Below are 56,636 nucleotides of genomic sequence, written 5' to 3'. Positions count from 1 at the left end.
GTAAAGGAAATCGGCACTGTGCTCGCATCGTTGAGAAAACCCTGGAGCCGTTCCAAAGCCTGTTGCTTGGGGTTGGCTTCGGGCTGCTCCGTCGTTTCCATGCTTGGGGGCTGCTCGATTGCTTCAGTGGATTGCTCGGCGTTAGCCAGCGCTACGCAACCCATTGCCAATGAAATAGCCAGAGCCAGGTGTTTTGGTGCGAATAGGTATTGAGTGGGCATCAAGTTCGACCTCCTTATCGAGAAGACCCAACTCTATTGCTGCCCGAAAAAAATCGATGTCGGCCGCTTCCCACATCCATGCAGGCGACATCGGATCGTTCTGTGGAAAATCCTCACCGGATTTCGCAAACAATTCTTTTGCGCGGCGCCGCTTGTTCTTTTTCCTACAGCTTTCGCTTGAAGACGGCATTTTTATCAGCGTGATGTTAAACGCTTCTCTGCATTATTTTGCACTTATGAAGCCAATAGCGAAGGCTAATGTGCATTATGTTGCAAATTTACGGCGTCTTTGGCTGACAGAATGCACTATATTGCAATTATCGAGGATTTCTCTTTCTTGAAACGCATTAAAATGCGTACGGAACCAGCATGTATAACCTGACACTCCAGATCTTCACCGCCGGGCAATGGCACGACGCGATGACTCTTGACTTCGATGATCCGCAAAAAGGCTTCGAAAGCCGCTGCAGTTTTGGCTATGAAGCGGGCTATCTGGTGGAAAACATCGAGTTGATCGGGTCGCCTTTTTCCCAAGCCGTGAGTGCCCTGTATCCGCTGGATTGGGAAGGTCGGCGCGCGAAGACACCAGCCTTTGTCCACGACATCGCACCGGCAGGCGCAGCCAAGCGGTTTCTGCTCGCCCGCCTGGGTCAGGAAAGACCCGCCGAGATCAGCGCCGATCTGTTTCTGCTGGGTCGCAGTACACCGGCACCCATTGGCAACATGCGAATAAAGGAATCGGCGGAAGCAGTCGATGACAGGAAGCCGATCGGATTCAAGCGCGAGGAGGTCATTAGCCGCGACAACCGCTTTCTTGAATATGCCTACGAGCTGGGCGCGGCCATCGGTGGCGCGACGGGGGCAGGTGGGGAAGCTCCGAAGCTCTTACTGGCAGAGAACAGCGCCGGGCTTCTGTATCCCGATGCGGTATTGGACGATGAAGAAGTGCGACAGCACTGGTTCGTGAAATTCGCCAGAAACAGGGGCGGGCAGACCGACCAGGACATCCTGCGCAGCGAATTCCATTACTACAAAGCGCTGCAGACATTGGGCATCGAAACGGTCGCGGCACAAGGTCTGGCCTTGGAAGAGGCGAACAAACCGAGTTTGTGGATGCGGCGTTTTGATCGACAAGTGAAAGATGGGGCGGTGTCGCGTTTCGCCGTCGAATCGATTTATTCGCTGGCAGAAGTGACGACGCCAGGCAGCGCCATGAATCATCTGGAAGTGATCCGCATGCTCGCCGGGCTCTGGCGCAAAGCGGGTCAGGCCAGCCAGATTCCCGGCCTCGTTGCCGATTATCTGCGTCGCGACCTGATCAATAAAATCCTCGGAAACTCAGATAACCACGGTCGTAACACGGCGATCATCCGGCAAGAGAACGCTTTCCAACTCGCGCCGATCTATGACCTCGCCCCGATGGTCATGGATGACGAAGGCGTGACTCGTACGACCAAATGGCCAAAAGAGTTGGAGCGGGCGGGAGATGTCGATTGGCGAGGTGTCTGCCGCGTATTGGCCGATAGCGCAGATCCGCACGATTCGTTGGCGGGGCTGGATGCCTCTGCGCTGTTCGAAGGCCTGCGCGCGGATGCCCGCCGTCTGGCCGCACTGCCGGATATTCTTGCGGCCAGCGGTTTGCCCGCCAGAACCATGAATCACCCGAGCGTTCATCTGAAAAACCTCGAGCAACGTTTGAAAGAGTGGGACCTGCAATGAGTCTGACCGTCCTCGAGCGCACGGCGCTCATCGAAAGCATTCAGCAATCATTGGCCGAAGGCACTCTGGAAATCGGTGACGCCGTGCGCCGTTTACGGGTCGAAGTCACCGGTCTGCATCAGACTCAGTTCGCGAAGATGTGCAAGATCTCAGTGCGCACGCTGGTGCATATCGAACATGGCGAAGGCAATCAGACCCTGAAGTCGCTGAACGCGGTGTTCCGCCCGTTCGGCATGAAAATGGGCGTTGTGCGGATACGTCGGGACACCGTTTGAATACGCTTCAGCCACGCCGCACATACGCCTTGCCGTAATGCCGCTCCATCCGTGCCTGAATCAGCTCCAGCCCGATCGACATCAGCCAGTAGATGATCGCCGCCGTGGTGAGCATTTCGATGTAGCGATAGCTTGAGCGCCCGTAGGACTGAGCGAGAAACATTACTTCCCAGACGCCCATTACCGAGATCAGCGACGAGTCCTTGAGCATCGAGATGAACTGGTTGGTGGTCGGCGGGATAATCGTGCGCATGGCCTGGGGCAGGGTGATGCGCCAGAAGATCACGCTTTCGCGCAGGCCCAGCGCCAGGGATGCTTCGCGTTGGCCGTGATCGACGCCGAGGATGCCGGCGCGGAAGATTTCGCTCAGGTAGGCGCCATAGTTCAGCGACAGGGCAATGATGCCGGCGACGATGGCGCCGGGGACGATGCCCAGTTGCGGCAGGCCGAGGTAGATCAGCAGGATCTGGATCAGCAATGGCGTGCCGCGAAAGAACGAGGTGTAGAAACTGGCGATGCCAAACGCCACGGCGCTGCTCGACAGGCGCGCCAGCGCGGTGATGAAACCGAGCAGTGACGAGGCGATGATCGAGCAGGCGCAGAGGAACAGGGTCAGTGCTGCGCCTTGCAGGAAGCCGTTCGGCGCCAGCTTCAGGCCAACGAGGTTGGGCAGTTTATCGAGGATGATCGCGAACTTCAGGTCGAAGCTGAGGAAGAATCCAGCGAACAGGCAGAACAGCGCCGCCCACGTCAGGTACAGGCGCGTACGGAACCCGAAAAGCTTTTGCAGGCGGGTTTCAGCCACCGGTTGCGGTGGCTGGGGCGGGGTCGGAAAGGAAGTCATTGGCTGATATCGGCGCCGATCCATTTCTGCGACAGCTTGCTCAGGGTGCCGTCCTGTTTCAGCTGGGCGAACACCTCGCGCACCTTGGCGTCCCACTGCGGGTCACCCTTTTCGATGGCCACCGAGTTGGGTTCCGAGTACAGCGGTTCACCGGCCAGTTTGAAGCGCTGGTCCTGATTCAGGCGCGGCTGTGCGGTGACCAGATTGGTGAGGATCGCATCCAGGCGCACGCCGGCGCCCAGGCCCAGATCCTGGAAGGCGACGTTGTCGGTGTCGTACGGGGCGATCTGCACATCCTCGAACGGATACTGCAACTGCGTATCCTCGGCGCCTTCGATCACCAGGTTTTTGTTCAGATAACTTTCGTAGCTGGAGGCGCTGGTCAGGCCGACCTTTTTGCCGCTCAGATCCTTGGCACTGTGGATGCGATCGTCCTTGGCATTGACCACGATTACCGCTGGCGAGGCGTAGTACTCGACCGGGAAGTCGAACACTTCGGCGCGGGCCTTGCTCGGGGTCATCGAGCAGATGCAGATGTCGTAGCGCCCGCTCCAGCGGCCGGCGGCGATCACGTCCCAGGACGGCGTTTCGAGACGCAGTTTAACGCCAAGCTTGTCCGCCACCGCTTTGGCAACGTCGACATCGAAACCGTCGAGTTGATTCTGCTCATTGAGAAACGAGAAGGGCGGATAGCTTTCCATGAGCACGCCGACCAGCTCTTTTTTCTGTTCGACGCGGTCCAGCGTCGCGCCGCCGAAGGCTTGGGTGGATGCGGCCAGAATGGTCAGGCCCAGGGCCAATAGCGGTTGGAGTTTCACAGTCGATTCCTGTTGAAAAAAGAGGTTGTTATTAACCGAGTGGTGCGTATTAAATAGTTATAAGAACGACTCTGATAGTGAGTTATTTTCATAAGCATATGAGTGAAAAGCATATGGGCGCAGCGAACAGGGTCATTCTCGATGGCGGCATGGGCCGCGAGTTGCAACGCGCCGGCGCGCCGTTTCGCCAACCGGAGTGGTCGGCACTGGCGCTGAGCGAAGCGCCGCAGGCGGTCGAAGCGGTGCATGCCGCTTACATCGCCAGTGGTGCCAATGTGATCACCAGCAACAGTTACGCGGTGGTGCCGTTTCACATTGGCGAGGCGCGCTTTGCGGCTGAAGGCCAGGCGCTTGCGGCACTGGCGGGGGAGTTGGCGCGGCGTGCCGTGCAGGCGTCGGGCAAAGCAGTGCGTGTTGCCGGTTCATTACCGCCGCTGTTTGGTTCGTACCGTCCGGATCTGTTCGAGACTGGTCGCGTGACCGAACTGTTGACGCCTTTGGTTAACGGTCTGGCGCCACATGTTGATCTGTGGCTGGCGGAAACCCAGAGCTCGATTATCGAGGCCCGCGCTATCCACGCCGGGCTGCCGAAGGACGGCAAACCGTTCTGGCTGTCTTTCACCCTCAAGGATGAAGACACCGATGAAGTGCCGCGCCTGCGCTCTGGCGAGCCAGTGGCCGAAGCGGCTGCGGTGGCGGCTGAACTCGGCGTCGAAACCCTGCTGTTCAACTGCAGTCAGCCTGAAGTGATTGGCGCAGCCATCGACGCGGCGCGCGCCACCTTTGAACGTCTCGGCGTCACGATCAATATCGGCGCGTATGCCAACGCATTTCCTCCGCAACCGAAAGAAGCCACGGCCAATGACGGGCTCGACCCGTTGCGTGACGATCTTGATCCGCCGGGGTATCTGCACTGGGCGCTGGACTGGCAACAGCGCGGCGCCAGTCATCTGGGTGGCTGCTGCGGAATCGGGCCAGAGCACATTGCGGTGCTGGCGCAAGAACTGCGTCGTTAAGAAAGACCCCGCCAATTGTGGGAGCGAGCCTGCTCGCGAAAGCGGTCAGTCAGTCAATATTTTCAGTGACTGACACACCGCCTTCGCGAGCAGGCTCGCTCCCACAGGGGTATCTGTGAAGTTCAGCTACGGCATTCGGCCAGACCTTTGAGTTGGCCGTCAGGCGTCTGGTTTTCATCGCTCAACCAGCGCTCGAACCCGGCACCAATCGCTGGCCATTCCCCATCCAGAATCGAATACCACGCGGTGTCGCGGTTCTGCCCCTTGACCACCATGTGCTGGCGGAACACCCCTTCAAAGCTGAAACCCAGACGCTCGGCCGCGTATTTGGAGCGGGCGTTGCCGTTGTTGCACTTCCATTCCAGGCGCCGGTAACCCAGCTCGAACGAATACTTGGCCAGCAGGTACACCGCCTCGGTGCTTTTCGGCGAGCGTTGCATTGGCGCACCGAAAGTGACGTGGCCGATTTCGATGCGGCCCTGCGCCGGGACGATCGACATCAGGCTGAGGATGCCTTGCACCTGACCAGTCGCACGGTCGATGACGCTGAAGAAATACGGGTCGCTGTTGGCCGCATGATTGTTCAGCCAGTCGTTGAACGCGCTGCGCTCGGGAAACGGACCGTAAGGCAAGTAATCCCAGAGCTTCGGATCGGCACCCGGCCCTTCGAGGGCGGCGTACAGTTGCTCGGCATGCCGCGCCGGGTCGAGTTTTTCCAGACGAATGAAACGGCCCTCGAGCAGGGTGGCGGAGGGGGCGGGGACGCCTTTCCAGTCAGCGAGTGAAGCGGTCATGTGCGCGTCTCCTTAAAGGGCTTTACGAAACTGGATGAATCCCGGACGTTCGGCAATGCGCTCGTAGAGCTGGATCGCCGTGGCGTTGGTTTCATGGGTCAGCCAGTGGACTTTGCAGCAACCATCAGCCTTGGCGGTAGCGTAGACATGCTCGATCAACAGCCGACCGACACCGGTGCCACGGGACTCGGGCACCACCAGCAGATCCTGCAGATAGCAGGAATTTTCGATGCTCCAGTTCGAGCGATGATAGATGTAATGCACCATGCCCAACGCTTTGTCCTCGGCCCAGGCGAGGGCGGCGTGGGTCGGTTCGTTCGGATCGAGAAAACGCTGCCAAGTGCTTTGGGTGACAGCGTCCGGCAGTTCCGTGTTGTAGAAGCGCAAATAGGCTTGCCACAACGGCAGCCAAGCGGCGTGGTCGTTGGCGCTGACCGGGCGAATGTCGATCTGAGTCATGGTGATTTCCTTAGCGCATCAGGCGGGCGAGGGTTTGATCGTTGGCGTCGGGGCTGGCGGCAAGGCCTTCGCGCACCCCGGCAATATCTTCGGCGCTGCGGTTCTGGCTGAGCTTGCGTTTGCCCTCGAGGCGGTCGATGGGAATGGCAAAACCGACGATGGCCTTGAGCATGGTGTCGATGTATTCGGCTGGCGCATCGTCCACCGACCACGGCTGGGCACGGCCCGCTTCGTGGCGGTCGGTGAGGGTGCTGACGATGTCGAGCAACCGGCCGCCATCGCTGAAGGTCTCGGCCTGGCCGTAGGCGTGCACGGCGATGTAGTTCCAGGTCGGCACGACCTTGCCGTGCTCGGCCTTGCTCGGATAGAAGCCGGGGCTGACGTAGGCGTCTGGTCCGGCAAAGATCAGCATGGCCTCGGCGCCGTCCCGCAGGTCCTTCCACTGCGGATTGGCCTTGGCCAGATGGCCGTAGAGCGTGCCGTATTCGCCCTGTTCGCGGTGCAGCAGCACCGGCACGTGGCTGGCTTGCAGGCCGCTTTCGCCGTGACTGACCAGAATGGCCAGGCGCGTGGCGAGAATCAGTTCGTGCAGTTGGGACAAGTCTTCGATGGCAAAGGCGCGTGGCGTGTACATGGACAGATTTTCCTTGGCGAATGCCTGCATCCTAGGCAGGCTATTGGTCCGTTGTAAGAGCCATTGCTGAGCCATTTCATAGGTCCATTCGCCATGCCTGATCTGCCACCCTTGTCGATGCCCTTCAACCCGGCCGGTATCGAGCTTGATCGCCGTCAGGGCCTGAGCCGCCAGCTCTATCAGGCTCTGCGCCTGCGGGTGCTGGATGGACGTCTGGCCAGTGGCACGCGATTGCCGGCCAGCCGAGATTTGGCCTTGGCGCTGGGCATTTCCCGCAACAGCGTGGTGCGCGCTTACGATCAGTTGTATGCCGAGGGGTTTATCGAAGGGCGCGTTGGCGACGGTACTTACGTGGCGCGATTGGCTCAGGCATCCCCGCCTGGGAAAAAACTATCCACAAATTCATCCACAGGCTTGTCAACAGGCTTACCCACAGCCTTATCCACAAATTGGCTGGATTTACCTGTGAATCCATCCAGCAAAGTTATCCACAGCGACGGATTTTCCCGCATTGAAAAGCATCATTTGCCGCGACCACCGAGCGGTCCGCCGCGTGCTTTTCGGGTGGGTGTGCCTGCATTCGATCTGTTTCCGTTCGAGGTCTGGGCCAAGCTCAACGCGGCTTTCTGGCGCAAACCGGATCTGCAGCAGCTGTGTTACGGCGACCCGGCCGGTGACGCGCGGCTGCGCGGCATGATTGCTGCGTATTTGCGCAGCTCGCGCGGCATGCAGTGCACGGCTGAGCAAATTGTGATCACCAGTGGCGCACAGCAGGGCATCAGCCTTTGTGCACAGTTGCTGGTCGAGCCGGGGGACGGTGTGGCGATCGAGAATCCGGGCTATCGCGCCGCCGGGCATGCCTTCGCTGTGGCGGGGGCGAAATTGCATGGGGTGGCGGTAGATAGCGACGGTATCGATTGCAGCGCCATGGCCCGGCTCAGCGATTGTCGGGTGGCTTATGTCACGCCGTCTCATCAGTACCCGACCGGAGTGGTGATGAGTCTGGCCCGGCGTCTGGAATTGCTCGCCTGGGCCGAGCGGGTCGGCGGCTGGATCGTCGAAGACGATTACGACGGCGAGTACCGCTACACCGGCGCACCGCTGGCACCGTTGGCCGCACTTGATCGTCAGGGGCGTGTGCTCTACGTCGGCACCTTCGGCAAGGTCGCTTTTCCGGCACTGCGCCTTGGTTATCTGGTGCTGCCGCCAGCGCTGGTCGACGCGTTTGCGCAACGCCGCGCCGTCGATGTGCGGCACTCGGAAGTCAGCACCCAAGCGGTGATGGCCGAGTTCATGGCTGCCGGGCATTTTCAGCGACATATCCGTCGCATGCGCCGGGCTGCGCTGAGCCGGCGCAACTGCCTGCTCGAAGGCTGGCCGATGATCGCCGGTGTCGGTCAGTTGCCCGCCGTGTCGGCCGGGCTGCACCTGACCGTCGCCGTGGACAGCATCGAGCGCGAGCAGCAATTGATCGCTCAGGCCGCTGAGGTCGATGTCGAAATCAACGGCCTGAGCAGCTACTGGCTACCCGACTCGACTACGCCCATGGATCAGCGCGCCGGCCTGGTGCTGGGTTTTGCCGCCGTACCAGAGCCTGCGATCAAAGCGGCGCTGTCGCGTCTGCGGCAGGCTTGGCGAGATTGAAGAACAGCGTTTCGGCGCTGCGAGTGGAAATTTCGCTGCGATGGATTTCAATCAGCCTCTGATTATCCACACCCGTTATTTCGGCGACGCCCCCCATGCGGTGCTGAGCGAGCGTTTTCATATGTCCACGCACAAATGCACCAACGGGCGCGTCGACGCTGCTGTAATGGAAATGCGCATAGCAGAGGACCTTGTCGGTATGCGCATCGCGAATTTCATACTCGTCGAGAAAATCGTTCTGATGGCGCCTCAGACGCCGTCGGGTCAGGGTTTTCGAGATGTTCACTTCGCCCTTGTCCTTGAGCCACTCGACCCCGGCAGCTGTTGGCAGTTGTTGCTTGACCAGGCGGATTCGCGTGCTGGTGCCTTTTTGCTCCAGTGTCGTAGCCGCAGCGCCGAGCTTGTGGTTGAGCTCTTCGGACGGTTCATGCAGAGCAGCGGTCAGGTTACTCGCCGTTAACGCTTCATCGATCGCCGCACAGGCTTTGCGCAATAGGGTGGCGTGGTTGTGGTATTCCTCTTCGACCTCCACTGGTATGCGCGAGCCGCGTTTGAGACGCGCCTCGATGCGCCGATGAAACGCCGCCAGCCCGTCGATCAATGCCTGCCCTTCGCTGATGCTCTTGTTGAGGTTGGGCCTGGCTTTAGGCAAAGGTGCAGGCCGTGCACTCTGCTCGACCCAGATACCTGGCGATTCCTCCTTGAATGTCGCGATCACTCTCGTCAGCGCCGTACCGACTTCGACCAGATCGGTGTTCTTGCCGTCGAGGCTTTTTTTCCGCTGGCCGACCAGGGTGCCCTTGTTGCGTGTCTTGATGATCTGCCGATTCGAAGCTGACGTTGAGGGTCTCGACGGACCGGCTTGCGGCACCAGTAGATGCCGGTAGCGCAACAGGTCGGCGAGTCGGTTGTCGGCGCTTTCATTGAATGCGGCCACGCGCGCCTGCAATTGCCTGAGGCGTTCCATGTGTATGTGTTCGGAATATTCACTCGCCAGGTCATCGAAACGCTTGTCCACGGAAGCGAACTGTTCGCTCACCTGACTCAGGGCGTCGATGCGTATGCGCAGATCACTGAGGCTTTCATCGGCGCTCAGGTCACGCGAACTCTGAACGTTCAGCGCAGCATCTTCGAACAGACTGGCCAGCGCTTGTTGCGCCTCGACATGAGCGGTGGAATCGCCGGGCTTGATGCAGGTGTACTGGCCGAGACTGATCTGCAGAGTCTTCAGATCATCCAGCGGGTAGGGCGCCAGGCTGATGTTGTATTTCTGCTTTATCTCCAGACCATCAGGTCCCAGCCTGGTCAGTTCATCCAGGCAGGCTTCAGCCGACTCCATTTTCTCAATAATGGTTTGAGTGGCATCGTTCAACTGTTCAAACGCAGAGGTGACTGCCTGCGATTCGCCGCGCAGTTCGTCGTCGAGTATCGCCTGCACCGCCAGTACCCGCTGCTGGTAATCCGAAGCGTTATTACTCAGCCACTCCTGTCCCAGAAACAACTGCATGTCCAACCGCTCCGGCATGACCGTGCGGTAGTTGGGAATCGATTGCTTGCAGTTGAGTGTCTTGATCAGCTGAATGTTCGCGGCATATTCATTGTGCTGTGAGTCGAGCGTGGCGAGGTATTGCGCAAGCGCTTGCTCGCGTGCCTCCGGAAGGGCATCGCGCAGGCTGCTGCGTTCGGCATCGAGACGGCTGCCTTTGCTCTCCATCGTCAAATCGAACGCGGTGATCTGCTCGGACAATACGGCCACCTCCTGGTTTTTTTTGCCTTGCGCCACCTTGCGCCCGTCCTCCAGCCCGCCTCCGCGCAGGCGCAAACGCAGATCTATCACCCATTGGCCATTGGCGGTATAGGCAAGCCTGGGCCCGGCAGGTCGGGTCGACTGACGCGTATCGACGATGTGCACATCGCCATGCGCGTTGCGCGCGACTTCGAACCAGCGCTCACCGACCCGGGCGTACCATTTGTCTGCGTGGGCGTAGAGGTCTCGGTACGCGCCTTCCCGGGTGGCTGCGCCAAGGACTTTGGGCTTGCCGACCTCGAACCCGTCCAACAGCGTGGCGAGTGCCGTAGGGGATCGCTTCAGCGCTGTGATGCTGTCGATCGATGTGCCATGGAATTGGGTTAATTGCGGGCCGGTGATATCGGGCTGGCGCAGCGCTTTGACGATTCTGGCGGCAGGTCTTGTCGTCGCTGGGTCCTCTTCGAGCTCCGTGGCCACGGGTGTCGATGGCGCATCGCCCATTGCCGCACGGTGGGCGAGCACCATGCCCAGCGCCAGGAGAATATCGGCGATGGCCGTCCAGGCGATCTTCCCCGATTGCTCGTTGGCGCCGTCGGTGATTTCCTGCAGATCATCCATGATCTGCCAGATCCACGCCGCTGTGCCTACGCTGCGGCCCAGGAACGGCAGCGCGGCATTGAGCATCACCCAGCCGCCCTGTTTCAGCGAGGCCCAGCGTGCTTCTGCATCGGAGACCGACTGCCGGTCGGCTTGAGTGACAAGCGCCTTGACGTTGCGTTCGTGCAGGGTTGCGAGGACATCGCTGGCGATCACCTGAGTGCCCAGCGCGACAGCGCCTGACATATCCAGCGCAGTGGTCGGATTGATCATCAGTTGCGGGATCGTCCACACCGACGGCAGCCTGGCGGTAAAGACGAACTGGCTGTAATTGAAGCGCACATCGTCCGGCAACCAGGCCAGTACCGAGTCTCGCAAATGTCGCGAATGCTGGATCGCAAAAAGCAGATTCGCGGGCCCCGGATATTGCAGCAGAGTCTTGTCGAACAGCGGTCGATACAGCACGCACGGCCCTTTGTCGGCATCGCGCGGGCCTATGACATACATGTTGTCGACAGTGTCTGCGGTGGAGCGGCTGCGATGAGCGACGAAGGCCAATGGGCGAATGACGATTTCCTCGCCATCGACGTAGCGTTCCGCGCCAGTCGTGGCGAATGCGGCGACCACGTATCGATAACCCGATTCATCGAGGCCCGCTTTACCCCGGATCTTGTGCTGTAACGCCAGCAATGGCAGCTCAATGCGCAGCTGACTGGTGTAGAGCCCTTGCAACAGCGACGCTTGCACAGTGTCGTCTATCAGCATGGCCTTGAGATGCGCCGGGTAGGTCTTGCCAATGTCGACGGTGCTGACCAGGTTTTCCAGAAAAGTCGCGCTCATCCACTCGGGTACCGGGCTACCATCCTTGTACCGCACAGTCTTGTTGCCCAAGGGCAGGCCTGCGAGGTTTTGCAGGGCGAGCTCCGTTAGCGTCCATGTCTGAGTCTGCGTATTTCCCGGCAACACAAACGTGCCCCAGACCACGAGACTGGTGATGGTGATTTCGATGTTGTCGATGTTCACGTCTGTGGCGCCGGGCTGCTCCTTGAGAATCTGCCTGATCAGCGCTGCACGAGTGAACGCCTGCAGGCTGGTGATTTCGCTTTGAAATGATTTGCCGTTGTTCTCGTGCTGCAGCGTTGTCAGATCCAGCAGGTGCCGGCTGTAACGCGTCTGATCCATGGGCAGTGCGTCGTTCAGCCAGTCCGGAAGCATCGGCTGCAAACGCTCGAAGTGCGCTTCGAGGCGCGGTGTCGGTTGTGCCGGTTTGCCGGCCGTGCCGGTATGCGGATAGACGCGTTGACCAGGCGAATCCTGAAAAAAACTGATTTCGCCCAAGGCATCCGCTTCCATGGAAATCAGGGCGCAGGCCTGCTGGTCGAAGAAATTGCCCTGGGGTTCGACCAGCCGCCACTTGAGATCTTCGCCCGAGGCGCTTGCGCCATATATCCGCAGCAGAGCCTCGCCGAGTTCCTCCAGTGAATCGAAACGCTGAAAGCCCTGAGTGACCGCGTGGGTGAGAATCAACTTGCGGTCTGCGGTTGTGCCGATCACTACTGCGGCGTCGACCACGGTCAAGTGCGATGGCGTGTCGGCGCCACCGCGATCGAGGTCAATCAGATATGCCTTTGCCGAGTACGGGGCGGGGGCCAGGCGTTGTTGCGGGTCGGGCTGTTTGAAAATCGCCCGGGCGATGGCGATCTCGTCAGCGTCCCAGCCGACGCTGGCATCGACGTTCCACAGGTTGCGCAGTGCCTCGGACAATTGCTGCCAGCGCGGTTGCCCGGGGTAGGTGAACTCGTCCCAGTATTCGACGTGCTGCTCCTTGTAGGCGATGAACAGCAGTGGTGCCAGTTCGTTGAGCAACAGGCCGATGGCATCGATCTTTACCGGCAGATGCGCGGGGGCGGGCACGCCGGGTTGCAGGGTCAGATAATGCTCGCCATCAAGGTACGTCACCGTGGTGCCGGACAGGCCGAGCCGCACCAGGGCGTTGGTCAGCGATCCAGCCTGATACCCGTCGGGTACGACTCGACCATCCACAATGGCCCAGGTGGGTTGCACGACCATCGCCAGACGCGGGTCTATGTCGAGATTCGGATACAGCGTCTTGAGGGCATCGCGCAGCGTTTTTGAAGCGACTTCTTGCAGTGAGGGGCCAGTAACCAGCTGAGTCACGATATCGACGGCACTGGCTTTGGGAATGGCGGTCATGGTGGTTTCCTGCTCTGTCGGGACGCCGCAAGGGCGGCGGAGCAGAGCAAGTTAAAAGGCGCGACGGTGACCCGTGCGGTAGATAAAGCTGGCAGGCAAAAAAAGACCCGCCGAGGCGGGTCTTGAGCAAACGAGCCGGTTTCAGGTCCCGGACTTGATTTTCGTCCACGCTCGCGTGCGTGCACGTTCGGCATCCCGAGGCAGCGGCTGCAAGGTGTAGAGCGTGCTCATTGCCGCATCGGTCGGGTACAGGTTCGGGTTGTTGCGAATCGCCGGATCGACCAGGCCGGTGGCGTCCTTGTTCGGGTTTGGATAGCCGACAAAATCGCTGATCGGTGCGATCACCGCCGGTTGCAGCAGATAGTTGATGAAGGTGTAGGCGTCCTCGGTGTTCTTCGCGCCGTTGGGAATGGCGAGCATGTCGAACCAGATCGGCGCACCTTCCTTCGGCAAACGCATATCGACCACCACGCCGTTTTTCGCTTCCTTGGCGCGGTTGGCCGCTTGCGAGAAGCTGCCGGAATAGCCGACGGCCACGCAGATGTCGCCGTTGGCAATGTCGGCCATGTATTTGGAGGAATGGAAGTAAGTCACGTGAGGACGAATCTTCATCAGCAGCGCTTCGGCCTTGGCGTAATCCGCCGGCTTCTTGCTGTTGGGGTCCAGGCCCAGGTGTTGCAGGGCCAGCGGCAGAATCTCCGACGGCGAGTCGAGCAGGGCGACGCCGCACTGCTTGAGCTTGCTGATGTTCTCTTCCTTGAAGATCAAATCCCAACTGTCCACGGGCGCGTCGTCGCCCAGCGCTACCTTGATCTTGGCCGGGTTGAAACCAATCAGGATGGTGCCGTACATGTATGGCACGGCGAACTTGTTCCCCGGGTCATTGGCTTCGATCAGCTTCATCAGCTTCGGATCGAGATGATTCCAGTTCGGCAGTTTGCTGCGATCCAGTGGCTGAAATACCCCGGCCTCGATCTGCTTGGCGAGGAACACGTTGGACGGCACCACCACGTCATAGCCGGAGTTGCCGGTGAGCAGCTTGGCCTCGAGCGCTTCGTTGTTGTCGAAGATGTCGTAGATCAGTCTGGTCTGGCTGTTCTGTGCCTTGAAGTCGTCCAGCGCCTTGGGCGTGATGTAGTCGAACCAGTTATAGACGCGCAGCGTGCGTTCTTCGGCGTGGGCGCCAGCGCTCAGCAGGGCCGCGCACAGCGCCGAGGCGATCAGTCGCTTTTTCATTGTTCGAAGCCTTCCAGCACGTTCACCGCGTTGATGCCGATTTCTTCAACGGCGTAGCCACCTTCCATGACGAACAGGGTCGGCTTGCCGAGGGCGGCGATTCGCTTGCCCATGGCCAGGTAATCCGGGCTGTCGAGTTTGAACTGCGAGATCGGGTCGTCCTTGAACGTGTCGACGCCGAGGGAGACGACGATGATGTCCGCGCCATAGCGATCGATCTCGTCGCAGGCCTGATCCAGCGCTGCACTCCAGACATCCCAGCCGGAACCGGCCGGCAGCGGATAGTTGAAATTGAAACCTTCACCGGCGCCTTCGCCACGCTCGTCGTCATAGCCGAGGAAGAATGGAAACTCCGCTTCCGGGTGACCATGGATCGAAGTGAACAGGACGTCGCTGCGTTCATAGAAAATCGACTGAGTGCCGTTGCCGTGGTGGTAATCGACGTCCAGGATCGCGACTTTCTTGTGGCCCTGATCGAGAAAGGCCTGAGCGGCGATGGCGGCGTTGTTGAGGTAGCAATAACCGCCCATCAAGTCGCTGGCGGCGTGATGTCCCGGCGGACGGCACAGGGCGAAGGCCGCGCGTGCGCCACGCTGGATTTCAGCCTGCGCGGTAAGCGCCACTTGCGCCGCGCTGTAGGCCGCTTGCCAGGTGCCGGCGGTAATCGGCGCGCCGCCGTCGAAGCTGTAATAACCGAGCTGGCCATGCAGGCTGGTCGGTTTGATCGCACGCAGGGTGCGCGCCGGCCAGGTGTAGGGCAGCAAGTCACCGTCAGTGTTGAACTCGGTCCAGCGCTCCCATGCACCTTTGAAAAATTCTAGATAGTCACGGCTGTGAATGCGCGCGATCGGCTCCAGGCCGAAATCCTTCGGCGCTTCGACCGCCCCTAGGTTTTGCTTGTGCACGCGTTGCAGCACATGGTCGGCACGTGACGGCATTTCGAAACACGGCTTGAGCTGGCCATCGATAAGTTCGCAGCGGCCATGGTGCAAGTGGTGATCGTCTGAGTAGATCGTCAGCATTTGTTGTTCTCCGCAAGGCTGATTCGGTGGTCTTCAGTGTTGCGGCGCAAGTTGAATCGGAGAACGTCGGGAGCGGCCAAAAGGGGACCGATATGGCCAAAACCTCTGACCGAAATTCGCCCCTTGTTCATGCAGGCTCATGCCTGGAGCAGACATCAATGCGGTCTGAACTGACTCGGCGCCACGCCGCTCCAGCGCACAAATGCATGGCGGAAACTCGCGGTCTCGCTGAAGCCCAGCGTCTCGGCGATCCGATAGATCGGCAACTGGTCCTCACACAACATCTGCTTGGCCCGTTCGAAGCGCAGTTCATCGAGCAGTTCCTGATAGCTGCTGCCCATGTCTTTCAAATGCCGACGCAGGGTGCGCGGTGAGCACTTCATCTGCTGTGCCAGACCATCCAGTCCCGGCGCGGCATTCAATTGTGCGCTGAGCAACTGCCGAATCCGCCCCAGCCAGGCCTGGCGTCCGGTGAACTCCAGATTCTGTTTGCGGCAGCGCTCTGCCATCGCCTGATGGGTGATCGCGTCGGCCAGCGGCAGCGGCTGATCGAGCCAGTGGCGGTCGAAGGCGAAGGCGTTGTCCTTGGCCGAAAAGTGCAGCGGCGAGTCGAAGGGTTCGGCGTAGCTGGCGCGATAGTCCGGCGCTGCATGTTCGAAGCGCGTGGCGCGCAGCGGCAGGGAATGGCCGAGCAAGTCGTCGCAGATGACTTTCAGGGACACCAGACAGAATTCGGCATTGAACACCGCCATCGCCGCGCTCTCGCGATAGTCGGCAGCGACGAACCAGACCTGCTCGCCATCGTCTTCCAGGCTCAGTTCGAACAACGTGCCCAACAGCGCCGGATAACGGATAGCCAGACGCAAAGCGTCACCGAAGGTGGCACAGGTCAGCAGGGCGTAACCGAGCATGCCGTAACAGGACACGTGCATGCGCCGGCCCAATTCGAGACCGATGTCACGCTTGAGTGCCACTGCGTTGGTGCAGACCTGCATCTCTTGATGGGTGGTGATGCGCGTATCGGCCCGCTGCAGATCCGCCGCAACAATGCCGCTGCCAGCCAGCAGCGCCTCGCTCGACAAGCCTTCGGCCTTGAACGTGTTGAGGATCAGCGAGACCGCATTGAGGGTGGTGAGGTGGGAGTGGAGCATGGGATCTTCCAGCCTGGGGGTGGCTGGGACGCAGCAATTTATATGCCGTACAAAAATCCCTTGTGGGAGCGAGCCTGCTCGCGAAAGCGGTGTGTCAGGCACACGAATGCCGAATGTGTCATGGCTTTCGCGAGCAGGCTCGCTCCCACAGGGGGATTTGCGTTGTGACAGATCAGCTCAGTTCGCCGCAGAGATCCAGTTCGATCAATCGTCGCACTTCAGCCGTTTCCAGCCCGGCCCCCAGCAAGCCATGCAACTTGCCGAACGCCGCCTCGCGCGTCATGCCGCCACCGGACAACACGCCGACCCCACGCAAGCGGCTGCCAGCCTCGTAGACATCCAGCTCGACCCCGCCTTCATGGCATTGCGTCACTGCCACCACCACCACGCCTTTATCCCGTGCACGGCCAAGGCTGGCGAGGAACTCTGGATTGTCGCTCGGCCCGGTTCCGCTGCCGTAGCATTCCAGCACCAGACCCTGAATGCCGCTGTCGAGCAGGCCGTCGAGAACCTCGGCACTGATCCCGGGAAACAGCGGCAACACCGCCACTTTCGCCAGTTGTTTCGGCTGGTTGTAGTTCAGCGCGACTGGAATCGAAGGCGCCTTCACACCACCGCCCTGACGCTCCAGGCGTTTGAACGGATGGCGGCCGAAGCTGCGCACTTTCGCGCAGCGGGTCGGTGCCAGCAGTTCGCCGTGGAAGTACAAATGCACGCCCGGCGCCAGGCCTTGGCCGAGGGCGACCAGCGCGCCGCCGAGGTTTTCCCAGGCATCGCTGTCGGTCACGCCCGCCGGCAACATCGAGCCGGTGAAACACACGCGGGCATGCAGGCCGAGCAACTGAAAACTCATCGCCGCCGCGCTGTACGCCAGCGTGTCGGTGCCGTGCAGGATCAGCACGCTGTCGCAGCCTTGCACGTCCACGGCATTGACCACCGCTTCGCGCAGTTGCTGCCAGTAGGCCGGGGTCATGTTGGCGCTGTCTATCAGTGGCGCCATTTCCCGAAATTGCCACTGCGGCACTACCAGCTCAGGCTGGCTGTGCAGGTAGTCGCGCATCCGCGCTTCGAAACCGGACGCCGGGGCCAGACCGTTGGCGCTGGCCTGCATGCCGATGGTGCCACCGGTGTAGAGCACCATGACGTGTTGAGCGGCGGGGTAGGTCGACGAGCTCATAGGATTCTCCGAAACGATGAGGGCCCTGTGGGAGCGAGCCTGCTCGCGAAAGCGGTGTGTCATTCAACAATGATGTTGGCTGAAAGTCCGCCATCGCGAGCAGGCTCACTCCTACAAGTTATTGCATCACAATAACCGACGGGCGCAGGGGATGCGCCCGTCATTCACCTGTCAGCGTTGCGCTGCAGGTACGCCTTGCGGCGAAGTTTCAGTCTGGCCCGCTGCTGCTGGCGGGTTGACCGGCCAGGCGTTGCGATCCAGATCCAGATCGGCGAATTTGCTCGAATCAAACACTGGCTGTTTGACGCCGGCGCGACGCTGCTCATCGTAGTCGCGCATCACGCGCAGGCCGACCTTGAACAGCATGGCCAGGGCCACGAGGTTGACGAAGGCCAGACAGGTCATGGTGATGTCGGCGAAGGCGAATACCGTCGTCAGATCCTGCATCGAACCCCACACCACCAGCGCCAGCACCAGACCGCGGAACAGCATCAGCAGAGCGCGGTTGCGGCTGAGGAACTGCAAGCTGTTCTCGCCCAGGTAGTAGTTGTAGAGGATGCAGGTGAAGACGAACAGCGACAGCGCAACGCTGACGAACATGCGACCCCAGTCACCGACCACGGCAGCCAGCGAGTTCTGGGTCAGGACGATGCCATCACCTTCGAAGCCCGGGGTGTAAAAGCCCGACAGCAGGATCAGCAGCGCGGTGCAGGTGCAGATCACGAAGGTGTCGAGGAACACGCTGAAAGCCTGGACCACGCCCTGCGCGCCCGGGTGCTTGACGGCGGCCACGGCCGCGACGTTCGGCGCACTGCCCAGGCCCGCTTCGTTGGCGAACACGCCACGCTTCACGCCCATGACAATGGCGCTGCCGAGCAGACCGGCAAAGGCCGGGTCGAGGCCGAAGGCGCTCTTGAAGATGGTTTCCAGCATGGCCGGTACGTGTTCGATCTGGGTGCCGATCACGTACAGGGTCACGCCGATATAGGCCAGGGTCTTGATCGGTACCAGCAGGTCGGAGACCGAAGCGATGCGCTTGATCCCGCCGATAAAGGTGATGGCCAGCAGCACCGCGAGGACGATACCGGTGTGTTGTGGATTGAAGTCAAAGGCGTTCTGCAGCGAGTGGGTCACGGTGTAGGACTGCAGGCCGATGAAGGCGAAGCCGTAGGTGACCAGCAGCAGAACGGAGAAGACTATCGCCATGCCCTTGAGCTTGAGCCCGTGCTGGATGTAATACGCCGGGCCACCACGGTACAGGCCGTCGCCATCGGCGCGCTTGTAGACCTGGGCCAGGGTGCACTCGAAGAAGCTGCTGGACATACCGACCAGTGCGGTCACCCACATCCAGAACACCGCACCCGGACCACCGAGGGTCACGGCGATGCCGACACCGGCAATGTTGCCTGCACCGACGCGGCCGGCGAGGCTGAGCATCAATGCCTGGAACGAGCTGAGTTGCCCGGCGCTGCCTTTGAGGCTGTCGCGGAACACCGCGAACATGTGGAAGAAGTGACGCAGTTGAACGAAACGCGAGCGAATCGTGAAGTAGCTACCGAGCCCGACAATGAGCACGATCAGTACTTTCCCTGAGAGGAAGTCGTTGATGACTTCGAGCATGGATTTATCCTCGCTGTTTTTTGTGGGTGCAAATGCTGGATCGGAGAAACATCGTGTTACACCGGCATGCACGCGGCACGACGGGTGAGGCGAAGGTTTCGTCCCGGATCCATATCGCGGGTTTTGTTATTAGTTCGGGTTTCGCATGGGTTATGGCCTCGTTACCGACGACCGCTCACGCGAAGAGGGGCGGCACTATACCGATCAGTGGCGCGCCCGTCTGCACGGTAGTGGTGCAAGCGACGAAACGAAGCTTTGAAACACTTGGCGTTTGTGGCGAGGGGATTTATCCCCGTTCGGCTGCGAAGCAGTCGTAAACCATTGCACGCGGTGTTTCTGGTACATCTTTATTGTTGGTATCGGGGCCGCTTCGCAGCCCAACGGGGATAAATCCCCTCGCCACAAAGGCTCATTTCCATATTGTTCAGTCCTATACGTTCGAGTCTCAGGATAAAGAGTTAAAAAAAAGGGCTCGGGGACAAAATCCCCAAGCCCTCAAAAGGTGAGAGGTGTCTAGTCCCTCGACCTGGTGAGCGGTGCTACAAGTTCGCGTCGGCTCAGGCTTTGAGCGGAACCAGACGCGGGGCAATCATGTTTTCCGGGCGCAGGATGTCGGCGAGCATGGCTTCGTCGAGCAGACCTTCTTCGCGCACCAGTTCCAGCACGCCGCGGCCGCTTTCGAGAGCGATACGGGCGATGCGGGTGGCGTTTTTGTAGCCGATGTACGGGTTCAGTGCGGTGACCAGACCGATCGAGTGCTCGACCAGTTCGCGGCAGCGCGCTTCGTTGGCGGTGATGCCGACGATGCAGTGCTCGCGCAGCATGTCCATGGCACGTTGCAGCAGGCGGATCGAATCGAGGATCTTGAAGGCGATCAGCGGCTCCATCACGTTCAGTTGCAGCTGGCCGCCCTCGGCTGCCATGGTCAGCGCCAGATCGTTACCGATGACCTGGAACGCGACCTGGTTCACGGCTTCCGGGATCACCGGGTTGACCTTGCCGGGCATGATCGAGCTGCCTGGCTGGCGCGCCGGCAGGTTGATTTCATTGATGCCGGTGCGTGGGCCGCTGGACAGCAGGCGCAGGTCGTTGCAGATCTTCGACAGCTTGACCGCGGTGCGCTTGAGCATGCCGGAGAACAGCACGAAGGCGCCCATGTCGGAGGTCGCTTCGATCAGGTCGGCGGCCGGTACCAGCGGTTGGCCGCTGATCAAAGCCAGACGTTGAACAGCCAGTGCCTGATAGCGCGGGTCGGCGTTGATGCCGGTGCCGATCGCGGTACCACCGAGGTTGACTTCGGTCAGCAGTTCCGGGGCCAGCGTCTTCAGACGCGCGAGGTCTTCGCCCATAGTGGTGGCGAAGGCGCGGAATTCCTGGCCGAGGGTCATCGGCACGGCGTCTTGCAGCTGGGTACGGCCCATTTTCAGGACGTGGTCGAACTCTTTGCCCTTGGCCGCGAAGGCCTGGATCAGGCTGTCGAGGCTGGCCAGCAGCGCGTCGTGACCGAGCAGCAGACCCAGACGGATCGCTGTCGGGTAGGCGTCGTTGGTCGACTGCGCCATGTTCACGTCGTCGTTCGGGTGCAGGTACTGGTATTCGCCTTTCTCGTGGCCCATCGCTTCCAGAGCAATGTTGGCGATCACTTCGTTGGCGTTCATGTTGGTAGAGGTGCCGGCGCCACCTTGAATCATGTCGACCACGAATTCTTCGTGGTAATCGCCGCGGATCAATCGCGCACAGGCTTCGCTGATGGCAGCGTGCTTGGCTTCGCTCAGGTGACCCAGCTCGCGGTTGGCGTCAGCGGCGGCCTGTTTGACCATCGCCAGGCCCACAACCAGTTTCGGGTAATGCGAAATCGGAACGCCCGAGAGGCGGAAGTTGTTCACCGCTCGCAGGGTCTGGATGCCGTAATACGCATGGGCCGGTACTTCGAGGGCGCCAAGCAGGTCGGTTTCTGTGCGGAAAGATGCAGCGGAGGACATGATAGAAATCATCTCGATAAGGACCCGGTCTGTGCCGGAACGCTGCGAATGCTAGGCTTGTGGGGATTTTTGGGCCAATGCTGTTCAGCACTGCCCTATGCACATTCGGCATAATGCCCATGTGACGCCGCCTGTGCGGCAGACGTGTGACCTGTTTTGGTGCGTGTCCGGGAGGACGTGATGAATCTGGAAAGCAAATGGCTTGAGGACTTCAGTGCCCTGGCCGCCACCCGCAGCTTCTCGCAGGCGGCCGAACGGCGCTTCGTGACCCAGCCGGCATTCAGTCGGCGGATCCGCAGCCTCGAAGCGGCGCTGGGGCTGACCCTGGTCAATCGCTCGCGCACGCCTGTCGAACTGACGGCGGCGGGGCAGTTGTTTCTGGTGACTGCGCGCACCGTGGTCGAACAGCTCGGTGAAGTCCTGCGCCACCTGCATCATCTGGAAGGCGGGCAGGGCGAGGTCATGCAAGTCGCAGCGGCGCACTCGCTGGCGCTGGGCTTTTTCCCGCGCTGGATCGCCCAGTTGCGCAACGAAGGGCTGAACATCGCCACACGGCTGGTGGCGACCAACGTTGGCGACGCTGTGCACGCGTTGCGCGAAGGTGGCTGTGATCTGATGCTGGCGTTCTACGATCCGGATTCGGCGATGCAGATGGACCCGGAAATCTTCCCGTCGCTGCATTTGGGCCAGACCGAGATGCTGCCGGTGTGCGCAGCCGATCTGGATGGCAAACCGCTGTTCGATCTGGAAGGCGAGGCGAGTGTGCCGTTGCTGGCGTACAGCGCCGGGGCGTTTCTCGGCCGTTCGGTCAACGGCTTGCTGCGCCAGCGCCAGTTGCGCTTCACCACGATCTACGAAACCGCGATGGCCGACAGCCTGAAAAGCATGGCGCTGGAAGGCCTCGGCATCGCCTGGGTGCCGCAACTGAGCGTACGCGCAGAGCTAGCCCGCGGTGAACTGGTGGTGTGCGGCGGCCCGCAGTGGCATGTGCCGCTGGAGATCCGCCTGTACCGCTGCGCCCTGATGCGCAAGGCCAACGTGCGCTTGCTGTGGCGCAAGCTTGAGGGCGGTGCTGCCCAAAACACTTGACCCCATCGAAGAACCCTGTGGGAGCTGGCTTGCCAGCGATTGCGGTGGTTCAGTCACCCTCTCTTTTTACTGATGCGACGCCATCGCTGGCAAGCCAGCTCCCACAGGGATCGGGGGATGTCTTTTCGCTGACCTCAAGGTCAATAAAACCGGGCCTTTCGCTCATTTGACAGATGGTCGTTTCGGGGGCTGTTTATTGCTTTCTTTGCGGTATACTGCGCGGCCTTCGGCCGGCACGTCCGGCCATTTTTCGTACAATCAAGCCACGCAACCTGCGTGGCTTGTTGTTTTATGACGCGCCTGCGGGCGCTCCAGAGAGAAGAGGCGCGACGATGAGTGCACTGGTTGGCGTGATCATGGGCTCCAAGTCCGATTGGTCCACCCTTAGCCACACCGCCGATATGCTGGAAAAGCTCGGCATCCCGTACGAGGTCAAGGTGGTCTCTGCCCACCGCACCCCGGATCTGCTGTTCCAGTACGCCGAAGAGGCTGAAAGCCGCGGCATCGAGGTGATCATCGCCGGTGCCGGTGGCGCAGCCCACCTGCCAGGCATGTGTGCGGCCAAGACCCACCTGCCGGTGTTGGGCGTGCCGGTGCAGTCGGCCATGCTCTCGGGCGTCGATTCGCTGCTGTCGATCGTGCAGATGCCAGCTGGCATTCCGGTTGCCACCCTGGCCATCGGCAAGGCTGGCGCGATCAACGCCGCCCTGCTCTCGGCGAGCATCCTCGGCGCCAAGCACCCGCAATTTCACGCGGTACTGAAAACCTTCCGTGCCGAGCAGACAGACAGCGTCCTGGACAATCCAGACCCACGTATTGCCTGAGGTTGTTGAGATGAAGATCGGTGTAATCGGTGGCGGCCAGTTGGGTCGCATGTTGGCCCTGGCGGGCACTCCGCTGGGCATGAACTTCGCTTTTCTCGACCCTGCGCCGGACGCTTGTGCGGCCGCGCTGGGCGAACACCTGCGGGCCGATTACGGCGATCAGGATCATCTGCGCCAACTGGCCGATGAAGTCGATCTGGTGACCTTCGAATTCGAAAGCGTCCCGGCCGAAACCGTCGCGTTTCTTTCGCAATTCGTGCCGGTCTACCCGAGCGCCGAAGCCCTGCGCATTGCTCGTGACCGCTGGTTCGAAAAGAGCATGTTCAAAGACCTCGGCATTCCGACCCCGGCCTTCGCCGACATCCAGTCGCAAGCCGATCTGGACGCCGCAGTCGCTTCCATCGGTCTGCCGGCCGTGCTGAAAACCCGCACCCTGGGTTACGACGGCAAGGGCCAGAAAGTCCTGCGCAAACCGGAAGATGTTGCCGGTACGTTCGCCGAACTGGGCAGCGTTGCCTGCCTGCTGGAAGGCTTCGTGCCATTCACCGGCGAAGTGTCGCTGATCGCCGTGCGTGCCCGCGATGGTGAAACGAAGTTCTATCCACTGGTGCACAACACCCACGACAGCGGCATCCTCAAGCTGTCGGTGGCCAGCACCGATCACCCGTTGCAGGCGCTGGCCGAAGATTATTCCAGCCGTGTGCTAAAGCACCTCGACTACGTCGGCGTGATGGCTTTCGAGTTCTTCGAAGTCGACGGTGGCCTGAAAGCCAACGAAATCGCCCCGCGCGTGCACAACTCCGGGCACTGGACCACCGAAGGTGCCGAGTGCAGCCAGTTCGAAAACCACCTGCGTGCCGTGGCCGGCCTGCCGCTGGGTTCGACCGCCAAGGTCGGCGAGAGCGCGATGCTCAACTTCATCGGCGTAGTGCCGCCGGTGGAGAAAGTCATCGCCATCGAAGACTGCCACCTGCATCACTACGGCAAAGCTTTCAAGGCCGGACGCAAGGTCGGCCACGCCAACCTGCGCTGCGCCGACATGGCCACGCTGCAGGCGCAGATCATCAAGGTCCAAGCGCTGATCGCCGAGTAAACCAGTTTCATGTGGCAGCGGCGGAACCATTCAGGGGCCGCCGTTCTCTCATGGCAGGATGCCAAAGTCTGTCTAGGCTTTGGCATATCTACCAAATCAGAGGGAAATGCCATGGGAATTATCGGAACCATCTTTATCGGCTTGATCGTCGGCCTGCTGGCTCGGTTCCTGAAACCGGGCGATGACAGCATGGGCTGGATCATGACCATCCTGCTCGGTATCGGCGGTTCGCTGGCAGCCACCTACGGCGGCCAGGCTCTGGGCATCTATCAGGCGGGCGAGGGCGCGGGTTTCCTCGGCGCACTGGTCGGCGCTGTCGTGTTGCTGGTGATCTACGGTCTGATCAAAAAGAACTGATCGAAAGCGACAAAGCCCTCTCGGCCATCACGGCCGGGAGGGCTAGAATGCGCGGCGACTCACCGTCCATTCCTTTGCCTGCCGAGCACCTTCATGCGCCGTCTTCTGTTGACTCTCCTCTTGCTGGGCAGCTATCTCGCCCACGCCGGCGAACTGCCGGAAACCGACTGGCTGGAACTGATGCCCAAGTCGGATCAAAAGGCCCTCGAGGCCATGCCGGAAATCGACCACAACTCCCCCGAAGCCACCGGCACCTTCACCGAGAAGGGCGGGATGAAGCAGGCCAAAGGTCTGCCAGCGGTGATGTATTCGACGAAAACCGTGGCGTCGATGAACGACAAGCACATCCGCATCGGTGGTTACCCGGTGCCGCTGGAGTCCGATGCCAAGGGCCGCAGCACGCTGTTCTTCCTTGTGCCGTATCCGGGCGCCTGCATCCACGTGCCGCCACCACCGCCGAATCAACTGGTGCTGGTGCGATATCCGAAGGGTTTGAAGCTGGACGATATCTACACACCGCTATGGGTGACCGGCACGCTAAAAATCGAGAAGGTCAGCAATGACCTCGCTGATGCGGCGTATGCGCTGGAGGCGGAGAAGGTGCGGGTGGTGCAGGAGGCTGAGCTCTAAAGCGCGCCACAAATAAATGTAGGAGTGAGCCTTTTTGGTAAGGGGATTTATCTGTGGTGAAGGGATTTATCTGTGGCGAGGGGATTTATCCCCGCTGGACTGCGCAGCAGGCCCCAGCTTTTGATTTAAAAAAAGCGGGGGCCGCTGCGCGACCCAGCGGGGATAAATCCCCTCGCCACAGGGCTCTTTGCCCTTTTGTATGGCGCTAGAGCTTAGAGCGGCGTAGCAGCTACGCTGACACCCATGGTATGGCTCCCCCCTGGCGCCAGGGTCACCAGATCATTCATCACATTCGCCGTTTCGATGCACAGCATGCGCTGCCAGCCATCGTTGTCCATGTCCGGCAGTGCGGCGGCGCGGTCGATCCATGGGTTCCAGATCACCGCCGTGCGCGAGCCGGTGGAGGTCAGCACGATGCGTCGTTCCCAGGTTGGATCAACGATGCTCAATTGCGGCGGAACGTCGAGGTAGATGCGGTCGGTCTCGCCGGCGAAATGCAGATCGCCGCTCTGGCTGGGCGTGTTCCAGTCGTCCAGGGTCTCGATGTAATTCAGCCCGGCCACGCCGTCGACATGCACATTACGCACGTCACTCACGGCGAAATAGGTGTGCAGCGCCTGACTCAGCGTGACGCTGTCAGTACCCCGGTTATGGCTGGTCAGGCTGTAATGCAGTTGATCCGCCAGATGCAGGGTCAGGGTCAGATCGACCTCGTGGGGCCAGCCCGGCAGGCCACCTTCCGGGTAGGGCAGCTTGAACTCGACCTTGATGCCGTCAGCCTCTGATTCAATGTTGCCCAACTCCCAGTCCATCGCCCGCACCAGACCGTGCGCGGGAGCCGGCTGCGCGCCGGTGTACATGGCCTGCACGCTGCTCGGGTTGCGTTCGAATTTGCCGAACCACGGCCAGCACACCGGCACGCCGGCGCGGATGCTTTTGCCGGTCTTGAACTCGGCCTTGTCGTTGAGCCAGATGATCGGCGGCTGGCCGTCGATCTGATAACTGAGGATGTGCGCGCCTTGCTGGGCCACCAGCACTTCGGCCTTGCCGTGGCGGATGCGCCAGCAGTTCAGTTCATCCTGTTTCACGGCTTCAACGTTGGGCGTGTTCATGGGCAACTCTCGATCAGACACTGGGACGACTATCGACCGCAAAACGGCCGCGAGGTTTAACGCGCGCGTGGCGGCACCGAACGGGTGCGACCGCTGCCGTCGATGGCGACGAAAACGAAAACCGCTTCGGTGACCTTGCGCCATTCGCTGGAGAGTGGGTCATCGCTCCACACTTCGACCATCATCTGGATCGAGCTGCGGCCGATTTCCAGGGTCTGGGTATAAAAGGACAACTGCGCGCCGACCGCGACCGGGACGAGAAACGCCATGCGGTCGATGGCGACAGTGGCAACGCGGCCACCGGCCACCCGGCTGGCCATGGCAGTGCCGGCCAGATCCATCTGCGCAACCAGCCAGCCGCCGAAAATATCGCCAAAGCCGTTGGTTTCGCGCGGAAGTGCGGTGATTTGCAGGGCCAGGTCGCCCTGTGGGATCGGATCTTCTTGTTCGAGCTCTATCATGCCGAGGGGCCTCTGACCCGTGACTCTTCGTGGGTATTGCGGGTGGTAGCCGTCTTCAAGAAAAACGATTCAACACCGAACACACTGCGTTCGTCACGTTTTCCATCAGGCGCCTAAAGGGAAACTCTGCGAAAAAGGCTAAATCCCGAGCAAAGGACGGGCCAACAACGTTTTCGCACAGCAACCTCTTACAAATCCTGCGCAGGTGGCGAGTATATCGGTCGATAGACCCCGCGACGACCACCCGGTTCTGATTTCGACCGTCAATTACGCGCCTCTATGTGCTTTTTCGAACAATTTGCTATGGTGCCGAACCTGTCCGAGCCACCGCCAGCGTTGTTGTGGCGACAGATTCGACTATAAGAGAAGCCCTTGCCATGACCACAGCGCCTTCGAGCCTCGCGCAGCCCGAGCAACCCGCACGACCGTTGACCCGCAATGACTACAAGACTCTGTCGCTGTCCGCCCTCGGCGGGGCGCTGGAGTTCTACGATTTCATCATCTTCGTTTTCTTCGCCACCGTCGTCGGCAAGCTGTTCTTCCCGGCCGACATGCCCGAGTGGCTGCGGTTGATGCAGACCTTCGGCATCTTCGCCGCCGGCTATCTGGCGCGTCCTTTGGGCGGCATCGTCATGGCGCACTTCGGTGACCTGCTGGGGCGCAAGAAGATGTTCACCCTGAGCATTTTCATGATGGCCGTGCCGACGCTGATCATGGGCCTGCTGCCGACCTACGCGCAGATCGGCATCTGGGCGCCGATCCTGTTGCTGCTGATGCGGGTGATCCAGGGTGCGGCGATTGGCGGCGAGGTGCCGGGGGCGTGGGTCTTCGTTTCCGAACACGTACCGCAAAAGCACATCGGTTATGCCTGCGGCACGCTCACCAGCGGCCTGACTGCCGGGATCCTCCTCGGCTCGCTGGTCGCCACGGCGATCAACAGCATTTATACGCCAGCCGAAGTGTCGGATTACGCCTGGCGGATCCCGTTCCTGCTCGGCGGCGTGTTCGGCCTGTTCTCTGTGTACCTGCGCCGCTGGCTGCACGAAACTCCGGTGTTCGCCGAACTGCAACTGCGCAAGGCACTGGCCGAAGAAGTGCCGTTGCGCGCGGTGCTGCGTGATCATCGCGGCGCCATCGCCATTTCGATGCTGCTGACCTGGCTGCTGTCGGCCGGCGTCGTCGTAGTGATCCTGATGACCCCGACCGTGCTGCAAACGGTCTACCACTTCTCGCCAACCACCGCGCTGCAAGCCAACAGTCTGGCGATCGTCTTCCTCAGCCTCGGCTGCATTGGCGCCGGCGCGCTCGCCGATCGTTTTGGCGCCGGCCGTGTATTCGTCTTTGGCTGCCTCGGTCTGCTGATCAGCTCCTGGACCTTCTACCACAGCCTCGCCGACCACCCGGACTGGCTGTTCCCGCTGTACGCACTGACCGGTTTGCTGGTCGGTACCATCGGCGCGGTGCCGTACGTGATGGTCAAGGCGTTCCCGCCGGTGGTTCGCTTCAGTGGCCTGTCGTTTTCCTACAACGTCGCTTACGCGATCTTCGGTGGCCTGACGCCAATGGTGGTGAGCCTGCTGCTGAAGGAAAGCGCGATGGGGCCTGCCTACTATGTGGCAGTGCTGTGCGGGATGGGAATTCTGGTAGGCGCCTGGCTCTGGAAGAAGGGGCGTTGATTTTCTCTCCCGCCTGATCGTTCCCACGCTCCGCGTGGGAATGCATCCTGTGACGCTCCGCGTCACGTCTTAAATGCGGACGCAGAGCGTCCATGGCTGCGTTCCCACGCAGAGCGTGGGAACGATCTGTCGCGACATGCTGGCCTTTCATCCAATTGTCATATTTCAGCCATAGAGTGTTCACATGGCCTGCTGATACTTGGCCCCGACTTAACACACCCTATCTGCTAGGAGTAAGGCATGAAACTGAAGCGTTTGATGGCGGCAATGACTTTTGTCGCTGCTGGCGTTGCGACCGCCAACGCGTTCGCCGCTGTTGACCCTGCTATCCCGAGCTACACCAAGACCACTGGTGTGTCGGGCAACCTGTCCAGCGTCGGTTCCGATACCCTGGCCAACCTCATGACCCTGTGGGCTGAGAACTACAAAAAAGAATACCCGAACGTCAACATCCAGATTCAGGCCGCTGGCTCCTCCACCGCGCCACCTGCACTCACCGAAGGCACCGCCAACCTGGGCCCGATGAGCCGCAAGATGAAGGACAACGAACTGCAGGCTTTCGAACAGAAGTACGGCTACAAGCCGACGGCGATCCCGGTTGCCGTGGATGCCCTGGCCGTGTTCGTGCACAAGGACAACCCGATCAAGCACCTGACCATGGCTCAGGTCGATGCGATCTTCTCCTCGACGCGCCTGTGCGGTGCCAAAGCTGACGTCAAGACCTGGGGTGACCTCGGTGTGACCGGTGACCTGGCCAACAAGCCGGTTCAGCTGTTCGGCCGTAACTCGGTGTCCGGCACTTACGGCTACTTCAAGGAAGAAGCCCTGTGCAAAGGCGACTACAAGCCAAACGTCAACGAACAACCAGGTTCGGCGTCGGTGGTGCAGTCGATCAGCAGCTCGCTTAACGGCGTCGGCTACTCGGGCATCGGCTACAAGACCGCCAGCGTGAAAACCGTCGCCCTGGCCAAGAAAGAAGGCGGCGAGTTCATCGAAGACACCGAAGAAAACGCCCTGAACGGCAAGTATCCGCTGTCGCGCTTCCTCTACGTTTACGTCAACAAAGCCCCGAACAAGCCTCTGGCCCCGCTGGAAGCCGAGTTCGTGAAGCTGGTGCTGTCCAAGCAGGGCCAGGAAGTGGTAGTGAAAGACGGCTACATCCCGCTGCCAGCCAAGGTTGCTGCCAAGGCACTGGCTGACCTCGGTCTGCAGGAAGGCGGCGCTGTCGCCAAGAAGTAATACCCTGAGGCCGGCCTGAAGCCGGACTCCTGTGGGAGCGAGCCTGCTCGCGAAGGGGTGGTCACATGCAGCATCGATGTGACTGACCCGACGCCTTGGCGAGCAGAAGCGCTCCTGCAACCACCAAATTTTCGACTCCGCTGCCGGACTTCCGGCTGGCGGATTTGCTGCGTCACTGCACTGTCATCTTTCTGTCATACAGGATCGCTAGGGTGTGCGCATGAATGATCTGGCCAATTCCCCAATGACTACGTCTTCCCCTCCCAAGCGCATTGATTTCAATACGCCTGAGCTGCAACGCAAGCGCCGCATCCGCGCGCTCAAGGATCGCTTCACCCGTTGGTACGTCCTCGTTGGCGGCCTGGCGGTACTGGCGGCCATCACCCTGATCTTCTTCTTCCTCGCCTACGTCGTTGCGCCACTGTTTCAAGGTGCCGACCTGACCGCGAAAGACTCGATCACCCCGGCCTGGATGCAGGACGCGGGCAAGCCGCTGATGATCTCGCTCGAAGAGCAGAATCAGGTAGCCATGCGTGTGTCCGACAAGGGCCAGGCGCTGTTCTTCGATCTCGACAGTGGCGCTGAATTGAGGCGTGTCGATCTGCCGCTGCCTGCGGGCGCTACCGTGACGTCCATTGGCGAAGACCAGCCTGGTCATCCGCTGGTGGCCGTGGGGCTGTCCAACGGTCAGGCGCTGGTGTTCCGTCACACCTATAAAGTCAGCTACCCCGATGGCAAGAAAACCATCAGCCCGGCCATCGAATATCCGTATGGGGAGGCGCCAATTGCGCTGAACGAAAGCGGCGGCGCGCTGGAGCATGTCAGCCTCAATGCCACCGACTCGACGCTGATGCTGGTCGGCTCCACCGGCTCGCAACTCAATGTGCTGTCGCTGACCAGCGAAGAAAACATGATGACCGGCGAGGTCACCAACGAGCAGACGCGCATCGATCTGCCGCAGATGACCGAGCCTGTGAAAAACATCTTCGTCGACCCGCGCCAGCAGTGGCTGTACGTGGTCAACGGGCGAGCTCAGGCCGACGTGTTCAGCCTGCGCGACAAGAGCCTCAACGGGCGCTACAAACTGCTGGAAAACGCTGACGCCCAAGTCACTGCCACCGCGCAGCTGGTCGGCGGTATCTCGCTGATCGTCGGCGATTCCAAGGGCGGTCTGGCCCAGTGGTTCATGGCTCGCGATACCGATGGCGAGCAGCGTCTGAAGCAGATCCGCACCTTCCAGATGGGCACCACGCCGATCGTTGAAATCGCTGCCGAAGAGCGCCGCAAAGGCTTCCTCGCCCTCGATGCCAGCGGCAAGCTCGGCGTGTTCCACAGCACCGCGCACCGCACGTTGCTGGTCGATCAGGTGGTTGAAGGCCAGGGCCTGTTCGGTCTGTCACCACGCGCCAACCGGGTGATCGTCGAAGCCGGCGGCAAGCTGCAACCGCTGCTGCTCGACAACCCGCACCCGGAAGTATCGTGGAGCGCACTATGGAGCAAGGTCTGGTACGAGAACTACGACGAGCCTAAATACGTCTGGCAATCGACTGCGGCCAACACTGATTTCGAACCGAAACTGAGCCTCTCGCCGCTGACTTTCGGCACCCTGAAAGCCGCGTTCTACGCCATGCTTCTGGCCGCGCCACTGGCCGTCGCTGCGGCGATCTACACCGCGTACTTCATGGCCCCGGGCATGCGCCGCAAGGTCAAACCGGTGATCGAACTGATGGAAGCGATGCCGACGGTGATCCTCGGTTTCTTCGCCGGTCTGTTCCTCGCGCCGTATGTAGAAGGCCATCTGCCGGGCATCTTCAGCCTGCTGATGTTGCTGCCGATCGGCATTCTGGTCGCCGGTTTCACCTTCAGTCGTCTGCCTGAATCGATCCGCCTGAAAGTCCCGGACGGTTGGGAAAGTGCGCTGCTGATTCCGGTGATCCTGTTTGTGGGCTGGCTGTCGCTGTACATGAGTCCGTTCATGGAGAACTGGTTCTTCGGTGGCGACATGCGCATGTGGATCTCCCACGACCTGGGCATCACCTACGACCAGCGCAACGCTCTGGTGGTCGGTCTGGCCATGGGCTTCGCGGTGATCCCGAACATCTACTCGATCGCCGAAGACGCCGTGTTCAGCGTGCCGCGCGGCCTGACCCTGGGTTCGCTGGCCCTCGGTGCGACGCCATGGCAGACCATGACCCGCGTGGTGATCCTGACCGCCAGCCCGGGCATCTTCTCGGCGCTGATGATCGGCATGGGCCGTGCGGTCGGCGAAACCATGATCGTGCTGATGGCCACCGGCAACACCCCGGTGATGGAGATGAACCTGTTCGAAGGCCTGCGCACCCTGGCCGCCAACGTCGCGGTGGAAATGCCCGAGTCGGAAGTCGGCGGCAGCCACTACCGCGTGCTGTTCCTCTCGGCGCTGGTGCTGCTGCTGTTCACCTTCGTCATGAACACCCTGGCAGAACTGATTCGTCAGCGTCTGCGCAAGAAATACTCGTCGCTTTAAGCAAAGGTAGAAGTCTGTGAAACAGAACTCCCTGAAAGGATGGTTCAAGAGCGGCGCCCCGGGCGTCTGGATCAGCGGTGGCGCGGTGTCCATCGCGGTCATCATGACCATTGGCCTGTTGGCGGTGATTGCCGTGCGCGGTCTCGGTCACTTCTGGCCGGCGGACCTGATCCACGCCCATTACGACGTACCGGGCCAGGCCAATCACCTGGTGATCGGCGAAGTGGTGCAGAAAGAAGAAGTGCCGCGCGCACGTCTGAAGAGCGCCGGTCTGCCGGTGCCGGACGAAGGTCCGGAATTCATGACCCGCGAGCTGATCAAGGTCGGCAACCGTGACCTGAACGGCAACGATTTCACCTGGATCGTCGGCGAGTGGCTGACCAAGCAGACCACACCGCCAGAATTGATGGCGATCGAGCGTCGCGAGTGGGGCAACTTCTACGGCTACCTGGTCAACGTCAAACAGGATGGCAAGGTCATCGCCGAAGGCGAGGCCGCATGGCCTGAACTGCAAGCGCGCATTGATCGGGTGAACGATCTTGCTGCTCAGCTGAAGACGCTGGAAAAAACCGACATCGGCGCAATCAATGCCGGCCTTGAGCGAATCCGTCTGCACGGGCGCAAACTCGAGCTGGAAGGCAAACTCGACGCCACCGCGCAAGCGGACATGGAATCCGAGCGCGCCGAGCTGGACGCGCGCTACAAAGATATCGAAGCACGTCTGTCTGATTTGCATGCTCAGTTCAACCGCGACGCCTTGACCGCCCGTGACGCCAACGGCAAGGAAATCGAAATCGGTCTGGGCAAAGTCGTGCATGCCTACCAGCCAAACGGCATGAGCACCTTGACCAAGGTTGGTTTCTACTTCAGCAAGATCTGGGAATTCCTCTCCGACGACCCGCGTGAAGCGAACACCGAAGGCGGGATCTTCCCGGCGATCTTCGGCACCGTGATGATGACCCTGATCATGGCGATGATCGTCACCCCGTTCGGCGTGCTGGCAGCGGTGTACCTGCGCGAATACGCCAAGCAGAACACCCTGACCCGCGTGATTCGCATCGCGGTGAACAACCTCGCCGGCGTACCGGCGATCGTTTACGGCGTGTTCGGTCTGGGCTTCTTCGTTTACGTGCTGGGTGGCTCGGTCGACCGCTTGTTCTTCCCTGAAGCTCTGCCGGCGCCGACGTTCGGTACGCCGGGCCTGCTCTGGGCTTCGCTGACCCTCGCGCTGCTGGCCGTGCCGGTGGTGATCGTGGCGACCGAAGAAGGTCTGGCGCGGATTCCTCGTACCGTGCGTGAAGGCTCGTTGGCCCTCGGCGCGACCAAAGCGGAAACGCTGTGGAAAATCGTTATCCCGATGGCCAGCCCGGCCATGATGACCGGGATGATCCTCGCCGTGGCCCGTGCCGCCGGTGAAGTGGCGCCGCTGATGCTGGTGGGTGTGGTGAAACTGGCGCCTTCGCTGCCGGTGGACGGCAACTACCCGTACCTGCACCTGGACCAGAAGATCATGCACTTGGGCTTCCACATTTATGACGTCGGCTTCCAGAGCCCCAACGTCGAAGCAGCCCGCCCGCTGGTGTACGCCACCGCGCTGCTGCTGGTGCTGGTGATCGCGACGCTGAACCTGTCGGCGGTGTATATCCGCAACCACCTGCGCGAAAAATACAAAGCACTGGACAGCTAAAGCCATTAGCCACAAGCGGCAAGCTACAAGCCGCTTTTGCTCAAACTTGCAGCTTGCAGCCAGAAGCTTGCAGCTACGAACGGAGTGAGACCCATGCAGCACGAAACACACAGCCACGGCATCAACATGTCTGCCCTGGGCCGCGACAAGCAGAGCCTGGACCTGGCGCAGGAAACCGTTGCCATCGAAGTGCCGGGCCTGAGCCTGTACTACGGCGAGAAACAGGCACTGTTCGACGTCAGCATGAACATCCCGAAACAGCGCGTGACCGCGTTCATCGGCCCGTCGGGCTGCGGTAAGTCGACGCTGCTGCGTACCTTCAACCGGATGAACGATCTGGTCGACGGCTGCCGTGTCGAGGGCGCGATCAACCTGTACGGCAACAACATCTATCGCAAGGGCGAAGATGTTGCCGAGCTGCGTCGTCGCGTCGGCATGGTGTTCCAGAAGCCCAACCCGTTCCCGAAGACCATCTACGAAAACGTGGTCTATGGCCTGCGCATCCAGGGCATCAACAAGAAGCGCATCCTCGACGAAGCCGTTGAATGGGCGTTGAAAGGCGCGGCATTGTGGGACGAGGTCAAAGACCGTCTGCACGACTCGGCCCTCGGCCTGTCCGGCGGTCAGCAACAGCGTCTGGTGATCGCGCGCACCATCGCGGTTGAGCCGGAAGTGCTGCTGCTCGACGAACCGTGCTCGGCTCTCGACCCGATCTCGACGCTGAAAGTCGAAGAGCTGATCTACGAGCTGAAGTCCAAATTCACCATCGTCATCGTGACCCACAACATGCAACAGGCGGCACGGGTGTCCGACTACACCGCGTTCATGTACATGGGCAAACTGGTGGAATTCGGCGACACCGATACCCTGTTCACCAATCCGGCGAAGAAGCAGACCGAAGACTATATCACCGGTCGCTATGGCTGATTGGGGCAGCTGCAAGCCGCAAGCAACAAGCGGCAAGAAAGATGCGGTGCGATATCAGGACTTACACATAACTGCTTGAAGCTTGCAGCTTGAAGCTTGCAACTTTCGCGGAGCGAACAATGATTTCCAAAGAAGGCCTTACCCATCACATTTCCGCGCAGTTCAACGCTGAACTGGAGGAAGTGCGCAGCCACCTCCTTGCCATGGGCGGGCTGGTCGAGAAGCAGGTCAACGACGCGGTCACGGCGCTGATCGAGGCCGACTCCGGTCTGGCTCAGCAGGTCCGTGAGATCGACGACCAGATCAACCAGATGGAACGCAACATCGACGAAGAATGCCTGCGCATTCTCGCCCGTCGTCAGCCGGCAGCCTCCGACCTGCGTTTGATCATCAGCATTTCCAAATCGGTGATCGACCTCGAGCGTATCGGCGACGAAGCCACCAAGATCGCCCGCCGCGCCATCCAGTTGTGCGAAGAAGGTGAAGCGCCGCGCGGTTACGTCGAGGTCCGTCACATTGGCGACCAGGTGCGAAACATGGTTCGTGATGCGCTGGACGCCTTCGCGCGTTTTGACGCCGATCTGGCCTTGTCGGTGGCGCAGTACGACAAGATCATCGATCGCGAATACAAAACCGCTTTGCGTGAGCTGGCCACCTACATGATGGAAGACCCGCGCTCTATCTCGCGGGTGCTGAGCATCATCTGGGTCCTGCGTTCGCTGGAGCGCATCGGCGATCATGCGCGCAACATCTCCGAACTGGTGATCTACCTCGTGCGCGGCACCGACGTGCGTCACATGGGCCTCAAGCGCATGAAAGAAGAAGTTGAAGGCACAAGCGCTGAAACCGCTAATGTTCCGGGCGAAGCTGACGATAAGTAAGATTGCCTGAGAAAAGCGCCCGGCCCTCTGGCCGGGCGTTTTTGTTTCTGCTTTTCGGAAGCAGATACGGATCGGAAAGCGCATTAAAAAGCAGCACCCGCGAACGAAAAGTCCCGGCGTGACTGAAGAGTTTTGGCAATGTGCCATCAGCCAGCGTTATGCTTGCCGGGATTTTAATAGGGGTGTTGGATGAGCAAGATCAGTGTGTTGGTCGTGGACGATGCTTCGTTCATTCGTGACCTGGTGAAAAAGTGCCTGCGTAATTACTTCCCGGGGATCCGCACCGAGGACGCCATCAACGGCAAAAAGGCCCAGGCGATGCTGGCCAAAGAGGCTTTCGACCTGGTGCTGTGTGACTGGGAAATGCCGGAAATGTCCGGCCTCGAACTGCTGACCTGGTGCCGCGAGCAGGACAACCTCAAGACCATGCCGTTCGTCATGGTCACCAGCCGTGGCGACAAGGAAAACGTCGTGCAGGCGATTCAGGCCGGCGTATCCGGTTACGTCAGCAAGCCGTTCACCAACGAGCAGCTGCTGACCAAGGTCAAGCAGGCACTGAACAAGGTCGGCAAGCTCGACACCTTGATGAACAGCGCGCCTACCAAAATGAATTCGGCATTCGGCAACGATTCCCTGAGCGCACTGACCGGCGGCAAGCCGGCCGTGGTCGGCGGCGCTGCGGCCAGGCCTGCCGCTGCTGCCCCCGCTCCAGCCGCTCCAGCCGCTCCAGCCGCTGCACCGTCGCGCGGTTTGCTCAACAGCCCGCCAGTTCAGGCGCCCGGTGCATCCAAGGCGCCGGTGGGCGGTCGTGGTCAGGGCCAGTTGCGCCTGCCGAGCGGTACTCAGCAATGCGTGATCAAGGCCCTGAGCATCAAGGAAGCGCTGCTGGTAGTGAAGCGCACCGAAACCCTGCCGCAGATCCTCGACAGCGCCGTGCTTGATCTGGAGCAGGGCGATAACGCCGAGATCGCGCGCCTCAATGGTTACCTGCACGCGATCGTCGCCCACGAGCAGAAAGCCGACAGCGACTGGCTGCAACTGACCTTCCGCTTTGTCGACCAGGATGCGCAGAAGCTCGACTACATCTCGCGCCTGATCGCCCGTGGCACGGCGCAGAAGCATTTCGTACCCGGCGCGTAAGCTTCGGCGCCCGATAGGCCGCCTTCGCGAGCAGGCTCGCTCCCACCCTGGAACGCATTCCAAATGTGGGAGCGAGCCTGCTCGCGAAGGGGCCAGCCGAAACACCACTTGTCTCCCGTGCTCTGATCGTTCCCACGCGCAGCAAAGGAATGCCTCAACCGGACGCTCCGCGTCCTCTGTGCAGGGGACGCAGAGCGTCCCGGGCTGCATCCCCACGCAGAGCGTGGGGACGATCATTTGAAACATCTGTCGACTAGCCTGGTCTGTGTCAGCTGCTAGGCTGATTCCCAGGCCTTCCTTCGACAGACTTTTGCCCATGCTCGCGCGCCTGCTGTTTTTCTGCGGTCTCTGCCTGGCCTCCCAGCTGGCGATGGCCATGACCATCTACAAATCCACCGATGCCAATGGCGTGGTCTCGTACAGCGACCGCCCGAGCAAAGGCGCGAAGGTGTTCGTGTTTCAGGATCGCATGGTCGAGCGTCTCGACCGCCAGGTGTACCTGGACATCAAGAAGCAGAAGGGCGTTGATGTAGTGTTTGCGCGCAACGATTTGTACGCGCCGGTCGAGGTTGCCCTGGCCTTCATTGGCACGAGCAATGTGCGCGGCGTGCCCGCGCGGGCGATCCGTCGCGTGCTGCCGCCGCGCAGCAACACACGGCTGGCGCTGCTGACGGCGATCAGTCGTGACCAGCCGCTGGTGTATTCGCCGCAGTTCCAGTATTCGCTGGGCGACCCCGCAGGCAGCGCGCAGAGCTATCGCTATCCGCTGCCCTGGCGTGGCGGGCCGTTTCGCCTGAGTCAGGGCGCCAACGGCCAGTACAGCCACTACGGGCCGAAGAACCGCTACGCCATGGACATCGCCATGCCGGTGGGCACGCCGATCATCGCCGCGCGAGCGGGAGTAGTGGTGAAAACCGAGAATTCCCAGAGCGGGCGCGGTACCGATGCCTCCGGCAATTTCGTCCGGGTGCTGCACGACGACGGCACGATGGGCGTGTACCTGCATCTGAAACAGGGATCGGTGAGTGTGCGCGAAGGACAACGGGTCAAGGTCGGCAGCCCGCTGGCGCTGTCCGGCAACACCGGCAACAGCAGCGGCCCGCACCTGCATTTCGTGGTGCAGCGCAATACCGGCGAAGGGCTGGTGTCGATTCCCTATCAGTTCAACCAGCCGCTGGGGGCGTTGCCCAACTTTGCGTTGGGCAAGCAGTAGGCGCGATAGGGTGTTGAGGGTTTTTGTGGCGAGAGGATTTATCCCCGTTGGGCCGCGAAGCGGCCCCAAATATTGCAACTCTGTACTAACTGACTGCATTCAATGGTTTTGGGACGGCTGCGCCGTCCAACGGGGATAAATCCCCTCGCCACAAGAGCCCCCCAAACTCCCATCAATCGAGCATCAACACCTTGGCCAGGACAATCTTTGGCCCTTTCATCTTCTTGATGATGATGCGCAGGCCTTCGACTTCCAGCACTTCTTCCTCTTCCGGCACCCGTTTCAGGGTTTCGTAAACCAGTCCGGCAAGGGTTTCCGCTTCGATGTGATCAAGATCGATGCCCAGCAGGCGTTCGACCTTGAACAACGGCGTATCGCCACGCACCAGCAACTTGCCCGGCTGATAGGCGAGGATGCCGCGCTCTGCCTTGCGGTGTTCGTCCTGAATGTCGCCGACCAGCACTTCCAGCACGTCTTCCATGGTCAGGTAGCCGATGATGTTGCCGTCAGCCTCCTCGACCACGGCGAAGTGCGAGCCACCCTTGCGGAACTGCTCCAGCAGTTGCGACAGCGGCATGTGCCGCGATACGCGCTCCAGCGGGCGGGTCAGCTCGGCCAGGTTGAACGACTCGGGAATGTGGTCCAGCGCGGCCAGTTCCAGCAGCAGATCCTTGATGTGCAGCAGGCCGACGAACTCCTGGCGCTCGCTGTCGTACACCGGATAACGGCTGAACTTGTGGCGACGGAACATCGCCAGGATTTCCTTCAGCGGCGCGTTGAATTCGAGGGTGATCAGGTCTTCGCGGGAGTTGGCCCAGTCGACCACTTCCAGCTCGCCCATTTCCACTGCCGAGGCCAATACGCGCATGCCCTGATCGCTGGGATCCTGGCCACGGCTGGAGTGCAGGATCAGTTTCAGTTCTTCGCGGCTGTAATGGTGTTCATGGTGCGGGCCGGGTTCACCTTGCCCGGCGATACGCAAAATCGCGTTGGCGCTGGCGTTGAGCAGGTAGATCGCCGGGTACATCGCCCAGTAGAACAGGTACAGCGGCACCGCCGTCCACAGCGACAGCAGCTCGGGTTTGCGGATCGCCCACGACTTGGGCGCCAGCTCGCCGACCACGATGTGCAGGTACGAAATGATGAAGAACGCGGTGAAGAACGACACGCCTTTGATGATCTCGGGCGAGTCGACGCCGACCGCGCTCAGCAGCGGCTCGAGAATATGCGCGAACGCCGGTTCACCGACCCAGCCCAGACCGAGAGAGGCGAGGGTGATGCCGAGCTGACACGCCGACAGGTAGGCATCGAGCTGACTGTGCACGGTGCGCAGGATGTGTCCGCGCCAGCCGTGTTGTTCAGCGATGGCCTCGACCCGGGTCGAGCGCAGTTTGACCATGGCGAATTCCGCTGCAACGAAAAAACCGTTGAGCAAAACCAGGATCAGAGCAAAAAGAATCATGCCGAAGTCGGCAAAAATGGTAGCGAGGGACAAGCCAGGGGAAGGGTCCATGATGGAGTTTTGCGGGTTCCGTGTGATTCAAAAGTAGGGAGAAACAGCGCCTGAAAAGCAGGCACAAGTCAGCCAATGTAGCGGCTGACCGTGCGATTGCCTAGTGGCGTGTGCCGGGCGGGATCACTCGGCGGCGCTGATCGCCCGTGCGCTGGCCACCTGGGCCGGGGCGAAATGGCAGGTGAACGTGCTGCCGTGGCCGGGCACGCTGCTGATCTCCATCCGCGCGCGGTGGCGCAGCAGCACGTGCTTGACGATGGCCAGGCCGAGGCCGGTGCCGCCGGTGTTGGAGTTGCGGCTCGAGTCGACGCGGTAGAAACGTTCGGTCAGGCGCGGCAGATGTTTGCTGTCGATGCCGATGCCGGAATCCTGCACGCTCAGGTGCGCGCCCTGATCGTCGCCCCACCAGCGAATGCGGATGTTGCCCTCGGCCGGGGTGTACTTGACCGCGTTGAACACCAGATTGGAGAACGCGCTGCGCAACTCCGCTTCGCTGCCCTTGAGCAGCACTCCGGCATTGGCCTCGAGGCTGATGCGCTGGTTCTTCGCCCCGGACAACTGCTGCGCATCGCTGGTGATCGATTGCAGCAACGTGTCGATCTGCACTGGCTGGTTGTCCGACGGATAGTCTGTGGCTTCCAGTTTTGCCAGCAGCAACAGGTCGTTGAGCAGCGTCTGCATGCGCCCGCCCTGTTGCTGCATCTGTTGCAGGGCTCGGCTCCAGCGCGGGTTCACTTCCTCGACATTATCGAGCAGGGTTTCCAGATAGCCGCAGATCACCGTCAGCGGTGTGCGCAGCTCGTGGGAGACGTTGGCGATGAAATCCTTGCGCATCTGTTCCAGCTGATGGATGCGCGTGACATCGCGGACCAGCATCAGGTGTTCATTGTTGCCGTAGCGGGTCAGGTACAGCTGAATGCGCACGCGATCGTTGGTCGGCGAAGGGATTTCCAATGGCTCGGCGAAGCTGTCCTGCTCGAAGTATTCCTTGAAGCGCGGATGGCGCACCAGGTTGGTCACCGGTTGGCCGCTGTCCTGCGGAGTCTTCAGGCCGAGCAGGGTTTCCGCAGCGCGGTTCCACCATTCGAGGTTGCCGTCGCTGTCGAGCATGATCACCGCGTCTTTCAGCGCGGCGGTGGATTCCTGCACCCGATCGATCACCGCTTGCAGACGCCCGCGCACCCGTTGGTCGCGGCGTTGCAGGTGATAGATGCTGTCGAACACCTCGCCCCACAGACCATAGCCATCGGGCGGTGCTTCGTCGGGTTGATGCTGGCGCAGCCATTCGTGCAGACGCAGCAATTGCTTGAGCGTCCAGGCCAGATAAAGTCCCAGGCCCGCCGCGAGGCTCCAGCCGTAATAGCCGGTGATCAGGCCGATCACCAGGCAGGCGGTGACCAGCAACAGCATGTGGCGAATCAGGGTGCCATGCCAGTTTTGATTCACAGAGGCGTCCTTAGCCGCAGCTTCAAGTTTCAAGCCGCAAGCTCCAAGCTAAAGCGGATCGGCTGTTACTTGCCGCTTGTAGCTAAAAGCTTGCAGCTGCTTTTATGCTTTTGTAGAGAACCGATAACCGGTGCCGCGCACGGTTTGTACCAGATTTTCGTAAGCGTCGCCGAGGGCCTTGCGCAGGCGGCGGATGTGCACGTCGACGGTGCGCTCTTCGACATAGACGTTGCCGCCCCAGACCTGATCGAGCAACTGGCCACGGGTGTACGCGCGTTCCTGATGGGTCATGAAGAATTGCAGCAGGCGGTATTCGGTCGGGCCCATCTCGGCGGGTTTGCCGTCGATGGTCACGCGGTGGCTGATCGGGTCGAGCAGTAGGCCGCCGACTTCGATCGGCGCTTCGCCATCGGTCGGTCCGGCGCGGCGCAGCACAGCCTTGAGGCGGGCGACCAGTTCACGCGGCGAAAACGGTTTGGTGATGTAGTCGTCGGCGCCGACTTCCAGGCCCTGAATCTTGTTGTCCTCTTCGCCCTTGGCGGTGAGCATGATGATCGGGATGTCTCCGGTCAGCTCGTCACGCTTGAGGCGCCGGGCCAGTTCGATGCCCGAGGTGCCGGGCAGCATCCAGTCGAGCAGGATCAGGTCCGGTTTGCGGTCGACGATGATGGCGTGAGCCTGCTGCGAGTTCTCTGCCTCGAGGCAGTCATAGCCGGCCATTTCCAACGCCACGGCGATCATTTCGCGAATGGGCGCTTCGTCGTCGACGATCAGAATGCTACTGCCAACCATGCCTTAATCCTCTTGTCATTTAACTGTCTTGCGCCGCATTAGATAACGGAATTATTGCAGTAGTGTGACAGTATTTCAGGCGCGCAACATTTGCATCCATCCTCGACTAAGCTCTAAGTCCGAATCCTGACAACCACAAAAGAAGGTTTCCATGACTCAGATGACTGCTTCGTTCAAAGCCCTGCTGATGGCCGCCGCCCTGACAATACCGGGGCTGGCCATGGCGGCCGATCCGGCGATGGAGAAGGACGGCATGTACACCGACCACAAGGGCATGACCCTGTACACCTTCGCCAAGGACTCCGCTGGCAAGTCCGCGTGCAACGACAAGTGCGCGGCAAACTGGCCGCCGTTGATGGCGCAGGCGGGTGACAAATCCATGGGCGACTGGACGGTGATCAAGCGTGACGACGGCGCGATGCAATGGGCCTACCAGGGCATGCCGTTGTACACCTTCGTGATGGACAAGAAGGCCGGCGACATGACCGGCGACGGCAAAATGGACGGCGCCTGGAAAGTCGCCAAGGCCAAATAATCACGGTCCAAAACCCTGTGGGAGCGAGCCTGCTCGCGAAGCGTTGTGTCAGTTATCGCAGAGGTGACTGCCATGACGCCTTCGCGAGCAGGCTCGCTCCCACAGGTGTCATGCATCAGCGCAGCGCGTAATCCAGCACGATCCCGACAAATATCGCCAACCCGGCCCAGTGGTTGTGCAAGAAGGCCTGGAAGCAGCGCATGCGGTCCTTGCTGCGTGTGTACCAGAACTCCCATGCATAACATCCCGCAGCTACCAGCAAACCGAGGTGGAACCAGATCCCCAGCTCGAACTTCGACCCAGCCAGAATCAGGCAGGCCAGCGACAATGCCTGCAAGCTGAGAATGATCACCCGATCTGCCTCGCCAAACAGAATCGCCGTGGATTTCACGCCGATCTTCAGATCGTCATCACGATCGGTCATCGCGTAGTAAGTGTCGTAGCCCACCGTCCACAGCAGGTTGGCAATCCACAGCAGCCACGCCGCCGCTGGCAACTCGCCGGTCTCGGCGGTAAAGGCCATTGGCATGCCCCAGGAGAACGCCGCGCCCAGCACCACTTGAGGGTAGTAGGTGTAGCGCTTCATGAATGGATAAGTGAATGCCAGCGCCAGACCGCCGAGCGACAGCCAGATCGTCGGCGCATTGGTGCACAGCACCAGCAGAAAACTGATGCCCATCAGCACGGCAAAGAACACCAGCGCTTCCTTCGAGCTGATCCGGCCAGCAGCAAGAGGTCGTTGCGCGGTGCGTTTGACGTGGCCGTCGACCTTGCGGTCGGCCCAGTCGTTGATCACGCAACCACCGGCACGGGTCAGCACCACGCCGAGGACGAAGATGACAATGTTGGCCAGCGACGGCGAACCCTTGCCGGCAATCCACAATGCCCACAGCGTCGGCCACAGCAGCAGGTAAATGCCGATCGGCTTGTCCATGCGCGTCAACTGAACGAAATCCCAGGCGCGCGGGTTCAGACGGTTGAGGGACTTGAGCAGGCTCTGATACATCAGCAATTCTCCGGATGGGCGCGGGCGGCGTCCCACAGGCTCGGCAGGAAGATTTCCGCGACCAGGACGCTCAGCGCGCCACGGTCGAAACGCGAACGCCGGCCCCACAACTCAGGAGCTTGCACCGCTGGCGGCAACCATTGTTCAGGGTAGTGGCAGACTTCAATCGCGCGGCGCTGAAATGCCCGATCGCAAAACAGCAATTCGCCCAGCGAGCGGCTGCCCAGTTCATCCATGTGCAAACCATCGCCTTGCAGAGCCGCCCGCGAGGCGACGCTGCGGGCAAACACCCAGGCTTCGCCATGACCACGCAAATACACCTCACGCACCCAGCCTTCGCTGCCCTCGGCCAGATCCAGCGCCGCGCATTCATCAGCGCGCAGGGTGTCCCAGCCTTCGAACAACGGCGACACGCTGAAGCCATCCTCGGACAAACGGGTCAAACGGCGGGTCAGCGAGCCTTCGTCGAACAACCAGTCGAGGGTCAACGGATCGGGGCGGGGCGTCAGGCGGTCTTGGGTCAGCCAGAGCGGGGCGGGGCAGGCATTTGAATGTTGCACAATGAGTCATTATTGGCCGCAAATGAGGCCGCGAGCTTACCATGGCAGGCGACAGGATTGAGCGGCGCCGGCCGCCGTTGCGCCGAACAGGCTTGCATCTGCGCGGCACCCTCAGTACAAAACGCCCTGAGCAGGATGGCAGCGCAACACCCATCGACCGTCCGCGCCGGCACTACGCCTGAACCCTGAGGAAGTACCTGAATGAAGAAGTGGCAATGTATCGTCTGTGGCCTGATCTATAACGAGGCCGATGGCTGGCCGGATGACGGCATCGCGGCGGGCACCCGCTGGGAAGACGTACCGGCAGACTGGCTGTGCCCCGACTGCGGCGTCGGCAAAATGGACTTCGAAATGATTGAAATCAACTAAGCAAATAGAGGAGTAAGGCATGAGCGCACCAGTCGTCATCATCGGCACCGGGCTTGCGGGCTACAACCTGGCCCGCGAGTTTCGCAAGCTCGACAGCGAAACCCCGCTGCTGCTGATCACCGCCGATGACGGCCGCTCTTACTCCAAGCCGATGCTCTCCACCGGCTTCGGCAAGAACAAGGACGCCGACGGCCTGAGCATGGCCGAACCCGGCGCCATGGCTGAGCAGCTGAAGGCCGAAGTGCGCACCCACACGCGCATCAGCGGCATCGATGCCGGCCACAAACGCTTGTGGATCGGTGAAGAAGCCGTGCCCTATCGCGACTTGATTCTGGCCTGGGGCGCGGAAACCGTGCGCGTGCCGATCGAAGGCGACGGCGCGGAACTGGTGTTCCCGATCAACGATCTCGAAGACTACGCGCGCTTCCGTGCCGCAGCGGCGGGCAAGCGTCGGGTATTGTTGCTCGGCGCCGGGCTGATCGGCTGTGAATTTGCCAATGACCTGATCCTCGGCGGCTACGAAGTGCAATTGGTCGCGCCATGCGAACAGGTCATGCCGATGCTCTTGCATCCTGCCGCTGCGGCGGCCGTGCAGGCCGGGCTGGAAAGTATCGGGGCGAAGTTTCACCTCGGCCCGGTGCTGACCCGCCTGGAGAAAGTAGTCGATGGCCTCGAAGCGCACCTGTCCGACGGTCAGATCATCCCGTGCGATGTGGTGGTCTCGGCGATCGGTCTGCGCCCGCGCATCGATCTGGCAGCGGCTGCCGGCGTGCAGATCAATCGCGGCGTGATGGTCGATCGTTACCTGAAGACCTCTCACGCCAACATCTACGCCTTGGGCGACTGCGCCGAAGTCGACGGGCTCAATCTGCTCTACGTGATGCCGCTGATGAGCTGCGCGCGCGCGTTGGCGCAAACCCTCGCCGGAAACCCGACCGCGGTCAGCTACGGGCCGATGCCGATCACCGTGAAAACCCCGGTGTGCCCGCTGGTGGTGTCGCCGCCACCACGGGGCAGCGAAGGCGTTTGGAGCGTCGAAGGGCAGGGCGCCGACGTCAAAGCGCTGTGCCACGGTGCCGACGGTCAGTTGCTCGGTTACGCCCTGACCGGCGGGGCGGTCATGGAAAAACTGGCCCTGAACAAACAGCTGCCGCCGCTGCTGGCGTAAATGCCGGTCGTTCTGTCGCAAACACCGCTCTTTTGCCCCGACAAAGGTCTTGGGGAGACTGGCGCCGCCGTTGGCGGCGTGCCATTCTCACTCCCGTCTGCCGCAGAGTAGAGCCTGCGGCGCCTTGGGCGCTGTTCCAACGAGAACAGCACGGACATAACAACAAAAAACCGTCAAAGGGGCTTCACTAATGCGTAAACCAGAACTCGCCGCTGCAATCGCCGAAAAGGCAGACCTGACCAAAGAACAGGCCAATCGCGTCCTCAACGCCGTCCTCGAAGAAATCACCGGCGCCCTGCACCGCAAGGACAGCGTGACGCTGGTCGGCTTCGGCACCTTCCTGCAACGCCACCGCGGCGCCCGCACCGGCAAAAACCCGTAGACCGGCGAACCGGTCAAGATCAAGGCCAGCAACACCGTGGCGTTCAAGCCAGGCAAATCGTTGAAAGACAGCGTCAATCCTTGATGGCGGCGTGCTCCCCTGAATGACGGGGAGAACCGCAAATGAAAATGGGCACACCGATTGCGGTCGGGTGCCCATTTTTTGTGGCTGTCTGTTGGCTTACTGGCGTCGGAAGCAGGCCTTGCCGTTGCCGAAATCCACGGCCAGGCAGTTTGGCTCGATCGCCAGTTGCAGGTCCTGGAACAGTCCGCCCAGATCGCTGTTGGAGGCAGGCTTGGTTTTGCTTTCCAGCAGTACTGTCTGGTTCTCGACTTTCCAGGTGCCTTTGGCAAAGCCATCGGCGCTGCCATACGCCACACCGGCATCAAAGGTGCCGTCCTTTCGCAACAGCAACTCGGCGCCCATTTCCATTGCGCCGGTCAGGTAGTAATGGCCGTCCAATGGTGGGGTTTCCGCTGACGCATGGGTGATGGGCAGCCACATGAGCGCGGCGAAAAACAGTGGTTTCAGTTCCATGAAATGAAGCTCCTTGGCAGTTGTAGTAGAGAGATCGCATTTTCGAGCGTTGGATTCTGGCACAGCCATGTTTTGCCCGCCCGTTGTTCAGGCGCTACACAATCGAATCAATATCCAGATGAAACGGCGCGCCAACCGTATGCCCACCGGTCATCGCGGCGATAGCGGCGTCGTGGTCTTCAGCGGCTGGCGGAATCATCGCCAGTTGCTCCTGAACCAGGTTTTCAGGGTGGGCGTTCCAGCGCAGCAGACTTTCCTCGACCCATTCGGGCTGGTCGGCATAGCTGCCGTAAACGTCGGTCTCAGTGACCCGTTGACTGCGCAGCGCTGTCAGGCGGGCCTTGGTCATGCTGATCTTGTCTATTTCCTGATTGAGTATCAGCGTCTTGTGCGCGCGCTCCTGCTCTCGCACGTAAGAACGGTGGTTGTTTTGCAGATCGCGCTTAACGACCCGCAGCTGTTGCTGAATATTCTCCAGGGCGCTGCTGATCCACTCGAATTCGCGATTGGTCACCAGCGAACGCTTGCGCTGCAGTGCTTCCTGCCAACGGCGCAAGCTGGCCCAGCAGCCGGGGATGTAGCTGCCGACCATTGAGTGGTGACCCCGGTCGAACAACTGCCGCAGAAACGATCCGCGTTCGGGCAAGCCGTTGGTAGCGCGCAGGGCCTTGGCGCAGCCGTGATCGACGATCGTGCTGCAACCCGGCTCCCAGAGAAGGGAGGATCGGTGGTCCTTGTCGAACTCAACGGGCATAAAATGGCGCAAAGCACCGTGATGCCCATAGTCGTCGCCAAAGAAATTGATGATTCCCCAGATCAGCAGGCCGAGGCCGGCGACCGGGTTGAAGCCCAGCACCACGGCGTTGGTTGCGTACATCGGCCCAGGCTTGGCGAAAGTATTCATCCATGTGGCGGGAACGCTCGGAACCGGGTCGTTCTGATTGACGATGCGGTGGTGGGCCAATGCTTTGGCGCTTTCGATGAACGTGGTGTCACCAGCGCGGGGGGCGCCGTAGGTGTAGAGCACGATTTGCGGGGAAAACTCCAGGTTGCGTCTCAGCATCTCGGACAGGATCAGTGCAACTGCACCGCCCAGACTGTGACCCGTGATCAGCAGCTTTTGCCCGCTGTAGAATTTTTCCAGATAAGTCACGATAAATGGATAAGCCGCCAAAGCGCCACCGTAGAAACCGCGGTGCACTTTGCCTTCTCCTTCCTGGAACGGAACCTGATAGGCATCTCCATCACGCAGACCGTCGGGCCAGATCTCACTGGTACCGCGTACGCTGATCAGGATCAGTTCGTCGTGGTGGCAGATGAAGGCCTGAGTGTCCGTGCTTTCGACCTGTTTGCGATCATCGAAAAAATGCAGTCTGGCGGGGTGTTCTTGTTGGTTCCCTAACGCGGGGTCATTCACTTCGGGGTAAAGGTTCGGGTCGAACGGCACCACTTCCAGGCGTTTCGAATACGGTACGTCTTCGTACAGTGGGTAGTATTTCTGCGTTTGCGAGTCATCGACCTTCCACAACTCGTCGAACTGCGGCAGCGCGTGGCCGAACCAGTTGCCGCTGCTGGGCTGTAGCGGAAAGCTTACCGTGTCGGTCTGCACCGGTTGAGTGTTGGGTTCCTACCCGAAATCGGTGTAGCTCAGCGTCGCCATCACCGACAGCTGATAAAGGTTAAGCGCGCAGAACGCTTCGCCTGTCGACAGCATTGGCCGTAGCGCTCTCATCGGCCGTACTTCCAGCACATGGTGTTTGTTCGGCAGCAGTGCGACGCCCTTGGGCGGCGGCGGGGAAAACCCCAACTCGACGGTGGCCATCTCCGCCGCACTCAGGATTGCGTGCAGTCCGCCATCCGCGGCGGTTTTATCGACGAGCGTGAAGTCTCTGGACTTCGCCGCCGATCGCATGAGCTTGTGCGCCGCCCTTTTCGGAGGGTCGCGACGAGCAGCCAGCGGCGGCAGGTGGGCGATGTGTTTTACCAGTTCACTGACTTCGACCTGGCAGTACGCATCGGTTTCGGACAGGTCCTTGGCGGGGTTGGCCTGGGTGCGAGTGCCTGTTTTGTGGAAGAAGCGGGTTTTTTCGGCGCGGACTTGGAGTTCGGTGATGGGGAGAGGGTAGTGCGGTCGTTCCTTCAGTCGCGCATATACTTCCTCTTTACCCTGATAAAACTGACTGAGCTTCAGGGTTACGGGACCGCGGTAATGATCAAGAACTTTTCCGGAGCCCGAGGAATCCAGTTTGCCGGTATAAACAATATCTTCATAATCGACGGCTTCGTAGGTCAAACCGGCGTAGGGTTTGCCATCACCGAACTCGTCCACCAATTGAAAACTTGTGGCTTGTCCGCGTCTTGGGCAGGCGTGGATGTTGCCTTGCATAAAGGCCGCAATGCCGGAATCTGTCGGCTCAATGCTCATGGGTCTGATCCTTGTTTTCAGTGCAATCGGGGTAAATAGTGCAGATGCGCTCGTCTACCATCCTGAATGTGCTGAAGTCTTTGTAATTGCCGAAACAGAACGCATCCTGATCCTCAAAGGCTTTCCCCATGCAGCGCTTCCATCCGCCGGGCACTTTTACCCACGTGTCACCAAAAGCGGGCTTTTCCCGCTCAGATAATTGGATTTTCAGAGTCACCGTTTTTCCAGAAAGCTGAGTCAGCGTGTACGCCGTGAAAGGACGGCTCCGCCCGACATTGCCCTGTGCATCCATTTTTTTGCAGGTCAGCAGTTTGATCAGATAACGCTTCGGGCCCACCGTGCGAAAAGACCACATGCACTCACCAAAGAACTCAGCTGTCTCGTCATCTCTGAAACTACCCATTTGTCGCTCCAGCAACTCCGGACGTACAGCAATCGAGGCGTAGTCATAGCTGAAGTTGCTTCGCCCTGAACCATAAATACCGATGACCTTGATCTCGATGTAATTCAGCGCCAGAGGACATTCGCTTACGGTTCTGTACAGCGGGATCTCGGAAGTCCCTTCGTACTTCATATTGGTTTTGTTGTATCCCAGCTGAGTGTTTCTCCCGCCAGGCACGGTGCATGTTTGGCCCTTGGCCGGAACATAGGTAGCCGTCAGGTCGTATTTGAATCCGGGCGGAAAATCCGGAACAAACATAAAGGTGTTCGGGGTCTTCACCGTCGTACAACCCACCAGCAATCCCAGGCAACCACTCAGCAGCAACCCTCGTTTCAAGTTCCTCATCGTCCTACCTCTCCCTGCCAATACAACGCTTCCTGATATACCCGCTCAAAATGCATCGCCGGATCTTCACCGGGTTTGGGCAGCCATGATTTGCCTGGCCGATATCCCGGTAACTGCAAACTGCGCGTCAGCAAGAAATGCACGTGCTCCGGTTGTTGCCAGCCCCATAAGTGCGTCAGTTGAATCAGGCCCCACAACCATTCATCGACGTCGAGCTGTTCGGCCAGCGTGGCCATGGCTTCGGTGTGTTCGCCGACCAGGTAACGGCGGGTGTTGTCGAACAGCACGTTGGCGTAGATCAGCTCCGGGGTCGGCGTGTGCAGCCAAGGCGGATCCATCGGCAGCGGGTGGTGGCCGGGGTCCGGGTTGTCGATGGCGTTCCATCGTTCTGCGTGCCAATAGCAAACGCTGTTGAATGGCCCGAGAAACGCGGCGCGGTGCTCGGGTTGCAGGTGCGCCAGCGCACGGCCCAGAACCCGGTTGTCATGCACGCGGTACACCGCCTGATTCGGACGTTCGCCGGTTATCAGGCGCTCGCGCCAGTGCGCCGCCAGCGCGTCAAGTTCGACGTGACGGGCACTGGCCAGCCAGCCCCAATTGCGCTCGGGCGTGGCGAGCAAGGTTTGGATGGCGGGATGCTGCGCCGTATCGATTTGCAACAGCAGCGGGCCGGTCGGCACCAGCGACTCGGCCGGCGTGCCGCTGTAGAGCGGACGAAACCGCTCGGTGCCGAGGTCGCGGGTCAACGCAGCGTGCTCTGCGCTTTGGCCGTCGGTGTCGAGCATCAGATACAGTTCGCAGCCGGCGCGGGACTGAGCGTGCAACCATTGTTCGACCGGGCTCATGCGACTTCTCCCAGCTCGCACAGACCCGCTGCGCAGGCTTCGCACAGCGGGCAAAAATCCGCTGCCTGCTGGCGGGCACTGTTGACGATCGACAGCGGCGTGGCGTTGATCGCAGCTGGCAGGCCGGCCTCAACTTGCAGCGTTTGTAGCGGTGCGAGACCCGGCAGTGGCGCGCCGCCCTGAACGATGGGCACGCTGCTGAAAATCCCGCCGGCATTGATCACGATGTGATGACCGCCCGCTGACAGCGTCAGGCTCATGCCGGCATCGATCACCACGTTGCTTGCCGTGACATGCGCCTGCTGGCCGGCCTGGATCACCAGGGCGCCCAGGGTCTGGCTGCTGGTGCCGCTGACCTGCAACAAGTCGTCGGCGTTGATTACTGTGCTGCGCAGTCCTTGATGAGTGCGCGAATCCTTGCCCTCGATGAGACTGGTGCTGTCATTGCCGACATGCTCATGGCGGTCGCGAGTGATCAGGCTGCGGCTGTCGTTGAGGATCAGTTGCTCGAGGTCGCGCTGCGCGCGCAGGTAGATCTTCTCCTGCCCGGCGCGATCCTCGATCGACAGTTCGTTGTAGCCGCCATTGCGCGGTGAGCTCTGGCTGCGTAATACCGTGCGGGTTTTACTCGCCGGCAAGGGATGGGCGACGGCATTGACCTTGTTGACGATGCAGCCGGTAATCAGCGGTTGGTCCGGGTCGCCTTCCTGGAAGGTCACGACCACTTCCATGTCGACCCGGGGAATGGTCACCGCACCGAATCCGTCACCTGCCCAACTGGAAGCTACGCGTAACCAGCAGCTGCTTTTTTCGCTGTTGCGTTCAGCGCGATCCCAGGGAAACTCGACACGAACCCTGCCGTACTCATCGCAGAAGATCTCTTCTCCGGGAGGCCCGGTAACGCGCGCGGTCTGGCAGACCAGCAAGGGTCTTGGCGCGGGCAAAGGCGGACGGTAAACCACCTCTGCGGGAATGGCCCTGAAGGTATTGCGGTAGCCCTGGGAAAAACCATCGGCAGGTTTCGCCTCGCTGCTGAAAACCTCTTCGAGCACTGCCGGTTGCTTGCCTTCGTGCCTGAGACTGACCAGCAGCCACAACTCGTTGCAGTCGGCCCTGGGATGTTCGCTCAGCTCGAACAGGTGACCGCTGCGCAAAATCGGCTGATTGCTTTTGCCTTCAATCCATTGATAGTCGCTGCGATGGCGCTCCAATGCCTGACGCGCCAGCTGTTTGCCGTGCTTCTCGGACTTGATCAGCAGTGGATAGCGATAGTCCTCCAGAGCCGGCGTGAATTCTGCGGTGAAGCGGCTTTCCAGCAGCAGGCTTGGCCGCTTGAGGTCATAGTCGCGGCGGGTGACCGTGCTGGTACGTGTGTTGAAGCCCATGCTCAGGTGGTTGACCACCGGGTGTTCGGCGACCATGCCGCTATCGACCCTGAAGGGTGTGGTGCCCAATTTGCGCGCGAACACCGGGCTGTCGCTGAACACCAGCAAATGCCTGTCGAGCGAATGCTGGTGGTGCCAGGCAATACCCTCTTCGGCGCACAGGCGCTGGATGAACAGGAAGTCGCTTTCGCCGTATTGCGTGCAGTACTCGCGAGGCTCACCGGCGGCGACATTGAACGTGAAGTCATCGGCCTGGATGCCATGGCCTTTGAGCACTTGCGCGATGATCTGCGGCACTGTCAGCTGCTGAAAAATCCGCTGGTCGTGGCTCATTTGCAGATAATGCAGCGCCGGTACCAGTGACAGCTCATTGCGGGTCAGGCGCTTTCCCGATTCCCCGAGCATGACATTTTCGATCCGCCCGTGAATGCCTTCGCCCGCTAACCCGAATTGCAGAAAAGCAGGCTGGCTGAGCAGGCTTTCCAGATCGAAGTCCGCGTGCTCGCTCACCAGCTCGATGCGAAATGCGTACAGTTGACTGATTGCTTCGGTGCCAGTGAACGCGAGCACCTTGAAGTCGTGACGAATGGCCGGGATATGCAGTGAGAATGGCGCGCAGTGGCCTTTGCCGAACATGGGCTTGTCCTTAAGCAAAGTGAGTCAAAGCGCGATGCCGTCCTCCCTGATCGCCGCGCATGAAAAGTTGCCAGGGCAAGCTAGCGGCGCGGCAAACTAATTGATGTAAGAAGTATCCCTGATATTTGTCAGAGTATTCCGGGTGTGGAAGTCTTGGTCGGGATGGGAGATGTGTCTGTAGGACGCGGCTCGGATAACTATCGAAGTGCCAGTATTTGCCGGGGAAGTAAAGTTTCAGAATAATGAAATGCCATCATTATAGTGGCACCTTTTGCATTGATCGTTGTCGCTGCAAACTTCTCGATGGAACCCGGTCATTTTAGGAAGTGTCCTACTTCTATTTTTTTTTTAATTTGGCATGCTGCACGCCGCTCGAGGGTGCGGGCTTCAGGTAAACTCGCCCGGCTGCGGCCGAGGCTCTGGGACAATGGTTTGGCGGGAGCCGGGAAAATGCGCTGATCAATAAACGGCATCAGGGAAACCCCTGCGACATATAGGGCGATCTCCTACAGACCTCAATGAACAGTTCGTCTTGTTGTTTAATCAGATGCTTGCTAGTGGCCATCATAGTGATTACGATGCGCCCACTTGAAAGAGCACATCTCAATTGGATGAGTCGCTGAACTGCTCTTCGATACTGTCCCGCGTTGCTGAAACTCCATTCACGCGCATGACTGTAATCCTTAATAAAGGCCATGGATGTCCTACTCAAGCAAACTTTCCGCCCATTACCTCGAACTCGCAAAAGTCTCTGTTTCCAAAGAGAATTTCGCGGGCGAAGACGTTCGTTTTTCGAGCGAGTTCGAGGCGCTGGAAAGTGAGCTGGCCAAGGCTTCGTCGATGCACGAAAGCGGGCAGATCGACTGGCTGAAAATCCGCGAAAACAGCGAAAATCTGCTGCGTACCCAATCCAAGGATCTGCGTGTCGGCGCCTGGCTGACCTGGTCGCTGTACCAGCGCGAATCCTTCCCCGGGCTGCTCGCCGGCCTCGGTCTGCTGCACCATCTGTCGGAAAACAACTGGGCCGACGTCCACCCGCTCAAACCCCGCACCCGTGCCGCCGCGATCGGCTGGCTGGTGCCGCGTCTCGAGCAGGTCATCACCGAAAACATTGCGATCAAAGAGCAGTTGCCGATGTTCCGGCAGCTCTCCGAGCACCTGGCCGGCCTTGAGGCCGCGTGCACTGAACATCTGGGCGATGACGCGCCGCTGTTATTGCCGATCTCCCGCCGCCTGAAAACCATGATCCAGCGTGCCGCCGACAACCAGCCGGCCCCCGGCGTGGTGGGCGCGGCGGTGGCGCAGGTCAAGCAGGCCGCGACCCAGTTGCTCACCCCTGGCGCGCCGATCGACAACGAACGCGATGCGCACAAAGCCCTGCGCGCCCAGCAGGACAGCGCCCGGCCGTTGTGTGCCTGGTGGCTCAAGCAGAAGGCTACCGACCTGCGCGCCCTGCGCCTCAATCGCACGCTGTTGTGGATGACCATCGACGCAGTGCCCGAGCGCAACGCCGAGCAGATCACCGTGCTGCGCGGTCTGCCGCTGGAAAAACTCAAGCTCTATCAGGACCGTTTCGATCAGGGCAAATACGCCGACCTGCTGGTGGAACTGGAGGCGAGCCTGGCGAAGGCGCCGTTCTGGTTCGATGGCCAGAGGATGGTCTGGGAATGTCTCCAGAACCTCAACGCCGAGCTGGCCATGCGCGAAGTGGAAATCCACTTCGCGCTTTTGATTCAGCGCCTGCCGGGCATCATCGAGTTGCGCTTCCATGACGGCGCGCCGTTTGCCGATCCGTCCACCCGGGCGTGGATCGCCGCCAACGTCATGCCGCACCTGCAAAGCGCCAGCGCGCCGCGCAAGGTCGAAAGCGAGAACGTCGAAACCCAGCCGGCCTGGGAAAAAGCCCTCGAGGAAGTCCAGCCGATCCTGCGCAAGGAAGGTTTGAAGCCGGCCGTGCAGATTCTCAAGCAGGGTCTGCAATCGGCCCACGGTGGTCGTGAACGCTTCTTCTGGCAGTTCACCCTCGCGCGGCTGTGTTTCCTGGCCAAGAAATACGAACTGGCCAAGAACCAGCTCGAAACCCTCGATCAGACATTACAGGACTCAGGCCTGCACGCCTGGGAGCCCGATCTTGCATTGCAAGTGCTGCACCTGCTGCACAGTTGCTGCGAGTTGTTGCCGCAGAACCACGCCGTACGTGAAAGCAAGGAAGAGATTTATCGCAGGCTGTGCCACCTCGACCTCGAAGTGGTACTCGAATAGGCCCCAGGGCCACAACCGCAAGGAGAAAAGCCATGGCCAAAGAAGGCTCGGTAGCCCCCAAGGAACGCATCAACGTCACCTTCAAACCCGCCACCGGCGGAGCTCAGGAAGAGATTGAACTGCCGCTGAAGCTGCTGGCAATCGGTGACTACACCCACCGCAAGGACGATCGCAAAATCGAAGATCGCAAGCCGATCAGCATCGACAAGATGACCTTCGACGAAGTGTTGGCCAAGCAAGAGCTGGGTCTGACGCTGAGCGTGCCGAACCGTCTGCAGGAAGATGGCGAGGCTGAAGAGCTGGCCGTGCAATTGCGCGTCAATTCGATGAAGGACTTCAACCCGGCCAGCCTGGTCGAGCAAGTGCCTGAGCTGAAAAAACTGATGGAACTGCGCGATGCGCTGGTGGCCCTCAAAGGCCCGCTGGGTAACGCACCTGCGTTCCGTAAAGCGATCGAAGGCGTGCTCGCCGACGACGAATCCCGCGGTCGCGTACTCGGTGAGCTGGGCCTGAACGCCGCAGCCCCGGACGCCTGAGACTCCAGTAGCCAAGGAAGCCAACACAATGAGCACTAGCGCAGCACAAGAGAAGAGCGCCGCCAGCGGCGAATACAGCATTCTCGACAGCATCATCGCCGAAACCCGTCTGACCCCGGACGACGAAGCCTACGACATCGCCAAGCGTGGCGTGTCGGCGTTCATCGAAGAGCTGCTCAAGCCGCAGAACAACGGTGAGCCGGTCAAGAAAGCCATGGTTGACCGCATGATCGCCGAGATCGATGCCAAGCTCAGCCGTCAGATGGACGAAATCCTGCACCACCCGGACTTCCAGGCTCTGGAATCGTCGTGGCGTGGTCTGCAGTTGCTGGTCGACCGCACCAACTTCCGCGAAAACATCAAGATCGAAATCCTCAACGTCTCCAAACAAGACCTGCTGGACGATTTCGAAGATTCGCCGGAAGTCATGCAGTCGGGCCTGTACAAGCACATCTACACCGCTGAATACGGCCAGTTCGGTGGTCAGCCTGTGGGCGCGATCATCGCCAACTACTACATGTCGCCAAGCTCGCCAGACGTCAAGCTGATGCAGTACGTGGCCAGCGTTTCGTGCATGTCGCACGCGCCGTTCATCGCTGCCGCCGGGCCGAAATTCTTCGGCCTGGAAAGCTTCACCGGCCTGCCGGATCTGAAAGATCTGAAAGACCACTTCGAAGGCCCGCAATTCGCCAAATGGCAGAGCTTCCGGACTTCGGAAGACTCGCGCTACGTTGGCCTGACCGTGCCGCGTTTCCTGCTGCGCAACCCGTACGATCCGGAAGAAAACCCGGTGAAATCGTTCGTCTACAAGGAAACCGTTGCCAACAGCCACGAGCACTATCTGTGGGGCAACACCGCTTACGCGTTCGGTACCAAGCTGACCGACAGCTTCGCCAAATTCCGCTGGTGCCCGAACATCATCGGCCCGCAGAGCGGTGGCGCGGTTGAAGACCTGCCGTTGCACCACTTCGAAAGCATGGGCGAAATCGAAACCAAGATCCCTACTGAAGTTCTGGTTTCCGACCGTCGTGAATACGAACTGGCCGAGGAAGGCTTCATCTCCCTGACCATGCGCAAAGGCTCCGACAACGCGGCGTTCTTCTCCGCAAGCTCGGTGCAGAAGCCGAAGTTCTTCGGCATCAGCGCAGAAGGCAAGGCGGCAGAGCTGAACTACAAGCTCGGCACCCAACTGCCGTACATGATGATCGTCAACCGTCTGGCTCACTACTTGAAAGTGCTGCAGCGCGAGCAACTCGGTTCGTGGAAAGAGCGTACCGACCTCGAGCTGGAACTGAACAAGTGGATCCGTCAGTACGTTGCCGACCAGGAAAACCCGAGCGCCGAAGTGCGTGGCCGTCGTCCGCTGCGCGCTGCGCAAGTGATCGTCAGCGACGTTGAAGGCGAGCCGGGCTGGTACCGCGTGAGCTTGAATGTGCGTCCGCAC

The 56,636-nt window shown here is 60.5% G+C and carries 50 protein-coding genes and 1 pseudogene (2 of these 51 cut by a window edge); 24 read left to right on the top strand and 27 right to left on the bottom strand.

Annotated features, from left to right (window positions below; genetic code table 11):
• A protein-coding gene (locus tag BXA01_RS15760; protein WP_076564643.1) for an autotransporter family protein crosses the window boundary here: on the bottom strand, positions 1-221 show its beginning. 1,966 nt of this gene lie to the left of the window's left edge; 221 of the gene's 2,187 nt are visible here — the first part of the coding sequence; the start codon lies at positions 219-221; its stop codon lies beyond the left edge, outside the window.
• Positions 142-411 (bottom strand): hypothetical protein, encoded by a 270-nt coding sequence (locus BXA01_RS27125; RefSeq protein ID WP_172833991.1) that lies wholly within the window; start codon positions 409-411, stop codon positions 142-144. Before BXA01_RS27125 ends, BXA01_RS15760 begins: the two co-directional genes overlap by 80 nt.
• Positions 412-590: 179 nt before the next feature.
• Between BXA01_RS27125 and BXA01_RS15755 the strand changes: the two genes are divergently transcribed.
• Together BXA01_RS15755 and BXA01_RS15750 are read left to right on the top strand one after the other, a co-directional pair.
• On the top strand, positions 591-1,940 hold the full coding sequence (locus tag BXA01_RS15755; protein WP_076564641.1) for a HipA domain-containing protein: 1,350 nt from the start codon (positions 591-593) through the stop codon (positions 1,938-1,940).
• On the top strand, positions 1,937-2,215 hold the full coding sequence (locus BXA01_RS15750) for a helix-turn-helix domain-containing protein (RefSeq protein ID WP_024014849.1): 279 nt from the start codon (positions 1,937-1,939) through the stop codon (positions 2,213-2,215). The genes BXA01_RS15755 and BXA01_RS15750 overlap by 4 nt, the downstream gene beginning before the upstream one ends.
• A gap of 7 nt (positions 2,216-2,222) precedes the next feature.
• On the opposite strand, the gene BXA01_RS15745 is transcribed toward BXA01_RS15750, so the two are convergent.
• Both BXA01_RS15745 and BXA01_RS15740 read right to left on the bottom strand, forming a co-directional pair.
• A complete protein-coding gene (locus BXA01_RS15745; RefSeq protein ID WP_076564638.1) occupies positions 2,223-3,059 on the bottom strand; it encodes an amino acid ABC transporter permease in 837 nt (278 codons plus the stop codon).
• Positions 3,056-3,877 (bottom strand): ABC transporter substrate-binding protein, encoded by an 822-nt coding sequence (locus tag BXA01_RS15740; protein WP_076564634.1) that lies wholly within the window; start codon positions 3,875-3,877, stop codon positions 3,056-3,058. Before BXA01_RS15740 ends, BXA01_RS15745 begins: the two co-directional genes overlap by 4 nt.
• A gap of 113 nt (positions 3,878-3,990) precedes the next feature.
• Between BXA01_RS15740 and BXA01_RS15735 the strand changes: the two genes are divergently transcribed.
• Entirely contained in the window at positions 3,991-4,893 is a 903-nt protein-coding gene (locus tag BXA01_RS15735) for a homocysteine S-methyltransferase family protein (RefSeq protein WP_076564632.1), read from the top strand.
• A gap of 122 nt (positions 4,894-5,015) precedes the next feature.
• Here the strand turns inward: BXA01_RS15735 and BXA01_RS15730 are convergent, their stop codons facing one another.
• From BXA01_RS15730 to BXA01_RS15720, 3 genes are read right to left on the bottom strand one after another with little or no spacing between them, the layout of a single operon-like run.
• Positions 5,016-5,687, bottom strand: coding sequence for a GNAT family N-acetyltransferase (locus tag BXA01_RS15730; RefSeq protein ID WP_076564630.1), 672 nt, complete (start codon positions 5,685-5,687; stop codon positions 5,016-5,018).
• A gap of 12 nt (positions 5,688-5,699) precedes the next feature.
• A complete protein-coding gene (locus BXA01_RS15725) occupies positions 5,700-6,146 on the bottom strand; it encodes a GNAT family N-acetyltransferase (RefSeq protein ID WP_076564628.1) in 447 nt (148 codons plus the stop codon).
• A 10-nt stretch (positions 6,147-6,156) separates the two neighbouring features.
• Positions 6,157-6,780: an FMN-binding negative transcriptional regulator gene (locus BXA01_RS15720; RefSeq protein ID WP_076564626.1), complete on the bottom strand. Its 624-nt coding sequence runs from the start codon at positions 6,778-6,780 to the stop codon at positions 6,157-6,159.
• Positions 6,781-6,873: 93 nt separating this feature from the next.
• Here BXA01_RS15720 and pdxR point away from each other — a divergent pair, with 93 nt between their 5' ends.
• Positions 6,874-8,424, top strand: a complete 1,551-nt coding sequence (gene pdxR, locus BXA01_RS15715; protein WP_076564624.1) for a MocR-like pyridoxine biosynthesis transcription factor PdxR — start codon at positions 6,874-6,876, stop codon at positions 8,422-8,424.
• On the opposite strand, the gene BXA01_RS15710 is transcribed toward pdxR, so the two are convergent.
• The 7 genes from BXA01_RS15710 to aspA form a co-directional block, all read right to left on the bottom strand.
• Positions 8,381-12,985: a dermonecrotic toxin domain-containing protein gene (locus BXA01_RS15710; protein ID WP_076564622.1), complete on the bottom strand. Its 4,605-nt coding sequence runs from the start codon at positions 12,983-12,985 to the stop codon at positions 8,381-8,383. The genes pdxR and BXA01_RS15710 overlap by 44 nt on opposite strands.
• A gap of 141 nt (positions 12,986-13,126) precedes the next feature.
• Positions 13,127-14,221: a polyamine ABC transporter substrate-binding protein gene (locus tag BXA01_RS15705; protein WP_076564620.1), complete on the bottom strand. Its 1,095-nt coding sequence runs from the start codon at positions 14,219-14,221 to the stop codon at positions 13,127-13,129.
• Positions 14,218-15,243 (bottom strand): histone deacetylase family protein, encoded by a 1,026-nt coding sequence (locus BXA01_RS15700; protein WP_076564618.1) that lies wholly within the window; start codon positions 15,241-15,243, stop codon positions 14,218-14,220. Before BXA01_RS15700 ends, BXA01_RS15705 begins: the two co-directional genes overlap by 4 nt.
• Before the next feature lie 155 nt (positions 15,244-15,398).
• Entirely contained in the window at positions 15,399-16,394 is a 996-nt protein-coding gene (locus tag BXA01_RS15695) for an AraC family transcriptional regulator (RefSeq protein WP_076564616.1), read from the bottom strand.
• A gap of 172 nt (positions 16,395-16,566) precedes the next feature.
• Positions 16,567-17,571, bottom strand: coding sequence for an asparaginase (locus tag BXA01_RS15690; protein WP_076564614.1), 1,005 nt, complete (start codon positions 17,569-17,571; stop codon positions 16,567-16,569).
• 171 nt (positions 17,572-17,742) lie between these two features.
• Positions 17,743-19,191, bottom strand: coding sequence for an alanine/glycine:cation symporter family protein (locus BXA01_RS15685; protein ID WP_076564612.1), 1,449 nt, complete (start codon positions 19,189-19,191; stop codon positions 17,743-17,745).
• Positions 19,192-19,748: 557 nt separating this feature from the next.
• Positions 19,749-21,173 carry an aspartate ammonia-lyase gene (aspA, locus tag BXA01_RS15680; protein WP_016772472.1) on the bottom strand — a complete coding sequence of 475 codons (1,425 nt, stop codon included), beginning with the start codon at positions 21,171-21,173 and terminating at the stop codon, positions 19,749-19,751.
• Between the two features lie 180 nt (positions 21,174-21,353).
• On the opposite strand from aspA, the gene BXA01_RS15675 reads away from it, so the two are divergent.
• The 5 genes from BXA01_RS15675 to BXA01_RS15655 all read left to right on the top strand — a co-directional run bounded on the left by BXA01_RS15675 (position 21,354) and on the right by BXA01_RS15655 (position 25,166).
• Entirely contained in the window at positions 21,354-22,262 is a 909-nt protein-coding gene (locus tag BXA01_RS15675) for a LysR substrate-binding domain-containing protein (protein ID WP_076564610.1), read from the top strand.
• Between the two features lie 332 nt (positions 22,263-22,594).
• Complete coding sequence (gene purE / locus BXA01_RS15670; protein WP_007920220.1) at positions 22,595-23,086, top strand: 5-(carboxyamino)imidazole ribonucleotide mutase; 492 nt, start codon at positions 22,595-22,597, stop codon at positions 23,084-23,086.
• Positions 23,087-23,096: 10 nt separating this feature from the next.
• Positions 23,097-24,179 (top strand): 5-(carboxyamino)imidazole ribonucleotide synthase, encoded by a 1,083-nt coding sequence (locus BXA01_RS15665; protein ID WP_073470876.1) that lies wholly within the window; start codon positions 23,097-23,099, stop codon positions 24,177-24,179.
• A 111-nt stretch (positions 24,180-24,290) separates the two neighbouring features.
• Positions 24,291-24,536: a GlsB/YeaQ/YmgE family stress response membrane protein gene (locus BXA01_RS15660; protein ID WP_016772475.1), complete on the top strand. Its 246-nt coding sequence runs from the start codon at positions 24,291-24,293 to the stop codon at positions 24,534-24,536.
• Positions 24,537-24,629: 93 nt separating this feature from the next.
• Entirely contained in the window at positions 24,630-25,166 is a 537-nt protein-coding gene (locus tag BXA01_RS15655) for a DUF3299 domain-containing protein (protein WP_076564608.1), read from the top strand.
• Between the two features lie 212 nt (positions 25,167-25,378).
• On the opposite strand, the gene BXA01_RS15650 is transcribed toward BXA01_RS15655, so the two are convergent.
• Together BXA01_RS15650 and BXA01_RS15645 are read right to left on the bottom strand one after the other, a co-directional pair.
• Positions 25,379-26,278, bottom strand: a complete 900-nt coding sequence (locus tag BXA01_RS15650; RefSeq protein ID WP_076564606.1) for a D-hexose-6-phosphate mutarotase — start codon at positions 26,276-26,278, stop codon at positions 25,379-25,381.
• Between the two features lie 56 nt (positions 26,279-26,334).
• Positions 26,335-26,739, bottom strand: a complete 405-nt coding sequence (locus tag BXA01_RS15645; RefSeq protein ID WP_003229628.1) for an acyl-CoA thioesterase — start codon at positions 26,737-26,739, stop codon at positions 26,335-26,337.
• Positions 26,740-27,116: 377 nt separating this feature from the next.
• Between BXA01_RS15645 and BXA01_RS15640 the strand changes: the two genes are divergently transcribed.
• The 8 genes from BXA01_RS15640 to BXA01_RS15605 all read left to right on the top strand — a co-directional run bounded on the left by BXA01_RS15640 (position 27,117) and on the right by BXA01_RS15605 (position 38,008).
• Entirely contained in the window at positions 27,117-28,415 is a 1,299-nt protein-coding gene (locus BXA01_RS15640) for an MFS transporter (protein ID WP_016772479.1), read from the top strand.
• Positions 28,416-28,655: 240 nt separating this feature from the next.
• The gene (locus BXA01_RS15635) at positions 28,656-29,654 is read left to right on the top strand and encodes a phosphate ABC transporter substrate-binding protein PstS (protein ID WP_016772480.1); all 999 of its coding nucleotides are present in this window, start codon (positions 28,656-28,658) and stop codon (positions 29,652-29,654) included.
• A 220-nt stretch (positions 29,655-29,874) separates the two neighbouring features.
• Positions 29,875-32,160 (top strand): ABC transporter permease subunit, encoded by a 2,286-nt coding sequence (locus BXA01_RS15630; RefSeq protein ID WP_024014834.1) that lies wholly within the window; start codon positions 29,875-29,877, stop codon positions 32,158-32,160.
• 16 nt (positions 32,161-32,176) lie between these two features.
• A complete protein-coding gene (gene pstA / locus BXA01_RS15625) occupies positions 32,177-33,847 on the top strand; it encodes a phosphate ABC transporter permease PstA (RefSeq protein WP_016772481.1) in 1,671 nt (556 codons plus the stop codon).
• 93 nt (positions 33,848-33,940) lie between these two features.
• The gene (gene pstB, locus BXA01_RS15620) at positions 33,941-34,774 is read left to right on the top strand and encodes a phosphate ABC transporter ATP-binding protein PstB (RefSeq protein WP_016772482.1); all 834 of its coding nucleotides are present in this window, start codon (positions 33,941-33,943) and stop codon (positions 34,772-34,774) included.
• Positions 34,775-34,893: 119 nt separating this feature from the next.
• Positions 34,894-35,655, top strand: coding sequence for a phosphate signaling complex protein PhoU (gene phoU / locus BXA01_RS15615; RefSeq protein WP_016772483.1), 762 nt, complete (start codon positions 34,894-34,896; stop codon positions 35,653-35,655).
• 189 nt (positions 35,656-35,844) lie between these two features.
• Complete coding sequence (locus tag BXA01_RS15610) at positions 35,845-36,795, top strand: response regulator (RefSeq protein ID WP_076564604.1); 951 nt, start codon at positions 35,845-35,847, stop codon at positions 36,793-36,795.
• A gap of 316 nt (positions 36,796-37,111) precedes the next feature.
• Positions 37,112-38,008: a peptidoglycan DD-metalloendopeptidase family protein gene (locus BXA01_RS15605; RefSeq protein ID WP_076564602.1), complete on the top strand. Its 897-nt coding sequence runs from the start codon at positions 37,112-37,114 to the stop codon at positions 38,006-38,008.
• 172 nt (positions 38,009-38,180) lie between these two features.
• Here BXA01_RS15605 and BXA01_RS15600 read toward each other — a convergent pair whose 3' ends face one another.
• The 3 genes from BXA01_RS15600 to phoB form a co-directional block, all read right to left on the bottom strand.
• Entirely contained in the window at positions 38,181-39,521 is a 1,341-nt protein-coding gene (locus tag BXA01_RS15600) for a hemolysin family protein (protein WP_016772486.1), read from the bottom strand.
• 123 nt (positions 39,522-39,644) lie between these two features.
• Positions 39,645-40,931 (bottom strand): phosphate regulon sensor histidine kinase PhoR, encoded by a 1,287-nt coding sequence (gene phoR, locus BXA01_RS15595; RefSeq protein ID WP_231991049.1) that lies wholly within the window; start codon positions 40,929-40,931, stop codon positions 39,645-39,647.
• Between the two features lie 138 nt (positions 40,932-41,069).
• A complete protein-coding gene (gene phoB, locus BXA01_RS15590; protein ID WP_076564600.1) occupies positions 41,070-41,759 on the bottom strand; it encodes a phosphate regulon transcriptional regulator PhoB in 690 nt (229 codons plus the stop codon).
• A 151-nt stretch (positions 41,760-41,910) separates the two neighbouring features.
• Between phoB and BXA01_RS15585 the strand changes: the two genes are divergently transcribed.
• Entirely contained in the window at positions 41,911-42,294 is a 384-nt protein-coding gene (locus tag BXA01_RS15585; RefSeq protein WP_076564598.1) for a COG4315 family predicted lipoprotein, read from the top strand.
• A 115-nt stretch (positions 42,295-42,409) separates the two neighbouring features.
• Here BXA01_RS15585 and ubiA read toward each other — a convergent pair whose 3' ends face one another.
• Both ubiA and BXA01_RS15575 read right to left on the bottom strand, forming a co-directional pair.
• Positions 42,410-43,300 carry a 4-hydroxybenzoate octaprenyltransferase gene (gene ubiA, locus BXA01_RS15580; RefSeq protein ID WP_076564596.1) on the bottom strand — a complete coding sequence of 297 codons (891 nt, stop codon included), beginning with the start codon at positions 43,298-43,300 and terminating at the stop codon, positions 42,410-42,412.
• Positions 43,300-43,860: a chorismate--pyruvate lyase family protein gene (locus BXA01_RS15575; protein ID WP_076564594.1), complete on the bottom strand. Its 561-nt coding sequence runs from the start codon at positions 43,858-43,860 to the stop codon at positions 43,300-43,302. The genes ubiA and BXA01_RS15575 overlap by 1 nt, the downstream gene beginning before the upstream one ends.
• Before the next feature lie 201 nt (positions 43,861-44,061).
• Here BXA01_RS15575 and BXA01_RS15570 point away from each other — a divergent pair, with 201 nt between their 5' ends.
• The 3 genes and pseudogenes from BXA01_RS15570 to BXA01_RS15560 all read left to right on the top strand — a co-directional run bounded on the left by BXA01_RS15570 (position 44,062) and on the right by BXA01_RS15560 (position 45,863).
• Positions 44,062-44,229, top strand: a complete 168-nt coding sequence (locus tag BXA01_RS15570; RefSeq protein WP_016772491.1) for a rubredoxin — start codon at positions 44,062-44,064, stop codon at positions 44,227-44,229.
• 19 nt (positions 44,230-44,248) lie between these two features.
• Entirely contained in the window at positions 44,249-45,397 is a 1,149-nt protein-coding gene (locus BXA01_RS15565; protein WP_076564592.1) for an NAD(P)/FAD-dependent oxidoreductase, read from the top strand.
• A gap of 190 nt (positions 45,398-45,587) precedes the next feature.
• Positions 45,588-45,863, top strand: a pseudogene (locus BXA01_RS15560) (HU family DNA-binding protein).
• 96 nt (positions 45,864-45,959) lie between these two features.
• Here the strand turns inward: BXA01_RS15560 and BXA01_RS15555 are convergent.
• The 6 genes from BXA01_RS15555 to tssI form a co-directional block, all read right to left on the bottom strand.
• Positions 45,960-46,316, bottom strand: coding sequence for a hypothetical protein (locus BXA01_RS15555; protein WP_024014828.1), 357 nt, complete (start codon positions 46,314-46,316; stop codon positions 45,960-45,962).
• A 94-nt stretch (positions 46,317-46,410) separates the two neighbouring features.
• Complete coding sequence (locus BXA01_RS27480) at positions 46,411-47,925, bottom strand: lipase family protein (RefSeq protein WP_331717073.1); 1,515 nt, start codon at positions 47,923-47,925, stop codon at positions 46,411-46,413.
• Positions 47,926-47,943: 18 nt separating this feature from the next.
• Positions 47,944-48,741, bottom strand: a complete 798-nt coding sequence (locus BXA01_RS27475; protein WP_331717072.1) for a hypothetical protein — start codon at positions 48,739-48,741, stop codon at positions 47,944-47,946.
• Positions 48,731-49,528, bottom strand: a complete 798-nt coding sequence (locus tag BXA01_RS15545; protein ID WP_076564590.1) for a hypothetical protein — start codon at positions 49,526-49,528, stop codon at positions 48,731-48,733. The genes BXA01_RS27475 and BXA01_RS15545 overlap by 11 nt, the downstream gene beginning before the upstream one ends.
• Positions 49,525-50,373, bottom strand: coding sequence for a DUF4123 domain-containing protein (locus BXA01_RS15540; RefSeq protein WP_076564588.1), 849 nt, complete (start codon positions 50,371-50,373; stop codon positions 49,525-49,527). Before BXA01_RS15540 ends, BXA01_RS15545 begins: the two co-directional genes overlap by 4 nt.
• Positions 50,370-52,394 (bottom strand): type VI secretion system tip protein TssI/VgrG, encoded by a 2,025-nt coding sequence (gene tssI / locus BXA01_RS15535; RefSeq protein ID WP_076564586.1) that lies wholly within the window; start codon positions 52,392-52,394, stop codon positions 50,370-50,372. The genes BXA01_RS15540 and tssI overlap by 4 nt, the downstream gene beginning before the upstream one ends.
• A gap of 699 nt (positions 52,395-53,093) precedes the next feature.
• Between tssI and tssA the strand changes: the two genes are divergently transcribed.
• The 3 genes in view from tssA to tssC are tightly spaced (at most 32 nt apart) and all read left to right on the top strand, a layout consistent with a single transcriptional unit that may run on beyond the window.
• Positions 53,094-54,656, top strand: coding sequence for a type VI secretion system protein TssA (gene tssA, locus BXA01_RS15525; RefSeq protein ID WP_056790892.1), 1,563 nt, complete (start codon positions 53,094-53,096; stop codon positions 54,654-54,656).
• A gap of 32 nt (positions 54,657-54,688) precedes the next feature.
• Positions 54,689-55,192: a type VI secretion system contractile sheath small subunit gene (tssB, locus tag BXA01_RS15520; RefSeq protein ID WP_016772498.1), complete on the top strand. Its 504-nt coding sequence runs from the start codon at positions 54,689-54,691 to the stop codon at positions 55,190-55,192.
• A gap of 28 nt (positions 55,193-55,220) precedes the next feature.
• Positions 55,221-56,636, top strand: the 5' portion of a protein-coding gene (tssC, locus tag BXA01_RS15515; protein ID WP_076564584.1) for a type VI secretion system contractile sheath large subunit. Its footprint extends 60 nt past the window's final position; only the first 1,416 of its 1,476 coding nucleotides appear in the window; it begins with the start codon at positions 55,221-55,223; the stop codon falls past the right edge of the window.

This window comes from Pseudomonas sp. B10 (genome assembly GCF_900156235.1).
GTDB lineage: Bacteria > Pseudomonadota > Gammaproteobacteria > Pseudomonadales > Pseudomonadaceae > Aquipseudomonas > Aquipseudomonas siliginis.
This window is presented reverse-complemented; position numbering and strand designations above follow the sequence as displayed.

What these genes read in the sequence shown, in the direction of transcription:
- BXA01_RS27125 (WP_172833991.1), bottom strand. Translation starts at nt 411, where the DNA reads ATGCCGTCTTCAAGCGAAAGCTGTAGGAAAAAGAACAAGCGGCGCCGC.
- BXA01_RS15755 (WP_076564641.1), top strand. Translation starts at nt 591, where the DNA reads ATGTATAACCTGACACTCCAGATCTTCACCGCCGGGCAATGGCACGAC.
- BXA01_RS15750 (WP_024014849.1), top strand. Translation starts at nt 1,937, where the DNA reads ATGAGTCTGACCGTCCTCGAGCGCACGGCGCTCATCGAAAGCATTCAG.
- BXA01_RS15745 (WP_076564638.1), bottom strand. Translation starts at nt 3,059, where the DNA reads ATGACTTCCTTTCCGACCCCGCCCCAGCCACCGCAACCGGTGGCTGAA.
- BXA01_RS15735 (WP_076564632.1), top strand. Translation starts at nt 3,991, where the DNA reads ATGGGCGCAGCGAACAGGGTCATTCTCGATGGCGGCATGGGCCGCGAG.
- BXA01_RS15730 (WP_076564630.1), bottom strand. Translation starts at nt 5,687, where the DNA reads ATGACCGCTTCACTCGCTGACTGGAAAGGCGTCCCCGCCCCCTCCGCC.
- BXA01_RS15725 (WP_076564628.1), bottom strand. Translation starts at nt 6,146, where the DNA reads ATGACTCAGATCGACATTCGCCCGGTCAGCGCCAACGACCACGCCGCT.
- BXA01_RS15720 (WP_076564626.1), bottom strand. Translation starts at nt 6,780, where the DNA reads ATGTACACGCCACGCGCCTTTGCCATCGAAGACTTGTCCCAACTGCAC.
- pdxR (WP_076564624.1), top strand. Translation starts at nt 6,874, where the DNA reads ATGCCTGATCTGCCACCCTTGTCGATGCCCTTCAACCCGGCCGGTATC.
- BXA01_RS15710 (WP_076564622.1), bottom strand. Translation starts at nt 12,985, where the DNA reads ATGACCGCCATTCCCAAAGCCAGTGCCGTCGATATCGTGACTCAGCTG.
- BXA01_RS15705 (WP_076564620.1), bottom strand. Translation starts at nt 14,221, where the DNA reads ATGAAAAAGCGACTGATCGCCTCGGCGCTGTGCGCGGCCCTGCTGAGC.
- BXA01_RS15700 (WP_076564618.1), bottom strand. Translation starts at nt 15,243, where the DNA reads ATGCTGACGATCTACTCAGACGATCACCACTTGCACCATGGCCGCTGC.
- BXA01_RS15695 (WP_076564616.1), bottom strand. Translation starts at nt 16,394, where the DNA reads ATGCTCCACTCCCACCTCACCACCCTCAATGCGGTCTCGCTGATCCTC.
- BXA01_RS15690 (WP_076564614.1), bottom strand. Translation starts at nt 17,571, where the DNA reads ATGAGCTCGTCGACCTACCCCGCCGCTCAACACGTCATGGTGCTCTAC.
- BXA01_RS15685 (WP_076564612.1), bottom strand. Translation starts at nt 19,191, where the DNA reads ATGCTCGAAGTCATCAACGACTTCCTCTCAGGGAAAGTACTGATCGTG.
- aspA (WP_016772472.1), bottom strand. Translation starts at nt 21,173, where the DNA reads ATGTCCTCCGCTGCATCTTTCCGCACAGAAACCGACCTGCTTGGCGCC.
- BXA01_RS15675 (WP_076564610.1), top strand. Translation starts at nt 21,354, where the DNA reads ATGAATCTGGAAAGCAAATGGCTTGAGGACTTCAGTGCCCTGGCCGCC.
- purE (WP_007920220.1), top strand. Translation starts at nt 22,595, where the DNA reads ATGAGTGCACTGGTTGGCGTGATCATGGGCTCCAAGTCCGATTGGTCC.
- BXA01_RS15665 (WP_073470876.1), top strand. Translation starts at nt 23,097, where the DNA reads ATGAAGATCGGTGTAATCGGTGGCGGCCAGTTGGGTCGCATGTTGGCC.
- BXA01_RS15660 (WP_016772475.1), top strand. Translation starts at nt 24,291, where the DNA reads ATGGGAATTATCGGAACCATCTTTATCGGCTTGATCGTCGGCCTGCTG.
- BXA01_RS15655 (WP_076564608.1), top strand. Translation starts at nt 24,630, where the DNA reads ATGCGCCGTCTTCTGTTGACTCTCCTCTTGCTGGGCAGCTATCTCGCC.
- BXA01_RS15650 (WP_076564606.1), bottom strand. Translation starts at nt 26,278, where the DNA reads ATGAACACGCCCAACGTTGAAGCCGTGAAACAGGATGAACTGAACTGC.
- BXA01_RS15645 (WP_003229628.1), bottom strand. Translation starts at nt 26,739, where the DNA reads ATGATAGAGCTCGAACAAGAAGATCCGATCCCACAGGGCGACCTGGCC.
- BXA01_RS15640 (WP_016772479.1), top strand. Translation starts at nt 27,117, where the DNA reads ATGACCACAGCGCCTTCGAGCCTCGCGCAGCCCGAGCAACCCGCACGA.
- BXA01_RS15635 (WP_016772480.1), top strand. Translation starts at nt 28,656, where the DNA reads ATGAAACTGAAGCGTTTGATGGCGGCAATGACTTTTGTCGCTGCTGGC.
- BXA01_RS15630 (WP_024014834.1), top strand. Translation starts at nt 29,875, where the DNA reads ATGAATGATCTGGCCAATTCCCCAATGACTACGTCTTCCCCTCCCAAG.
- pstB (WP_016772482.1), top strand. Translation starts at nt 33,941, where the DNA reads ATGCAGCACGAAACACACAGCCACGGCATCAACATGTCTGCCCTGGGC.
- phoU (WP_016772483.1), top strand. Translation starts at nt 34,894, where the DNA reads ATGATTTCCAAAGAAGGCCTTACCCATCACATTTCCGCGCAGTTCAAC.
- BXA01_RS15610 (WP_076564604.1), top strand. Translation starts at nt 35,845, where the DNA reads ATGAGCAAGATCAGTGTGTTGGTCGTGGACGATGCTTCGTTCATTCGT.
- BXA01_RS15605 (WP_076564602.1), top strand. Translation starts at nt 37,112, where the DNA reads ATGCTCGCGCGCCTGCTGTTTTTCTGCGGTCTCTGCCTGGCCTCCCAG.
- BXA01_RS15600 (WP_016772486.1), bottom strand. Translation starts at nt 39,521, where the DNA reads ATGGACCCTTCCCCTGGCTTGTCCCTCGCTACCATTTTTGCCGACTTC.
- phoR (WP_231991049.1), bottom strand. Translation starts at nt 40,931, where the DNA reads ATGCTGTTGCTGGTCACCGCCTGCCTGGTGATCGGCCTGATCACCGGC.
- phoB (WP_076564600.1), bottom strand. Translation starts at nt 41,759, where the DNA reads ATGGTTGGCAGTAGCATTCTGATCGTCGACGACGAAGCGCCCATTCGC.
- BXA01_RS15585 (WP_076564598.1), top strand. Translation starts at nt 41,911, where the DNA reads ATGACTCAGATGACTGCTTCGTTCAAAGCCCTGCTGATGGCCGCCGCC.
- ubiA (WP_076564596.1), bottom strand. Translation starts at nt 43,300, where the DNA reads ATGTATCAGAGCCTGCTCAAGTCCCTCAACCGTCTGAACCCGCGCGCC.
- BXA01_RS15570 (WP_016772491.1), top strand. Translation starts at nt 44,062, where the DNA reads ATGAAGAAGTGGCAATGTATCGTCTGTGGCCTGATCTATAACGAGGCC.
- BXA01_RS15565 (WP_076564592.1), top strand. Translation starts at nt 44,249, where the DNA reads ATGAGCGCACCAGTCGTCATCATCGGCACCGGGCTTGCGGGCTACAAC.
- BXA01_RS15555 (WP_024014828.1), bottom strand. Translation starts at nt 46,316, where the DNA reads ATGGAACTGAAACCACTGTTTTTCGCCGCGCTCATGTGGCTGCCCATC.
- BXA01_RS27475 (WP_331717072.1), bottom strand. Translation starts at nt 48,741, where the DNA reads ATGAGCATTGAGCCGACAGATTCCGGCATTGCGGCCTTTATGCAAGGC.
- BXA01_RS15545 (WP_076564590.1), bottom strand. Translation starts at nt 49,528, where the DNA reads ATGAGGAACTTGAAACGAGGGTTGCTGCTGAGTGGTTGCCTGGGATTG.
- BXA01_RS15540 (WP_076564588.1), bottom strand. Translation starts at nt 50,373, where the DNA reads ATGAGCCCGGTCGAACAATGGTTGCACGCTCAGTCCCGCGCCGGCTGC.
- tssI (WP_076564586.1), bottom strand. Translation starts at nt 52,394, where the DNA reads ATGTTCGGCAAAGGCCACTGCGCGCCATTCTCACTGCATATCCCGGCC.
- tssA (WP_056790892.1), top strand. Translation starts at nt 53,094, where the DNA reads ATGTCCTACTCAAGCAAACTTTCCGCCCATTACCTCGAACTCGCAAAA.
- tssB (WP_016772498.1), top strand. Translation starts at nt 54,689, where the DNA reads ATGGCCAAAGAAGGCTCGGTAGCCCCCAAGGAACGCATCAACGTCACC.